Source organism: Chryseobacterium sp. AG844 (assembly GCF_003182335.1).
Classification (GTDB): domain Bacteria; phylum Bacteroidota; class Bacteroidia; order Flavobacteriales; family Weeksellaceae; genus Chryseobacterium; species Chryseobacterium cupriresistens.
Window position 1 is genome coordinate 115,343 of sequence record NZ_QGTV01000007.1, and the last position, 57,671, is coordinate 173,013.

The window sequence follows — 57,671 nt, forward strand, 5'->3', positions numbered from 1 at the left end:
ATCTGTGACTAGCATTATTACTCATTGCTCATTATTTATTATTTATATTTTGGTACGGGAAGAGGGATTCGAACCCCCAAAAGCTTGATCCTAAATCAAGAGTGTCTGCCATTCCACCATTCCCGCAGTTTTTTTAAGTAATGAGTAATATTTTCTATTTTCATCATTACTCATTGTTCATTACTTATTACTCATATTCTGTACCTCTCCCCAGATTCGAACTGGGACTTTACGGGGTTTAAAGCCGTTTTCTCTGCCAATTGGAATAGAGAGGCGTTATTTTATCAGTAATGAGTAATATGAAAATTTATGGTTATTACTTATTGATCATTGCTCATTACTTATGTCATGGTAGGTTTGAGAAAGCTCTGTCTGTTTATAAATTATGCCTGCTAGTATTTGTAAAGATCTTCTGCTCTTGACAAACCTTTCTCATTTCCTAATGTATTTTGTTTAAAAAAGTAAAAGGCCGTCTGTTTTTATTGACTAAAGATCTTCTGCGCTCGACAGTCCTTTTTTCTCTTTTCTTTTTTTGTGTGAATGATAACTGGCCAATTTTTAAAAATAATCTGAACTTTCATGGTATTAAATCAATTCAATATTGACCAGTTATTCACATCCAGTACTCTATAAGGGAATCGAACCCTTGTTTTCTGCTCGAAAGGCAGGCGTCCTCACCGTTAGACGAATAGAGCGTTATCCACAAACCAGGAATCGAACCTGGACAACAAGAGTACATTTCCTGCATGCTTCCATTACATTATCTGTGGTTGGTGGAAGTAGTAGGATTCGAACCTACTCAGCAATGAAGCAACAGATTTACAGTCTGCCCCGACTCTCCAACTTCGGCGTACTTCCGGATTTTTTTGAGCAATTAGTCATGATTAATAAGTAATTCCTCATTTTCCTGTTAAAAAGAAAAGGTCTGTCTTTATATTGAATGTTTGGTTAAAGATCTTCTGCGCTCGACAGCCTTTTTCTTTTATTAATAAAGGATATTCTTTACTATAGATGATAAAAAATCATTGATAATAGATTCTTATATTTCCTATAGTTTTTACTTTGAGATGGCTATGGGATTCAAACCCACTCAGTTGACACAACGATTTTGCAGACCGTCCCGACTCTTCTACTTCGGCGAACCATCAGATTAAAAAATAAAGTCTGTCTTCATTTATTTGATAAAGAACTTCTGCGCCTGACAAACTTTATTTTACCTAAAAATTTATAAATGATATTCTTTAACTTTTAATTCATCCGGAGAGAAGAAAAGCCTGTCTGTATTTTTCGTGTTTGGCGTAAGATCTTCTGCTCTCGACAAACTTTTACTTTTTCTCCTGAAACAATTAACAATTAGTTACCTGCGATTCTGGAAAGACTCGAACTTTCAACTTCCGGTTTAACAGACCGGTGCTCTGCCATTGAGCTACAAAATCATTGTAATTCCGGAAGGACTCGAACCTTCAACCTTCGGTGTATCAGACCGACACTCTAACCACTTGAGCTACGAAATCATTTGTATTCCATAAGGGAATCGAACCCTTGTCGTTCGGTAGAAAGCCGAATGCACTTACCTCTATGCTAATGGAACCAATTGTCTGGAAAGCAAGATTCGAACTTGCGACCTCCCGCGTCCAAGACGGGTAAACAACCACCGTTATCTTTCCAGCTTTGGGGTTCACTTCTGTTTCTTTTCCGGGAGACAGCCGGATGGGAAAGTTTCCATGAACCTTTTTGTGATTCCGAGAGGACTCGAACCTCTAACCCTGGGTTTAGAAAACCCATGCTCTATCCAGTTGAGCTACGGAACCGTTTTTGTAATCCCAGAAAGATTTGAACTTTCAACCCCCGGTTTAAAAGACCGGTGCTCTAACCGATTGAGCTATGAGATTATTTTAAAGTCGTGAATAGTCAATAATCAATTCGCTTCGCTTGTCAATTTTAAAATTCACATTCTTTGTAATCTCAGAAGGACTCGAACCTTCAACCTTCGGTGTCGTAAACCGACGCTCTATCCAATTGAGCCATGAGATTTTCTCCTTTGGGTATCTCCGGGGATCGAACCCTGTTCTCCGGTTCCACAGACCGGCGCTTTACCAAATAAGCTAAAGAAACCATAAAAAAAGCGCCTCTTTTCGGGAGGCGCTTCATATATTTAAACGTAAAAGATCATTAGCTGACCCACGTATATAAGCACCTTTTATCCACAATTTCACTATCAAGAATACATGCAACACCTGTCGGTTCCTGTCCGAATAGTCTTGAATATTGATTGAATATGTTGTGTAACTGTTTCATTTTATTTTTGTTTGTTTCTAAATTATTTTTAACTGAATCCTGAAAACCTGTTGCTTTCAATTTTCGGTTGCAAAGTAAATATGAATTTTTGGAATCCGCAAATAAATTTTCAAATTAAAATACTGATAATCAATTTGTTAGGCGTTATTTTTAGCATAGAGAATTTCTGTCCGCAATATTTTGCAGATATCTTAATTACCTAAATGACTGTCTCTCACCGGGTTGCTTATCACTCTATTTTATCGTATTAAAGTTTCATTGTTAATTAAAAATTTTTCATGTTTATGGTTATTTTTTTTCATTCTAAATAATTTCTGACCTAAAAAACAAAAAACGCCTCGGTTTTCCGAGGCGTTTCTGTTGTATTTTGATTAATTTTTTACGGGTTTACAGTAAATAATTTCCAAAGTCAGCACATCTCGCCTCATTCCATATCACCTCATCATATCCGAATAATCCTTTGTTAGAAGGACTTTCGCATAGTTCTGCATTGATATGTGCTCTTTGTATTGTCATAATTTTCTGGTGCAAAGATAAATCTTTTTTGATATTATTTTATAATATTCACAATTTCGGGAAAGTTTTAGATAAGCAAAGGGATGTAAAGGAATCAATTAAAAATTGATTTGATAAAGCTGAATTTTCTTTAATTTTTAAATTCTTGAATCTTTAAAATTTAATTCCTGAACATTTTATTTCTTGCTGTTTTGAATCTCGAAATGTCCTTTAGAATCACGTCATCACCGGGATTAAAATATTTCAGTTCATTGACAATTTCTGAGCGTGTATCTACTTTTTCCGCGATGATTTCATAGGCTATATTTCTGATTGCGGCCTGTAATTCCGGATCTTTCTTGAATTCATACTTCATGGCTTCCAGGTAAGTGATCTTTTTATGATCCGGAGTTTTCTCATACAAGTTCTTTATTTCTGATTCCAGCTTTTTAACATCAAAAATATTGGCAAAATAGTTATTCAGACAGTTGAAGGCATCTTTATCCTCATCCCATCCCTTCAATAATATTTTCTGTGCCTCCTCCGGCTTTTCCATTTTCTTACGGTATACCAAAGAAGCTTTCACCATCTGATTATTTCCTGTATAATCATCTGCAACGATCTGATAATAATAATGGGCATTTTTAAGATCGTTTATTTCTTTGTAAAGATCTCCTACTTTTTCTTTCTGCTCCATTTCTTTATAAAGCTCAATTGCTTTTTTATGTTGTTTTGCCTTTTCATAGCAAACCGCGGCATCGGATTTATTATTCAGTTTTTTAAGATATACTACCGCTGCTTCATTATAAAGCCCTCCATTTTCCAGTGTTTTTGCACCTCTGTAATTATCCTGCAGCAGGTTCATATAGACTCTTGCTGCCTTTTTGTAATCTTTTTCGGCAATGTATTTTTCGGCAAGCTCTTCATATTTACTGCGAATTCTGTCGAAAAGTGAATTTTCCAGATAGAAACTGCCGCTTCTGCTTCCTTTTCTTCCTGCGGAATTTCTGTTGTTCTGCTCTTTATCTTTTAAAGAAGTGATCACCAGAAGAATGATGAAAGCAACCACCAGAAAAATGGCTAATGTACCCATCACACTCCAGAAGCTTTCATGGAATAACTGGGCAACAATTCCGACAACCTTAAACATCGCCAGCAGCACGAATGCTGCCATGAATTTGTCTATAAATTTCTGTCTATTCATCATCATCGGATTTTAAAATGGTTTTATCTTCCCTGAAAAGACGATAAAGGAGCAACAACACACAAATTACCAGAACCCACACAAACCAGTTGTATCCAAACATTTTGACCAGCGGATAAAATAAGTACACAAGCATGGCTACAAGGATAGCAATTAAAATAACCTTCACCCAGACAGGGACATTATCACCACCCACATTCAAAGATTTATTTTTAAACAGGAAAGAATACAATCCTACTCCCGCAATCATCAGAATCACCATATACAGGATGTCCGAGACAGGAGCCTTTTTTTCCAATGGTGTACCTTCCGTACCTATTGCCTTTACTTTAGCTTTGTCAATGGACGCCGAAGACGGATCCATCATATCTAACGTCCCGTAAAGTTTCCCTAATGAATCAGCCATTAACGCCTTTCTCTTTTTCAGAAGATATTTTACAACATCACCATTCACAGGCTTTCCTTTGGTGTATTGCTTTAAAGAATCTGAAATTTTACGTTTCAGGTTTTCTGTTTTCTGTTCTAGGTGTTTTGTAATTTTTTTGGTGTAAATGATTTTAAGAGAATCTCTGCTCTGTTTTTCTTTATTGACAAGCTTTTCAATATCCTTTCCAATTTCGCCGACCTCTCTGCCGCCAGCTTTTTTATAATTCTCCTTGTCTTTTTTTGTTTTGGATTCTATGATTCCGGCGTGAATAAGTTCCTGGGATAATCCTTTTCTCTCCCGATGATACATTGAATCTATCTTCAGATCAATTTCCGAGGTTCCGGACTGGAAAGCAATCATATCTGAGGGAGCTTTTACCGCATTGCCAGCTATTTTTCCTGAAGAAGGCATGTTTTCTTCCTGTACAGAATTACTTTTATCAGAGGGCAAGGCAACCCTTAACACAATCGCTGCAATAATGAGCGCCCAGAATACTCTGCGGAAATTTTTTGTTCCTGCACTTTCATTCTTTCCATTGGTGCCCCGGCCAAATAATACTTCCAGCCATGTAAATTTAGCAAAACCATCTCCCCGGGAAGTTCCCATAACATCAAGAGAAACACCTAGTTCTACTGCGCGTTCGGGATACTTTTCAATATACTGTAAATATTTTTCTATTTCTTTTTTGTTCCCTGCCATTACTTTTTTAAGGTCAAACGGCAGGTTGTTCATCCATTCTTCTTCGGTTTGTTTGGGCTGTAATGCTTCCATAACCTGTTCATCATCCACTTCAACCGTATAGCTTTCTATTTTTTGAGGAATTGAAACACCATTCAATGGCTTTCTAATGGTTTCTTTGATCGTTTCCGGCTGCTGAATCAGAGAAAGCCAGTCGATTTCTTCAGACAGTTTTACCAGTCCGAATTCAGGGTGCATAATCAGAAACCGGGAATCAAGCTGAGCCCAGTCTTCGGTGTTTATTTTAGGATAAAAGATGGTATTTTCCGGAATGAAAAGTCTGTCGTCCACACTTTGAAAGTATGCGTTTCTGCCTATTTCCTGTGGGGCATGATCTTTAAAAACAAGAAAACAACCATACAGCACATTGGGATGATCAGCCGGAACAGCAAAAGACTGTACCTGATTTAAATGAATTCCCAGCGTTTCCATTTCCTGAAGCCACACCACTGGCGAAGAGCCTCTGATCAGAAGTCCTTTTTTAGGATAGCTGTTTTTCGGGAAAGGTTTTATTCTAAGCTCCATAATCCACAATCTGTTCTATAAACGGTTTTAAAAACCTGTCACACATATCATCCATTGTCCTTACTTTCAACAGGGCATGTTCCGGAAGATAATATTCTGATCCTCCAAATTCTGTATAGGTAGCCAACGAGAGAAATCCTCCCAATGTAGAAGGAATGAAGAATTCTTCAATACTCTTGTTACTGCTTCGGAAAGTCAGCATTCCCCGTGAATCGGTAATAATTTCGCTTCCATCAGGAAATGTAAATTTATTTTTATTCTGCTCTGCAAAGATTCTGATATCATATTTATTCTTAGAAAAGTTCAGCGTATTTTCAGAAGCACTGTATAATTCATTTCCGGAAACGACCAGATTTTCATGCTGATTAATTCCGATTTTATTGAAATTATTGATGATCTTCAATCCGCTTCCTTTAAGCTTGGCGACTTCGGCTTCGGCTTTTATATTATTTTTTTCAAATTCTTTCTCTTTTCCGGTAATAGGTTCTACGGAAATATTTCCATCAATATTAATTTTGTAATGGGTAACATTATCAGGATGATGGAGATAAAAATTCCGTCCGAAGTAAATCAGCTGAAAATATTCCGGAATATTCATTCCTGTAAGGTTTTGGTCGGAATACTCTCCTGTATTAAGATTTAACTTTGAAATCAGTTTCTGATCAGACTGATACTGACACAAAATAAAGTGCTGCTGCCTGTTTTTTGACAAGGCAAACTGTCCCTTGGGTTTTATGGAAATTTTATCAAACAACACTTCGCAGCCATGATGGGTTTTATAATAATCATAGGAATGTCTGTCATAATAGTTATCAGAAAGATAAGTCTTCAGCAATTGTTTTTTTGAACTCAGAATGAAAAACTCTCCGTCATATAGAAACTTAGCAATCTTATTAACCGGTGCCGGGAACAAGATCGGATAGTTTTGCGGAAGATCTGTTTTCTTTCCGTTAAAATTTTGAACGGATTGTTTTTGCTGCGGCGGATTGGCCCACAGTTCCTGCAATGGAAGTTTTATTTTCTGGATATGCTTTCTTGCTCCTTTGTGATGTTTGTAAAAATTGATTTCACCATCCGAGGCTGTCGTTACCAAAAACTTCAGCTGGTCCCTGTTCTGATGTACAACCCGTTGAATCTTCTCATCAGCCATGTTATCCTGATGGGTAATGAAGAAAACTTCAATATCCTTTTCTGAGTGATTTTCATTAAAAAACTTCTCCAGTGCTTCTGAAACTTCCAGAACAGCACTTACCTGATTAAGATTTTCCACTACTTCTTCCACTTTGTTCAGCGCAATGGGAGTAGCTGCCTGTCCTAAAGCGAAGATTTTACATTCAGAATGGGCTTTGGGATGTTTTATAACCGCTATTGCTGAGGCATACGCTAATACTTTTGGAGTTCCCCAGTTTCTGAGGGAAGTGTCAATAAGGATAATTCTTTCAAAAATATTTTCTTCAGGCGGAATTTCTCTTTGCATATACAATGCCTCGCTATTCGCAACACGATTCATAAAGACATCATCTTCGTTGGCAAATTCGGAAAGAAGCATCCGGTGAAAATCACCTTTGTTGGTCATATCAGAAATTCCTCCGATAGGCTGTTCACCGGGAGAAAGATGGCGCATTGGAATTTTCAGCCCGCTCCATATTCTTTTGATCAGGCTTCCTATCTGAAAGGTCTTTGGCTCATCAGTCAATTCTTTGATAAAATCTTTATCTGTATCTGCTGTTGTTTCTTCTTCTACTACCTCATCATCCAGTTCCGGCTCATCAACCAGGCCTTTCATGGCGTCAATGACAGACTGTACTGTAGGAAATTTTTCATTCAGATTTAAGGCGCTCAGATCTTTGTTGAAAGCTATTGAACCTTCGTCTTGTTTTTCTGCACTGATCGCTAGTTCCTGCGGTCGTTTATAATAGATCTTTAAATAAATATCCGCATGAAGAGAGCCCACCCTGTTATGACTATTGCTGAACAAAGTCTGGAGCAATACAATTCTGTTCTGTTTCTCCTTATAAACTTTGGGTAGTGATTTTATTTTTTCAAGGAATTCAATTGGCTTTTCCGCGTTGAACTCAAAATCTTCACCGCTATAAAACTCAGCTGTACGTCTTAACGGGCCTGCAAAGTCCGTATATCCATCCTGCATCGCATACAAAACCATAAGCAATGCCCCGAACGGAGGCCATCCCTGTGGCTGAAGCTCTTTCAGTATCTCCATTAGATAAGGCCTGTAAGCTATGGCTCCTACTCCGGGAATGGAGAGGAGATTGTTTTCATGATAACCGGAATCACCGGGAACATCTTCATCAGTTTTCCATTCCCAAAAATAATTTTCATAGGACTGGAAATAAGCCTTTAATTCCATTCTCTTGATTTTTCAGTAAGGCGGAATGAGCTTACGGATAATGGACGAAAATCTGTTTCTTTTATTGAAAGATAATTCCCATTTCCATCCCACAGCAGCCATCCTTCCTCTTGATTATATTTTTGCTGCAACAGTGTGCTTAGGTTTTTAAATTCAAAATCCAGACCTGCAGGCAATAAATGTCTGTCCTTCGTCCAGTAGGTCTTTCCGGGAAAGCTTAATAATGGAGTTCCCATAAACAGGGCTTTATCGCCCAGAACTGTCCATTTTATTTTTTCAAGCTTAAACTTCGGTAACGCAGCGATACTTTCTTTAATATCGGCAATGTTGCTCAGCAAAGCGATAACCGGATGTTCTTCATTGCTTTCTTTTAGTTGTATCCGAACCTGTTCATGAATCCCAAAATAGTTTTGGTTTGAAGGTGGAAAACTAAGCTGCAATGCTTTGTCTATCGGAATCCAGAGCAAAGCTGTCCGTATTTTTTTACTCGGAACCAAAGCCTCTTTTCTGAATAAAAGCCCATCACGAAGTTCATACAGAATAAAGTCCGGCAATTGTTGTAGCTCCGGAGCTGCTGCCTGTTCATCGGTAAAGCCTTTCAGCCAGACCGTATCTCCATCCATGGCAATCAGAATATTTTTCCAGTCTCTGAGGGAACCCAGAAAATCTTCATCAGAACGGGGGAGTTCTGCCCGGAATTCTTTTAAACGCTTTGAAGAATCTTCTGCCATAAGCTTTCAATTTCCTGCTGAATATATTGTTTCTGTTCCGGATTTCTGATCCAGTCGCAACGGGTCTGCAGATATCTCAGTTTATCTTTAATCACATTTTGCTCTTCAAAGCTCAGCATTCCGCCATCCCATTTCTCCACCAGAATTTTTACGTCTTTCATGACTTCTTCAGGATTGGGAGTTTTATTCTGCATAGCCTGAGGATGAGAATCCGGATGATTATCTTTCTCAATCGTTCTGTTGATAATTCCTTCCAGAATTTCAATCTGTTCTTCTGTATCCCAGATATGTTTCAAAACCCATAGATCGGAAAGTACAGCTTCTTTTCTTCCACAGATCAGTGCACTTGCAGCGATCAGATTCTGAAGTTTCACCGCTCTACGGTCGGAAATGGCAATACCTGTATTTCTAAGGTTCATAATGGTATTCAGATAGACTTCATAGATGGGTTTCAGATCTATTATTCTGCACAGCTTCTGAAGTTGTCTGATCGCATCAGCATGAATTTCCGGAATTTCCGTTTCTTCTTCATTTTCCAGCTTTCTCCCTGCCAGAAGAACTTGCTGCAAAAGTTCAGGATTCACATAGTCTACACTGATTCTTACCAGAAAACGGTCAAATAATGCATTCAATGCTTCATCTTCCGGAAGAACGTTACTTGCTCCCACAAACATCAGTGCAGGTAAGTGCTTTGTTTCTTTTCCTCTTTTAAAAATCTTCTCATTGAGTGCCATCAAAAGGGAGTTCAGAATAGCAGAATTGGCATTGAAGATCTCATCCAGGAAAACCATGGAAGCCTCGGGCATCATTCCTTCCGTATTGGTAAGAAGTTCCCCTTCTTTCAGTTTTCTGATATCAAAAGGTCCGAAAATCTCGTTGGGTTCTGTAAAACGGGTTAATAAATATTCAAAGTTTTTCCCGTCTTTCACTGTTTTTGCCAGGGTTCTGACAATGGCTGATTTTGCAGTACCCGGAGGACCGTATAAAAAGGCATTTTCTCTTGCCAAAAGGCAGATCCCCAACAGATCTACGACATCATTTTTGCCTACAAAAGTTTCTTTTACGTAGTTTAGAACTGTATTAAGCTGATTTATATTCTGGTTCATTGACTTAAAAAATTAAAATTTCCACCATTTTTTCTTTTGGGGTTTCTGTTCTTCTTTGCTTTCTGCCTGTTCATTTCTTTTGCTGAATGAAAAGGCCATTCTCTGATAAGGATCTTTGATATCAAAGTACAATTGAGATCCGTCATCAAGAGTAAGTGCATCCATGATCTTATTTCCATCCCTGACCAGACTTTGTGAAACATCCTGTTTATTGAAATGATGCCTGATCAGATCCCTTTCGTCGGAAATTCTTGTAATAATATAGGGAGAAGCTTTGGTTCCGTCCCCTGTTTTTTCAAGGCATTCAAAAATGAGCTGTGCTATTGTCATTTCAATACTTCGTCCTTTATCTTCGGCCAGTTCTTTGTATGCAAAATATTTATAAATATGAGCTCTCGGACTCAGCAAAATATTGACGTTTACATATTGTATAACCTCTTCAAATTTTCCTTCATTGAGTAAGTCCTGCATGTTTTCAATATCTTCTGAATACGGATCATATTCAGGATCATTGATTACCAGCTCACGGCATTTCAGGAACGTTTCTTTGGTGGGATCCGCTAAAAATTCAAATACTTTCTCATACGTTTTCATTATTGTCTTCGGTTATAGTTTTTAGTTCTCGCCAGAATGCGTCTTTATGCATTCCAAATTCGGCAATCAGTTGTTTATTGATAAACGGAATTTCTGCCAGTTTATCATCTTTTTTTTCAACAATTCTTTCCAGATATAGCTTTCTGTAGGTATTGTCTTTCAGTTCTTCAGGCCAATTTACGTTTTTCAGATCAAGATCATATCCTATTCCGGAATAGTGAAACTGTGTCAGAATATTTTCCAGCATAGGGATTAAAGCATCTTCGGGATCCACAGTATGTAAAGCAGCCATTACCTGTGGCAAAAATCTGAGTGACATATCTGCGGATAAGATGGAAGGAATATCCCGTGTTCCTTTGAATCCGGGAATAAGATTTTCAATATCCTTTTCGGTATTTTCTCTGATGAGATAAAGCTGTGCACTGTGATAGAGAATCTTGGCGGCCCATACGGCTGTCTGTTTGTTACAGATTAAACGGTCTGATAAAAATTCAAGTCTTTCTTTTTCGAATTCTGTTTCAAAATAATCTCCTGCTTCCGCCTCTTCCTGAGGGGAGATTTGCTGTAAGCTTGAAAAAAGAGTAATACATTCTTCCTTACGAAGCAAAAAGATCGTGTCTAAAAACGGTGACTTGGTTTCCATGATCTAACAAAAATAAAATTATTTCGTTGAGAATAAAATTTTTGTGGGGAAGATTCATGTTAAATATGGATTCTTTGAAGTAATTATAAGGTTGGAAAGCGCAAAGGCGCAAAAAGTTATAAGCATTATGCTGTTTTTAAGGCGCAAGAAAATCAAAGATTTTCAGCAAGGTAAATCTTACCATCTAAACCTATAAGGTTTGAAATTACATATTCATTACTATAAAGATTGTTTCGTCGCTAAAGCGACTCGCAATGACTACTGTGATACAATTTCAATGATATTATTTTCAGGATCAAGGATGACGCTTTCATAATAGCCGTCCCCGGTGGTACGCGGTTCTCCAGCCACTTTATATCCATCTTTTCTCAGTATTTCTGTAAGTTCGTCTACTTTTTGTTTATTGTCTACAGAAAATGCGAGATGAATAATTCCATACTGCTGGGATTCATAAGAGTTTTCAGTTTCTCTGATATCCGGTCTGGTCATAATTTCAAGGCGACAGCCGCTCTCAAAACTTAAAAAATAGGATTGAAAATTTTTAACAGGATTGTGATACTTTTCATTGGAAACGGCTCCGAAATATTTCTGATAAAACGCTCTGGATATTTCCAGATCTTTCACCCAAACAGCGATATGTTCAATTGTCATAATTTCAATTTTTACGGTTTGACTATTGCAAAAGTAGCCGCTGGCCTTTAACGATACCCGCTCCACATTATTCTTTTATTGTCCTGTATTTACCAGGTTAGGTTTTGGATTATACGAAGGTCTTTATTAAAAAATATTATTTAAAGCATTTATTAATAACATCTTATACATTTTATTAATAAGACGTCGTTTCATTGTTTCCATTTTCGTAATTACAGAAACAAACTAAAAGTTATTATCTTTGTCCCATTCAAAATAACATTATGAGTATTCACATCAGTGCAAAAAAAGGAGAAATTGCCAAAGTAGTATTGCAGCCGGGGGATCCGCTTCGTGCACAGTATATTGCTGAAAATTATTTAGAAAATGCTAAACTGGTAAGCAAAACCAGAGGAATTTTTTATTATACGGGTCTTTATAAAGGGAAGGAAATCACTGTAGGAGCAAGTGGAATGGGTTTTCCAAGTATCGGAATCTATTCTTTTGAACTGTTCACAGAGTATGAAGTAGATACGATCATCAGAATCGGGACTTGTGGTGCTTACAATACAGATCTTCAACTTTTTGATATTTTAAATATTGACAAAGCTGCCAGCGAAAGTACGTACGCCAAATATGCATGGGGAATTGAAGAAGAAATCCTTTCTCACCAGGGGAATATCTTTAATACCATCAACGAAACGGCTAAAGATTTATCATTAAATGCTAAAGCCATCAATATCCACAGTAGTGATATTTTCTACAGAAAAGATCCTGCTACTCCGGAAATTGCAACAAAATACAACTGTCCTGCAGTAGAAATGGAAGCTTTTGGTTTATTTGCCAATGCTCAGCATTTAGGAAAAAATGCAGCGACTATTCTTACGGTAACGGATATTATTCCTACCCACGAAAAAATCTCTGCTGATGAAAGAGAAACAGCTTTGAATCCTATGATGGAACTGGCTTTGGAATCGGCTATAAAGAGTTTGTAAGAACTAAATTCATTATAGAAAAAGAGCTTTACTTTATCAGTAGAGCTCTTTTTTATAGTCTGAAAAAATTTCTGGCAGTTTCTGTAGTCTCGTCTGCGACTTCGGAAATACTGATCCTCTTCAGGTGGGCAATCGTTTGGGCTACATAAGGTAAAAATGAAGGTTCATTTCTTCTGTTCTGTATTCTCGGCATATTCTTCGGAAGCATAAATGGCGCATCCGTTTCAATCATCATTCTATCGAGAGGTACATATTTTATGACGTCTTCCAGATGTTTAAATCTTTTGGCATCACTTATGGCTCCGGTAAATCCTAAATAAAATCCTTTATCAAGATAAGTTTTTGCCTCGTTCAAGGTTCCGGTAAAACAGTGTACTACGGCTTCAGGTAACTTTGAAAGATAGTGATCTGTAATGTCATTAAATCTTTTAAATGCGGATCTTTCATGAAGAAAAAGGGGTTTATTAACTTCTATGGCGAGCTCAAGTTGTGCCCGATAACATTTTTCCTGAATAGGTCTGGGAGAGAAATCACGGTCAAAATCCAGTCCGCACTCTCCTACGGAAACCACATGATCCTGCTTTAATAATTGCCTGAGTTCACTAATACTTTGTCCATTAAAAGATTGGGCATCATGGGGATGAATTCCGGCTGTTGAAAATAAAATTTCGGGATATTCTTCTGCGATTTCCGCAGACTCTCTGCTTCCACGTATGCTGGTTCCGGTGAGAATCATATGTTCAACACCATGATCTAATGCTCGGTTGATAATTTCTTCGTGTTCTTTATAGAACTGTTTATTGGTCAGATTAATGCCAATATCAATATAAGTGTTCATCTATTTTTTACTTTTTATTTGATGTTAATTTCTAAATATAAATTGGAAACTGATTGATTCGCAGCTTCTGTTTTATATCTGCAAAACTAGACGTATGGTACGCAATCTTTTTACGCAGTTAAAAAGAAGAAAAGTAAAAAGACAAAATACTTTATGATTAAAAAATCTGCTTATCTGCGGGAGTTTTTATTTTCCACGGATTTCACAGATGTTTGTGGATACTCTATTCGTTGATAAATTTTTCAAGAAAACCGATCAGCTTTGTTCCGCCGTGACTCCAGCGGATTCCATGACCTTCTTTTTCCCGGACTTCAAAGACCAGCTCATGTTTGTAATGAAAGAAGACATTCCACCAGGTTTTATTGTCAAGAATTTCATGGATTTTTGCCATGACCTTCTCCTGTTTCTGCTGATTGTTCCCTTTTATTTCGCCCCAGAAATCATCATCCATTCTTCCAATGTGCTTTTCCCAGGCTCTTTGTGCAATGGTAATTTCGTTATTGAAAGGTTCCTGACAGGCATTGAGCAGCATGGTTTTCAACGGTGGAATGCCATTTTCATCGCGGATGCTTGTAGAGGTTAATCTTTGTCCTAAAATATTCAGCCAATGTTCAAAAGGAATTGCTTCCAGCGATGCTGCTTTTACCTCATCAGAATCGTTACTTTCCAGAATGGGAATGAATTTTCCAAAGCTTTCCTGCCTGTCAATGATTATTTCTTCATTAAAATAAGGCAGCTGCCATTCTAAAGTATTTTGCTTAAATCTATGAATATTTTCCTCCAGAGTTTCCAGGTGCTCTTCTGCTAAAAGGTCTTTGTATTTACCCTTCCATACTTCTGAAAACAGTGGAATATAAGGTTCAAACATATTCATACTTACTTTGTTTTGATAAGATTAACAGAAAGATTTTCTTCACTGATCAGATAACCAATCAGATTGAACCATTCTTTGCAGTGATCGAGAATCCAGGCATCGGAAGAAATAATGATTCCCGAACTTTCCGCCAGAAATTTATCAGGATTAAACTGAAGATCAGCTTCCCAGTTGAGTCGATTCTGCTCAGCATATTCAAGAACAAGCTGTTTGATTCTTCCACTGTTGGAAACCGGTTGATCAAAAATCCATACAAGTTTCTGAATATGATTTTTCCTGTAAAAAGAAGCAATCAACTCAATAGCTCTTAAGGTTTGATTAACTCTTTTATAAGTTCCATGCACGCCTGAAAGGTCACGGATACAGCCATCCAATCCTTCAAAAACATAAGCTTCAGAAAGCAGACTTTCCAATAAAATAATAACATTGAAACCATCAAGATATATTGTTTTCTCTTTTAACTCTGAAATATCAACATGCTTCAAATGTCTGTTGTGAAGCTGTACATCGGATGCCGACATTCCTCTCAAAGCTTGTATCTGTCGGGATTTCAGACGGTACCTGTTACCAACGAGATCCGAAGCCGCTTTTTCCGGGTAATCTCTGCTCAGCAGGTACTGCATGTCTTCAACGGCAAGTTTCAGCTTACTGATCTGTTTCTCTGAACCGAATAAGGTATCATCGCCAGTATTTTTTCCACGGTTTCTGTTATTCATGTTCAAAAATAAAGTTTTTGGTGGATGTTAGAAACCACCCCGTCAAAAATTCTTTGAATTTTTGACACCCCTCCAAAGGATGGGAATTTCACACCTTTGATTGTTAAATTTGTCAATGATATCATTTTTCTCATTCTGAATTGGGATCTGTTATATTTTCTACAACAAAAGAGATATTTTGTACAACGCTGTGATATTTATTAGGAATAAGTTTGCAAAGACTTAAAAAATACCTTTATGAATACACTGAAAAAATTATGTTATCTGTCTGCAGCGGTGCTGTTATCAGCGTCTTTCGTTTCATGCTCAAGTGATGATAATGAAATCATTATTGAACAGCAGACTCCCTCACAAGTGCTGTCTTCTACGCCATGGGAAACTACCGGAGCTAAAGATAAAAACGGAAATAATGTTGCCCTTACTGATGCCAGTGTAGCCGGATATGTAGGGTTTGCTTATTTCAAGACAGACGGAAAGTTTGCGATCTACAGCCTTACAGATGTATTGAGATCTATGGGAACATGGTCTGTAGATGCTCAGGGTAAAACAAGAACTATTGCTGCCTTAAACCCGGATGGAACCACTATTTTCACCCGTGATGTTGAAATTCTTGTGTTGAACAGAAATGAATTCACCTACAGAATCCGTCCTAATTCCAGTGATCCGTCTGTGTATTATGACATTATCCATACGAAAACTTCTCACGCTGAGCCAACGAACGGGCAGCTTACTTTAGCTTCTACTCCATGGGAAACAACAGGTGCCAGGGATAAAAGCGGAAATAATGTTGCTCTTACTGATGCCAGTGTAGCCGGATATGTAGGATATTCTTACTTCAAAGCTAACGGAACTTTTAAAATTTTCGGTTTAAATGATATACTGCGATCTGAAGGAACATGGTCTATTTCTCCTGACGGAAAAAAGAGAACGCTTACGACTCCAACTTTTACGCGTGTTGTGGATATTCTGCTTCTGAACGAAACAACATTTACTTACAGAATTACCCCAGATGCGGCTAACCCAGCTGTATTTTACGATATTATCCATACAAAGGTCAACCATAAGGAACCTTTGTAATGATTATTTTTTTATAATAAGGAAGAACCTGCTCAGTAACGGGCAGGTTTTTATATGTTTTAATTAAAAGAATGTTCCGTTAGTAACTTATCATTTGTATTCTTCCCACCATTTTTTCCAGTTTACTTTTCCCAGCTGATCCAGATTTACTTTTTCCCCGATCATCGGAAGGGTAACCGGGATATTGCTTTCTTCAGCATGTTTTGAAGCCAGCTCTAAAGGTTCGTACCAGATATGCTGTGCAAGCTTGAATTTGGAATTGTGTACCGGGATAAAGTTTTGGGCTTTTAATTCTTTTATTTCTTTCATCAGCTGGTCCGGCAATGTATGAATATAAGGCCACTTTTCGTTATACTGCCCATTTTCCATTACTGCCAGATCAAATGGCCCGAATTTCTCACCGATTTCTGTAAAATGATTCCCATAACCGCTGTCTCCTCCTAAAAACAGATTTTTGGAAGGTGTTTTTAAAACGAAGGAGGTCCAGAGCGAGATATTACGGTTCAGTAATCTTCCTGAAAAGTGTCTTGCCGGAGTAAGCGTGATTCTGAAGCCTTCTGCAATATCTATACTTTCCCACCAGTTCTTTTCAATAATTGTATCAAATGTCCATCCCCAATATTCAAAATGCTGTCCGGTTCCCAGTCCGCAAATGACTTTTCCTACTTTACCCTTTACTTGCTGAACGGTTTTATAATCCAGATGATCCCAATGATCATGCGAAATAAGAAGGAAGTCGATCTCCGGCATATGTTCCGGTTTGTAATAATCGGATCCCTGAAAAGCTTTTATTGAACCCGGCATCGGAGAGGCATTTCCACTGAAAACAGGATCTATAAGAAATCTTTTTCCATCGACCTGTATGAAATAGGAGCTGTGCCCAAACCATATCAGCACATTTTCATCCGGTTGAAGATTTTTAAGATCAGTCACTACAAAAGGGAGTGCTGTTTTGGGTGATGTATTTTCTATTTTGCACAGGCTTTGAAGGAGTAATTTAGTCATACTCTCTCCTTCTAACAGTGCCGGAGTTGTTAATATATTCTGAAACCGGCCGTTAAGATAATTGGGCAGTGTACTGAAATATTCTTTTCTTTTTTCATCGGGAAACTGTCCCAGCTGCTTTTTTAAACTTTTCATTTATTTTATTTTAAATCCATCCCGGTTTCTAAAGGTATGCTCTTTATCTTATTGGGTGTGAAACTTTACTATAAAATAAATATAAGCATAAGATTCTGAGATGTGAAAATAAAGGATGTTGAAATTTTAATTCTTTATGATTTAATGAAAACTATTCTTAAAAAATCCATTTAACCAGTCCAAGTACAAAGATTCCTAACACTATGCAACCTATCATCATTAAAGCAAAAGTCTGCACAAATTCTGTCCAATACTTTTTTTTATCGAAAGTAAAATCACTGGGGTTGATATAATAGACGTCATATACCAAAGGATCTATGCGCAAATCCGGCCTAAAATGTACAATTCCCTGAATATATCTTCGTCGTAAAGCTTTTAAATTTCCGATATAATAGCTGTAACCGGCATCAGTTCCGTCAAAATCTACGTCTGCTGCCGAACCATTGTACTTTACATTTAATATATACATCTTGTTTCGTGGGCTGGTACTTACATCATATACATCGGAAAGGTTATATTTTTCCAGATCATGATAAAGAATTTGATCTATCGTTCCATCGGCTCTTTCGTAATGAATTCCCTGATCATCAACCTGTATCTTTCGGACTACTCTTTTTCTGATTCTCCGCTGGTAAAGAAAAAAACGGTATAAACCAAAAGCAAGAGCCGGATAGTATAGTATTGCGACAACAATAAATATGACCGGTTTATCACTCATCACAACCGGCAATCCCAATGCCAGCAGGAATGCCACCAACAATAAAAGTACCCCAAAAGTTCTGGTTATCCAGGTCATCAACCACCATGTTTCAGATGTTAATGGCAAAAAATCTTTTCTTGTATCCTCTTGCATACCCTCAAGATACGAAAAAAGTAAATAACCTCAAGTAAAGATGGAAGCTGGAAGAGGGAGGCAGGAGGTTACTGTTACTCTGATAATTTCTGCAGTTATTGTTAAATCCATGAAATTCCTATAAAAAATGATAAATTGAGAAGTTTTTTATGATCTCAATACCTTTCTTCTTACTGCTTCCGGTTTCCAAACTACTTAATCAGATTAAATAATACAAAAGAGCCACAGCAGCACCATGACTCTTTTTACCAAATTGAAAATAAGATATAATTAAATTGAAACTATGAAATCGTATAGGTCTTTTCTGTAGTGGTATTGTAGGTATCGGAAATCACATTGTCTACAAACCTCCACTCTGCAGTAGAACTTCCGGTGGTAAATTTCACATGCAGATATCCTCTTTTATAAAGATTGGCATATTCCAGGTCATCAATCAATAGTGAAAATGCCTGAGCCAGTTCTATTGCTTTTGCAGGATCCGAAGTGATTCCCAGATATCCTTCAAGGCCAGGAGAAGAAACGGAACTGCAGGCAAGCTCTGTCCCGATAAATTTACCCTGCGCATCGGTAAGCTTTCCTAACCATGCATTGTGAGTATCTCCGGCCAGTACCACTACATTTTTTCCTGCAAGAACAGAATAAAGCTGTTCTCTTTCCATGAAATATCCATCCCATGCATCCAGATTGTACGGTAAAGTCGTTGTGATTCTTGCAATTTCCTGCGGTGTCAATGTAGGATCCTGTTGTTGATGTCTTGTTTTAAGAATAATCAACTGAGTGATGGTATTCTGAAGCGCCTGCATAGTAGCCGGCTGTGCACTTCCATACTGTTTAATTTCCGCAAGAATCTGATTCAGCAGCATCAAAAGCTCTGCAGGAACCATCATTTTCGTCATTAAAATCTGTTGTCCAAGCACTTTCCATTTGGCTGTATCACCATTGATCTGAGCATTCAGCCATGACATCTGCTCGTTTCCGATCAGTTTTCTGCTGGTGCTTAAGAAATCTGTTTTAAACTGTATCTGATTAAAACTTCCTGTATTATCAAGATAATCCGAATATTCCATTTGTTTATCCCTTGCAATCACCCTTGTATCCATCATGTAAAGGGAGACGATATTCCCGAAGCTGAAACTTCTGTAAATTCTCATATCTTTCCCTGTTTTAAGAGGAATGTATTCGCTGTAAGCCTGAAATGCAGCCATTTTTCTTGCCTGAAAATCTCCTTCGTTCGGCTGATGGTTTTCTGCTCCTGTTTTATAGGTATCATTGGCAAACTCATGATCGTCCCAGACACAGATGAAAGGCTTTTTCTGGTGAAGAAGCTGAAGGTTTTTATCTCCTCTGTACTGCCTGTATCGTTCCCTGTAATCATTGAGGGTAAGAATTTCCTTTGCCGGCTGATGCGCTCTTCCCAACTGATTGGTGTAGGGGTTTGTTCCGTATTGTCCGGGAGCATATTCATAAATATAGTCTCCAAGGTGTACGACAACATCTGCGTCAGATTTTGCAATCGCATCATACACATTGAAAAGTCCTGCAGGAAAGTTGGAACAAGATACAACAGCCATTTTCACTTCACTTACAGCATCTGATTTTGAAGGTAAAGTAAGGGTTTCCCCTGTTACGCTGACTTCTTTAGTTGTACTGTTATAGAATCTATAATAATATTTTGTGTTGGAAGAGATATTCTGTACATCTACCGCTACAGTAAAATCATTTACACCTGTGGCATTCGCCTGCCCTCTTCTTACTACTTCTGAAAAGTTACTGTTTTTACTGATTTCCCATGTAATCTCTGCATCTGTTCCTTTTGAATACCGGGTCCAGATAATAATTCCTGTTGCGCTGGGATCAAAACTTGCTACCCCAGATTCAAAACCTCCGTTTTTAAGATCATCGGGGGCATTCCCGTTTTCAGTAAAATCATCGCTGCAGCTTTCAATTAGAGGAGCTAAGAAAATTCCTCCGGCAGCCAATAGTGAATTTTTAAGAAATCTTCTTCTGTTGAGTGGGTTGTTGTTTTCCATCATTACTTTTTTTGCAAAGCAACGGTATCCGGAGAAGACGGCTGTTAACTGTGTTTTAAATATATTTTATAATTTTTTAAACAAATGTTTAATGTTATGCATAAGAAATTAAATCATGACACATATTGCTGTAATGGGCAAACACAAAAGGAAACCTTACCGGCTTCCTTTTTTTAACAAGTTCCATAGAAGAAGCTTGTTTTCATCAAATATATTATTTAAGGTCTTCTTTTATTCTCCTAATTCCAGCTGGTTTCTGACCAAATTAAAATATTCTCCTTTTTTGGATACTAATTCCTGGTGGTTACCCTGCTCTACAACTTCGCCTTTTTTCAAAACAATGATATTGTCTGCACTTTTTACTGTGGATAAACGGTGTGCAATGATAACAACGGTTCTTCCCTTAAAAAACTCCTGTAAATTATCATGTATAATTTTTTCATTTTCTGCATCCAGTGCAGAAGTAGCTTCATCAAAGAAAATAAAATCCGGATTTTTGTATACAGCCCTTGCAATAAGAATACGTTGTTTCTGTCCTCCGCTCAAATCATCTCCTGCGGCTCCTATTTTGGTGTCAAATCCTAAAGGAAGACTTTGAATCATTTCGTATATATTGGCTAATTTACAGGCACTGATCAATAATTTTTCATCTGCGTCTTCCTGCATGGCAATATTCTCTCTTATGGTTCCGCTGAATATGTATGAGTCCTGAAGAACAACTCCACAATTGCTTCTCCACCAATCATGATTGATCTGAAACAGCTCTTCCTGCCCGATGTTCAGATCTCCTTCTGAAGAAGGATAAAATCCCAGAAGAAGTTTGGATAATGTGGTTTTCCCACTTCCGCTTTCTCCAACAATGGCAAGAACTTTGCCGTTAGGAATTTTAAAATTGATATTTTTTAAAACATAGGGCTGATGTCCCCCCGGATACTTGAACCAAACATTATTTAAACTAATATCCTTACTCAGCAGAGCCTGATCTCCGTCTTTTAAATTCAGGTTTTCATCGGTTTGCTGTAAAATTTCCTGAACTCTTTTATACACTAAACTTGAATCCTGAAATGAGCGGAAAAACGCAACCAGATTTTCTATGGGTGCGGAAGCAATACCTATAATATATCCTATACTCAGCATCTCACCAACCGTCATTTTCCCAAGCGATACCCAATACACGCAAAAAAAGGTAGTTGAAAATATAAATAACTGTTTAATAATGCTGGTAACATTGGTTTGATAAATATCCAGGATAAGACTTTTTACTTTGGTCTTATATATCTTTTTCTGCAGCTCTTCCCACTTTGATATTCTTGAAATGTGAGCATTACTAATTTTAACGGAAACCATCCCGGTAATCATCTCAACAAGATGATTTTTGCTTTCTGAATTTAATTTAAAGGCATAATAATCTATAATCCTTCTTTTATTATGAAACAAGTAAATCCATACAGTGGAAAAAACGGCAATTCCCAGAAACCCCAATGCTATATACTGGTTATATATTAAAAGCCTTATTATAAGTACAATCAGTAAAAAAACTGATAAAATATTCGATAACAATTGCCTGGTTAATAACTGTTCTATTTTTGACTGTTCTTCTATTTTCTGTAATAGGTCTGTATATAATCTGTTTTCAAAAAAAGAGACGGGAAGTCTGACTGTTTTCTGCAGCAAGTCATTCAGCATTTTAATGCTTACCTGTGAGCTAAAGTGAACTCCTACAAAATTCTGAAGGATATTGATGAGTATCTGCCCTCCATACAAAAGCATCTGAAATCCGAAAATTCCAATGATTACTTTTCCTTCTTTCGACTTCATTCCTTCGTCAAACATCTTCTGAATCAGCTGAGGAAAGATATAGGAAATAACGGAACTTATCGTAATTAAAAAAATCAGCAGTCCAATTTTGAAATTTTGTTTTTCTAAAACTGAACGAATATAGCTTTTGAAAATTTTTAAATCCTGCTGTTCAAAAGGAGGTTTAAACTCAACAAACTCTTCCTTCGGGATTAATTGTAGCCCAATCCCTTCGTTATCTGCGGACGAAATCCAAAGCTTTACAAACTGCTCTTTTTTAAGCTTTAGTCTGCCATATTTGGGATCTGAGATATAATAAAAATTATTTTTGATTTTATAGAGTACAACAAAATGCTCCTGCTCCCAATGTAAAATGCAGGGTAAATGAACATCCTCGTTCAGTGTAGACAAAGGAACCTTAAAGGGAGTTGTATGAAAATACAGCTTTTTACCGGCATCATTAATATCTGCCAGAGTAACCCCGGATCGGGTAACTTCAGTAAGGTTTCTCAGATATACCAGATCACAATCTTTGCCGTAATATTTTAGAATAATCTTAAGGCAAACCGGACCGCAATCCATCTGTTCTATTTGGGAATAAAAGGGGAATTTGTTGAACACAATAATAAGTTAAATTGTTATGCCTAGTGTTTTTAGCTTTTTAGTAAATTCTTCATCATTTACTAATTGCTGGTTATTGGATATTTTATCTAAATAATTTTCTATTATAATTTTCACTAATTTTTGCGGAGAACTTTTGATATGAGAAAAATTCTCGTTCAGATAATCTAAAAAATCTTCATCTTCAATTTTGTCGATACAGCGCATGGCTATCAGTAAATTTTCCTGATCGCCTGAAAATTCATTTTGCTTTAGCAGAGCATTAAAGATCTGCTGAAATATCAGTCTTGTTTTTTTCTCATCCTGCGAAGATTTAAGAATGGCGATATAAGAGTTGTTAATAATATGTTTTACCATCCCCTGCTTATCAATAAGGGGAAGGTCTTCAGCCAGATTTTTGCAGCTCTCATTTTCATGTTGGTTAAACATGAAAAAAGCCAAAATCTTCATGACTTCTGTCTTGTACCGCTCTTCATTTTGAGTACGTGCAAAAATTCTGATTTTATTAAGTGATTGTTCTCCAATAATTATGGCAAAATAAGGAAACGTGTTACTCTGAACTAAAGCACTTTCAATAGCCCTGTCAATATTTTCCTCTGCCAGTACAAAATCATTTTCCACGTAATTTTTATACGCAAGCAAAGCATAGTCTAAGCTTATCATCCCCTGATGAATAGGTTCTATGAAATAGGTATTCATACTTTGCATTTTTGAATAAAGGTAATTTCCTAAGGTAGTATTCCCTGTACGAAAAGCAGAAAGTGATTTTTCAGACAGGTTCATATAGTAAAACAATCCTGCCTGGATATCTTCCGGAATATCTTTTCTAAATTCTTCAATCAGATTTTCGAAAATATGTCTTGGTTTTTTCACCTCATATTCCCTGAATTCTACTGTTTTTATTTTGTCTAAAATTATTGTTTCCATACATCATCTATTAAGAAAGCACAGCTTGTTCATTAATATATCTTTGAAGAAGAATTCTGTCGTCAATATTAAATTTGAAGGAAGGACACGCCGGGATATTATCATACCAGTTTTTCGGACATGCTCCGCCACACAGAGGAAGGAATTTACAGCTTTTGCACCATGAGTTGTTGTCCGGTATTTCATTAAACCAGTTTCTCATGACAACATTTTTGCTGTCTACATCTTTATCTTTCACAATGTTTCCGGCATAAAACTCAGAGTTATCATATTTTGGAGTGTACGGAATTTCCCAACATGTGGAGACATTTCCGAAAGCGTCAAATACTTCTGAGGTCTGGCTTACTACCATACAAGGTTTAGTAACTCTTTCAGGAATAATCTGTGTTTTAAATTTCGCTTTTGATTGCAGAAGCTTCATATAAACTTCTATTTCAAGCTCAGCAAATTCTTCTTTTGACACGCCTTTAATAGTAGCTTTGTTATCACCCCAGTCGTGGATGGGAGCAAGATAGAAACTTACGTGCTGAAGGATTCCTTCTGCTTCCAGATAATCAATAAAATCTATCACATTGTAGCTGTTTTCTTTATCCACATTACATCTGATATTGAAACTTGCTTCTTTTTGATATAATTCGGAATTAACAATTTCTTTGATATTTTTAATGATAATATCAAAACTGTTAGAACCATTTTTCAGATATCTTCTCTTATCATGGAATTCCTGAGTTCCGTCAATTGTGATCTGATATTCTGTAACCCTGTAATTTTTTACCAGTTTTTCAAAAAGAGAATATTTAAGGCTTAAAGCATTTGTAATAATTCTTGAAGAATATTTTAAATTTTTCTCTTCACAAAGGCTGATTAAACGGGTGGATAAATTAGAGATAGCCGAAAGACCTGTTAACGGCTCTCCTCCATACCATGTAATACTCAAATGTTCCAGATCGTTTGACAAACTTTCCATTTTAGTAATAATTCTGTCATAGGTAAGATCTAAAACTTCTTTTGACATACTTTTGTTAGTATGCAACTGACCGCAATAGTGACATCCCAGCTGGCAGTTTCCTGAAGGCTGAATCACATAAGAAAGTGTTTTCAGATCCTGATGATCTACAGACATGATGTTGTCTGAAAGAATTTCTCTTAACTCATCTTCAAACTCAGGTACATAAAATTCATTTTTTATCAGGTTGATAAAAATTTCTTCGGGAATCTGAGTGGTTTCAAGATTACATATTTTTTCATATAATCCTTTTTTCACTTCAATGGATGTTCCGGAACGGGTAGAAAAAAGAATGACATGATCATCTAAAATTTCCTCGTTTTCTATGGTATGGATATATCTTGATAATTTGTATTTCATAATTATTTTATTTTAATATTAAATAGAGTAGCACGAATGCTACTCTACTTTTTACTTTAGTTGTAACTCCAACATTCGTTACCACTGCAAGTTTGTGTACCTCCGAATCCCCAGCAGTCATTCTGACTTGTGCACGTTGCCGCTAGTTCTAAAGGTAACTTACCTCCTTTGATTGTCTTTACTGAACTTTCGCTCATTCCCTGTAGCTTGTTTTCAGTGATTTTTTTAGACAGTTCAAACAATTTTTTGTTTTTCATCACAATAAATCTTAGGTTAATTTTTTCTCTTGTAAAGTTTTAATTCCACACAAGACCCTGCAGAACATAAATTTGTGGAATCAGAGTTCTATTAGTTATAACTCCAGCAGCTGTTACCACTGCAAGTAGCTGTACCTCCGAATCCCCAGCAGCTGTTCTGACTTGTACAGTCTGCTGCTAATTCCAAAGGAAGTCTACCTCCTTTGATTGTCTTTACTGAATTTTCGCTCATTCCCTGTAGCTTGTTTTCAGTAATTTTCTTAGACAATTCAAACAATTTTTTGTTTTTCATGACAATAAATTTTCATGGTTAATAATTTCCCTGAACAGTTTTAATTCCACACAGGGCTATACAGAACACAAATTTCTTTATGAAAAGCTCCAGCAATTAGGATCTACGTGCAGATCCGGCCTGCACCAACTACAGGTACATTGGCTACAATGGTAAGCGAGTAAGCCACCGGTAATAAATACAAGGCCCTCTTTTTGCAGTTTTTTCATTTTGACATTTGTGATTTCCTGAGAAATCGCTTTAAGCTTTTTGTTTTTCATAGAAGTAAGTTTTTTATGTTTATTACGAATCTTAACTCTATAAAAATTAATCAAGCCTATGTAGACGAATTATTGGTCAAAATAAGCCCAACAACTGTTTAATGCACATGAGCTGGTTCCATAACCCCAACATGCATTTGCACCGAAACATGCACAGTCTGATATAATCTCTTTTTGTATTCCCCCTTAATAACTTCAACTGATTCTCTTTTCATTCCTGGGATTTTGTTCTCAGTAATTTTTTTAGACAATTCAAACAGTTTTTTGTTTTTCATCACAATAAATTTTCATGGTTAATAGTTTGCTGAAAAGTACAGGCTTCAGAGAAGGCTCAATAAAAGTCTTTATGAAAAGCTCCAGCAATTGGGGGTATTCGTTGAGCAGATTCCGCAATAGGAATTACAATCGGGATGTCTAATGCAATCATCAACAGTAAAGTCTTTCCCTGCGTAGATAGTGAGAACTTCATGTTTGTGTAGTTTTTTGAGCTTACCCTGAGTTATCTTTTTGGATAACTCTTCAAGCTTTTTGTTTTTCATGGTTATTAGTTTTATCCTTTAGTGTATTAGTTTTGTAGTAAAAGAACAGGATTACAGCCGGGGGTTTTCATTTTGAGTTCTCCCCTTGTCTATATCTCCGGTATTCACCTTTTTTACTTTGTTGTTGCCAAATGTTTTGGATATGCTGAGTGATATGGATCTTAAATTTGATTGCGAAAGAGTTTCAATATATCCGTCATTATTATATAATGTATTGCGGGAGTTTGAAAGATTCAACAGATCTTTTACAGAAAGCTTGAATTTAAAATCTTTATAACTCTTTGAAACCTCAAGCTGATTATTGATAAAATAACCGTTTTTCTTATTAACTAATGTATATGGAGAGGTGTAACCAAAGTTATAGCTTATGTTCCAGCCTTTATTCCAAAGATTATTTCCACTAATTGTAACGGAAGAGTTATTATACCAAGAACTAGGATGAACATCATAGATATCTGCATTATTGATGTAATACATTCCTGTTGAAAGATTAAACATCCATTTGTTTTCAAACAATGGTTTGTTATAGTTCAATCCCACATAAAGACGCTTTACATTACCTTCAAAGTTTTTGGGCCTTGTAACAGAAACATTATCTACAACCTCTGTATAAGGAAGAATAGGATTTTTTACAATTCCGAAATTACTTACAAACACCCAGGTTCTTTTTATGCTGTAGCTCGCATTAAATAAATACATCTTTGCCACATTAAGATCAGGATTTCCGGTTTCCCACCAGGTTTCATTATTCTTATAAATAAATGGGTTCAAATCATCTACATAAGGTCTCCATAATGCAGTTCTATATCCCAGAGAAACTCTGTTGTTCTTATTGATCATATAAGAAAGGTTGATGCTGGGTACAATATTGTTGTAACTTCTGGAAAAGTTCTCACTAACCGTATTTTGTTTTGCGTTGATGTTTGTGTTTTCATAACGAAGCCCCAGGTTTACATCCAATGCCGAAAACAGTTTTTTCTTAACATTGGTATATAAGGCGTTGATATTTTCATGATACGTAAAATTATTAGAAAATAGGGTATTTAATGTACCGTCTGTATTATAATAGGTATAAGGATTATCCGTAGAAAGCCAATTAAGTTTTCCTCCTGCTTCGAAACTAAGTTTTAATTTTTCGAAAGTCTTGGAATAATCTACTCTTACCGTATAATTGTCCTTCTTATAATCATTATATATTAAGTTTGAATATGGGCTGGTCAAATTGAAAAACTCTGTTGTATTATCTCTGTGATGGGTGTAATAATCAAAGTTGATATCCAATCGCTTGGATTTTTTATCATCATTAAAGCTGTAATAAACATTTCCTCCGAAAAGGTTCAGCTTATCATTTTGTGTATTTACCGTTCTGTTTTCAAAAATTCCTCCTGTAGTATCATAGTATATATTCCTGTTTTCAAGTGAAGATTCAGGTGTTTTGTGATAATATTCCAGAATACCTCCTATGCTGCTTCTTTCATTAAGCTCGTAATCAAAACCTGTATTTCCTCCAAAGTTGGTTTCTTTAATCAGCGTACTTCCTATAATCTGATTTCTGCTGAATTTTGAGCTATAATTATCAATACTGTTTCTTTGCAGGTCATTATTATTTTCAAAAAACAGCATGGTATTATTTGAAAATCTGTTTTTATGATAATTTAAAGCAATATTCGCCTGCTGACTGTTTTTTCTGTTTTGTTTATCTGTAATGGTAAAACTTCCTTTCAGTCCATCTGTTTCCAGTTTCTTCAGCTTCAGATTAATAATCATTGCATCCTCCAGATCATATTTTGAGGAAGGATTGGTAATCAGCTCTATCTTTACCAGATTAGAAGCCGGCATAGCATTAAGATATTGTATTAAATCTTTGCCTTTAAGAATTGATTTTCTGTCATTGATGTAAACAGAGGCGTTTGTTCCCAGAAGAGTTATTTTATTATCATCTACTTTTAACAATGGTGTTTGAGAGAGAACTTCGGATATGTGATTTCCTACAACCAAATCGCTATTTTCAACATTAAAAACAAAACGGTCATCCTTTTGTTCAAAAAAAGGTTTTTTACCATTCACTTTTATTTCTGCAATTTGTTTTTCTATAACTGTTTTAATGGAATCTTTCTTCTCTTGAGAGAAACCCAACAAGGGAAGCAGAACACTTACACATATTAATATTTTCCTCATTTACTTTCAATATTTCTGATGCAAACATCATGATTATACTCAAAGTCTACAAGATTAGTAATCCAAAATTGATCAATACCGGTATATCCTTTTCCAAAAATTTACAAATTCCCGACTCATAGAGATCAATATACAACTGATAAACAAATACTTATATTTCATTGATAAAAATTCGATGATAATTCATAAATTTGCAGTGTATTTAGAAATATGAAGAAGTTTCATTTAATTATTTTAACTGTTTTCCCTGTTTTTTTCTTTTCTCAAAGCATAAAGGGACTAAAAATTCCAGACTCGTTAAAGAATAAAAGTTATAAGTATATTAATGATGCTTACAATAAAGTATTCCAGGTTAACAACGATAAAGCTGAGCTTTTAGCCAATTACATTCTATTAAAAGGAAAGAAAGAAAATAATAGAGACATCCTGTTTGATGGATATTATAATATAGCGCGGGTAAAAAATCTGAAGAATGAAAACGGGCATCCCTTTGCAGATTCACTCATCTCTGCCTCAAAAAACGTTAATAACTACGATTACCCGGCAAAATCTTATATATTAAAAGGTATTTTATTCAACAATGAAGGGAAATACAAAGAGGCTTTAGATGAATATACTATAGCTATTAATCACAACAAAGCTGAAAATAAAGAACAGTTTTTTTATATAAACAAGCTCATTGCTATCCTAAAAACAGCCACAGAAGAATATCAGGAAGCACTTCCTCTCTTTTTGAAATACTATAAGTATGAAAAAGATAAAATAAAAAACAACAATGTAGATGCTAAAAACTATATTGCTTCTATTTTTTCTTTAGCTAATATTTATACCAAATGTAAGGACTATAAAAAAGGTATTGAATTTGCCGATCTGGGGCTTACAGAATGTAAGAAATACAATAATTATTCTTATTACAGCTATCTGCTTATGATAAAAGGGATTAGCCTCTTTTATGTAAAAGATTATTCGCTGTCTTATAAAATCCTGCTGGAAGTACAAAAAGGATTGATAACAAATAAAGATTATAGTAATCTAGGAGTTTTATATTACTATCTGGGAAAAATAAAATATGCAACCCGCAGTGAAAACGAAGCTATAGAATTTTTTAAAAAGGCAGATTCAATTTCTTTTACTTTCAACAGTTTTGAACCTATAAAAAGAGAGGGATATGAAATTCTGATAGACTTTTATAAAAAGAAAGGCGATTTAAAAAACCAACTAAAATACATTGACAACCTGATGTATAGTGACAGTATAATAGCTGTGAACCGAAAAAATCTTTCAAAAGAAATTCTGAAAAAATATGACACCCCTTTGCTTATGAAAGAAAAGGTAAGTGTAATTGAAAGACTGAACCATCAGAATGCCTGGCTGATAGCGTGTTTGCTTATGATTACTTTAGCTTTCATATTCGTAATCAGGAAAAACAGGAAGAAAATAAAAGAATACGAAAAGCAGGCAAAAGTATTATCAGAAAAACCTTTGAGCACCCCTGTGCTGGAAAAAGAGCAAAAGAATGAAACTCCCATTACAAATGATCCTTCCATTATCATTGAAAGAAAGGAAAAAGCTACGAAAAGTGACCTTTCTTCTAATCCAAAATTTAAAATACTCATTGATAAAATAGAACAGTTTGAAAAGACTAATAGTTTTCTCAATAAAAATATTACTTTAGATTCTCTGTCAAAAGAATTTGATACAAACAGAGATTATCTCTCAAAGCTAGTCAATGAATTAAAGGGTAAAAACTTTTCCCAATATCTGAACGAGCTTAGGATCAACTATATTGTTGAAGAATTAAAATCTAACGAAAAAATAAGAAAGCATACCATTGCTGCTATTGCTGATGATATTGGCTACAACAATGCTGAGTCTTTCACGAATGCCTTTAAAAAAATAACAGGAACACTTCCTTCTTATTATATAAAAGCACTCAATTAAAACAAAATTACAAACTGTTAAAAATTAATATTTTACATGTAAATCTCACCGAAATTTATCAATTTCGGTATATATAAATTCTTTATTTACAGGAATAGAATTTCCTTTGTACTTCAATTTATTTAAAAATCTTAAAATTACTTCAGCAGTGAAAAAAATTAAAAAAACAGAAAAAAGATTATCCCTAAACAAAGTTCAAATGTCTAAAATAAAAGGAGGGATTAGCTCCGGAGGAGGTGATCAAATGCTTTTGAATGGTGGTAATGATACGGTCTTAGACAAAACATTAGATACTCTAGATGTGACAGTAAAAAATTAATGACAATTTTAACATTTTATCAGTAATTTTGAGAAAAATTACTGATTTTTTATTTTTATGAAGTACCTGTTAGCCCTATCTTTTTTCATTACATTCAATATTTCTTTTTCTCAGAAAATAAGTATTAAACATTTTAATGAATACAATATTGAAAAACTGCAGCCTTTAATTTCTTATTTAAATTCTGAAATACAAAAGAATTATAAAGAAAAAGACAAGGCGGTAAAGTATGATAATCTTTTCAGAGTAAGTATGGCAGCACAAAACTATGATACTGCTTTAAGTCAGCTAGATTCAGTACGCAGTGTTTACAGAAAAAGTAATCCCATTATTTCTTACGCTATGGGAACACAGTATGAAATTTACATAAATGCTCAAAAAAATAAAAATTCGCACAAAAATTTTCAGGAAAAATATAAAGAAGAATTTCTCAAAAAATATGAAAGTCTGCCTATAAAAACACAGATCATACTTCCCCGCTATTTCAATGGTGATACCGAGAAAACAAAAAAGGAAATTCTGGCTACTCTTAAAAATGATTTTGAGAACAAAGACAGCGTAGATCTGAAAAAAGCTTTACAACTATGCAGAAGTTATAACTCATATATAACAGGACCTACATTTGATATTGCTAAAAATTATTTAAAAGAACTCGACTCCAGGAACTTTGAGGTAAAAGACAGTTTATTAATCAATAATGAAATTAGTATAAGGGTTGTTTTAAATAAAAAATTAGCTAGTCCGGAATCTACCATCCTGGTCAATTCCATCTATCCTGATGCAGAAGATGCGAATGATCAAAAAGTACAGGCAAGCTATGGTTATCATTCTGTTTACATATATCCCAGAGGAAAATATACGAGTAACGCTGCCATAGAACCTTTTGAGCATGAGCAGGAAGATATTAATAAGGTCATTGACTGGATTACAAAACAGCCCTGGAGCAATGGCAAAGTAGGAATGATCGGAGGCAGTTATCTGGGATTCAGCCAATGGGCAGCAGCTAAAAATGTTCATCCGGCTCTAAAAACTATTATTCCACAGGCCTCTGTAGGAATTGGCGTAGTAGATTTCCCCATGAATAATAACATCTTTGCCTCTTATTCTCTTCGTTGGATTAACTATGTTACCAATAATAAAATGCTTGATGCGGGATTCAAAGACGAAGATCATTGGAATTCTGTTTTTAAAAAATGGTATGAAGGTGGTGAGGCATTTAACAAGTTGGATTCTATTGCCGGTAAAAAAAATATCATATTTCAGCGCTGGTTAAAGCATCCGGCATTCGACAGCTATTGGCAGAAAATGATTCCTTATAACAAGGAATACTCTAATATCAACATCCCGGTTTTAACCATTACAGGATATTATGATTCTGATCAGCTGGGAGCGTTATACTATTTCAGAAATCACTATAAATATAACAAAAATGCTAATCATTATTTGATTATCGGGCCCTATGATCATTCGGGAGCTCAGGGTTATATCAAAAATAATCTAAAAGGATATACTATTGATTCTGAAGCCAATATGGATATCGCAAATATAACAATGGAATGGTTTGATTATATTCTGAAGGGTAAATTAAAACCAGCTTTCTTAAAAGATAAAATTAATTATCAGGTAATGGGAACCAATGAATGGAGAAGTACCTCAAGCATTGATAATTTTGATAAAAATAAATTAAAATTCTATATCACAAGCCAACATCAGCTTTCTTCAGCAAAAGATAGAGATAAAGACTTCACACCGCTTACGGTAGATTTAAAAGACCGTACCAATGCAGATGAGCTTTTTAAGCAAAAAGATAACGTGCTGGATAGTAAAATTTACAGTCCAGACGCCGTTGTATTTTCATCAGAGCCATTTGAAAAACCGGTAGAATTTACAGGAAATTTTGTGGGTAATCTGAAATTATCTGTTAATAAAAAGGATGTTGATGTATATATGAAACTTTATGAAAAGACCAAAGAAGGTAAATATTTTCTGTTATCCACCTATTATGGAAGAGCAAGCTATGCTAAAAGCTCAGAGAAAAGAAAATTGCTGCGTGAGAACAAAGAAACAAGTATCACTGTTACCAACAATGAATTTGTAAGTAAAAAAATGGAAAAAGGAAGTAAACTGGTTTTAGTATTAGGAGCTATAAAAAATCCGCTTATGCAGATCAATTATGGAACAGGAAAAGAAGTAAGCGAAGAAACCATCAAGGATGCTGCAGTTCCTATGGAAATAAAATTTTACAATAACAGTTTTATAGAAATTCCTATTTCAATTAATTAATGCCACGTTTTCCATTTCAGTTTTTTGACACATTTGTTGTCAGATCTCCAATTTTTTCCTACAAAGAATTTCAGGATCATTTCTCTGGTGAAAACATCACCAAGGGATCTTTAGAAAAATATTGCAACCATACAATTTTTAGAGAAGCTATTTATTTAGCTTCTCTTTCCTTATATGATGAGATAGAGAAATTGATGGATCGTGAACATACAACGTCTAATTTGCCAAATGAAAAAACAAAGATTTCATTATTAAAATATTATAACCGCTCAAGTACCCGCTGTACCCCATTTGGTTTATTTTCAGGAGTAAGTACTGGAAAATTTGAAAAAGAGACTCTATTTCCGATATTCTCAGAGCCTACAAAAGTAAGAGATACAAAGCTGGATATGCATTTTTTAGTAGCGCTATCAGAGCAGCTTCTTTTAATTCCGGCCATTAAAAATAGCATCTCTTTTTTTCCTAACAACAGTATTCATAGGGTTGGAAATAAAATTCGCTTTGTAGAATATGAAAATACAGGAGGAAAAAGAGATTACATTATTTCTTCCGCTCCATTTTCCAAAGAGTTGGAACTTATACTACAATTTTCAGAAACCGGTAAAACAATTGACCAGCTTGCCACCTTTCTCGTTCATGAAGATATATCTTTTGAAGAAGCCCGGGAATTTATTGATGAGCTTATCGGAAATCAGGTTTTGATAAGTGAAATTAATCCTACAGTTTCGGGAGGAGATTTTCTGGAACGATTAATTTACATGCTAAACAAAATTGGTAGATATCAGGAAAAAGATATTTTAGTGGCTATTAAAAACAAGATCAGTGAACTTGATTTACATTTTGGAAATACGGCAGAAGTATATTCTGAAATTGAGGAACTCATCAAAAAGCTGAATGTACAATATGAAAAGAAATATCTTTTTCAGACAGATCTTTATTTTGAAGATGAAACAAATTTATCCTATCAATGGAAAAAAGAACTGAAGAAAGGAATCTCTTTTCTGAATAAAATTGCTGTTCCTTACAAAGAATCTGCTTTAGAAAAATTCAAAAAAGCCTTTTATGAAAGATTTGACAATGAAGAAGTTCCATTATCTTATGCTTTAGATCCGGAAATAGGAATTGGCTATTTACAAGATATTCCGGCCAAAGGGGTTCATCCTTATATTGAAGATTTAATCCTGCCCTATTCTAATCAGAAAAAAGAAATTCAGGTAAATCTTAATCCAGTACAAATTATTCTCAATCGTAAATTACAAAAAGCTTATTGGAATAAAGATCATGTAATACATTTAACTGATGATGATTTTAATGGTTTTGAGGAACAGTGGAATCAACTGCCAGATACATTGTCCGTTATGGCTGAAATCATTTCAGAAAATCAGCAGGAAAAATTATTTTTAAAATCTGCCGGTGGAAATGCCGGAAAATTATTGGGCAGATTCTGTTCAGAAAAATCATCTATAAAAGATTTGGTGAAAGCCATTGCTGAAAAAGAACAGGAACTTAATCCGGACAAAATTTTAGCAGAAATTGTACACTTACCCGAATCCAGAATTGGAAATGTGATCAGAAGACCTTCTATAAGGGAATATGAAATTCCTTATCTGGCGAGCTCTGCATTAGAAAAAGACAATCAAATTTTTGTGGAAGACTTGTACCTGTCCATAAAGAATAGCCAGTTATTTCTAAGGTCAAAGAAGCACAATAAAGAAATTATTCCTCATCTTACGAATGCCCATAATTATTTAAACAACTCTTTACCTGTTTACCATTTTTTATGCGATTATAATAATCAGAATGTAAAACCTTATTTATCATTTAGTTGGGGTGGTTTATCACAAATCTATGATTTCCTGCCAAGAGTTGAATATCAAAATATCATTTTGTCTAAAGCACAGTGGAAAATTGATCCTGAACAAATTCATTATTTTGATTCCATTCTTCAATCTGGTAAAAGAGAGCTTCTGTTTCAAAATATTGAAGAGTGGAGAAAATTAAAACAAATTCCACAATGGATACAGTGGGTAAAAGGAGATAATACACTGGCGGTCAATCTGAAAAATTATGATTTAATTCAAATGTTTTTATCATCCGTAAAAAATGAGAAACTAATTTTTATTGAGGAGTTCCTGTATAATGATCAGTCAGATTATGTTCATCAATTCGTTTTCTCTCTTTATAAAGATCTATAAATAAGATGATAACCAGAAAATTTCATCCGGGAAGTGAATGGCTTTATTTTAAAGTTTACACCGGCATCAAAACTTCAGATACTATTTTACAGGAAGTTATAGAACCATTAGTTGAACAATTACAAATTCAAAACCTTATTGATCAGTGGTTTTTTATACGATATAACGATCCTAAACCCCACCTGAGAATAAGATTAAACCTTAAAAATATAACTGCCTGTAGTATGATCCTGGGAATGATCAATTCCTTATTTAAGGACTATCTGGAATCGGGAGAAGTCGCTTCTATCATTATGGATACCTACTCAAGAGAGCTTGAACGTTACGGTGAAAACACGATAGAATACGCGGAAGACCTCTTTTTTAAAAGCAGTCAATTGATTTTAAACTTTCTGGAATACAGTGATGAAGAAAAGATCATTACTTCTTTATTTTATATAGATCAAATTTTATCAGCATTCAACCTGTCTCCTGAAGAGAAAATAGAGTTTGCAAAGCGTTCTGAAAATGCTTTCAAATCAGAATTCAATGCAGATAAGAACTTAAATAATCAGTTAAAGAAAAAGTATAATGAGTTTTATCCTCATTACTTTGAATTTATTACCTCTGAGGAATATGAAGAAATCAGAAATTTAATAAAAAGTAATATCACTGAAATTGCATTAAAGCCTGAAGAACTTTCAAAATTAGAAAATGACAATGTATTAAAAATAAAACCCAAAGATTTCTTCAAAAGTGTTTTTCATATGCATATTAACCGATTGTTTATCTCCCATCAAAGATTATTTGAGATGGTGGTTTATGATCACTTATTCCGTCTTTATAAAACAAACAGAACCCATTCTCTGAAAAAATAAATTTGAATTTTGTAAAAAATAAACAACCGCTCACGGTAACGTAAGCGGTTGTTTTTCTGTGGTCCCACCTGGGCTCAAACTAATATCTTATTTTTCCATTATTTAATGGGCTTTCAGCAATTCATAAAATATTCAGGGAGAAAAATAGGGAACTTTTTATTATAAATTATTGAAAAATTCTTCCTTATTAAAAGCATAGTATTGTTGAACATATACTCTTATCAAATCATTTAGATTATTGAGGTTTGGGAAATCTAAATAAAATTTATCCAAATTAAATGTAGAGTTTTCATCAAAATATTTTTCTTTTAAAACTTCCTCATCCAAAATTGACGCATCTCCTAAACAAAATCCTAAATCGTAGGTCGAAGTACCAATACAAAGCTTAATATCGGAAATTATCAAGTTACCTTTTTGATAAATCGTCATATTTCGCTTTAAAACACTTGTAAAGCCAAGATTTAAAACATTTCCTATATTGGTGATTAGAGGTCTTAATTGATCTTTAGTAGTATGAATTTTATTAGTCCCAATAATCAATTCAACTCTTGATGAGTTTGCTTCTTCATGGCTAATTAATCCTATTAAATCCTTTAAAGGATCATATTCATAGGGATAATTTCCAACATATTTTACGTAATCATTTATTCTGTGCTCTCTCATTTTTAATATTTTCCCAAAGATAGCACATTAAGTATTGTTATAATTATCTCTGGTAAATGAATCTTATATTTTCAAATACAAATAAAAAAACATAATTTTGGCATTAAGGTAATTAATAATCATGGATAAAATTTTAAAATTCCCTATCATACCACAATCAGTTTACGAAAGGTATCGTACAATTAAAAGGAAGCCAGTTACAGATAGCACATCAATGTCATCTCTCTTAGATAATATATTACGAGATTCTCTAGCTGATAATACGGAAGCTTCAACTCTTTCAAAGCTTATATTATTTGATTTAAAAAATTATCTTAATCATCCTGCTATTTATAAGGAAAAGTATACAGCCAATGCGTTAGAAACAAGATTAGCATTATTAGGAGATGGAAGGACATCAGACGATCTACCTAAAACAAATCCTACTATTAATATTTTGCTGGAAGAAGAAAAAATTCAAAAAATTCCTTCCGAGATTTTCACAAAAATATGTTCTAATTTTAGAGAGAAAGGAGATTTAATTTTTTATAATCCACGATTAGATACTTCCTATAAAATTTCTATAAAATCATTAGTTCCAGAAAATAATGAAATCAATTTCGGTGCCTTTGATTTCACAAGTTTAATTCAAGGAATTCTTGATCCTGCTTTTTTAGCTTTAGGAGAAAGAAAAAGCAAGATCACAGAAACTCACAACGATACAATATTTGAGATTGGCAGAGGTAGTAAAGCTCAATTACAACAGCTTTTTAATTACGTTAATGCCTTAGGAAAATTAGAAGAATTTATAGAACGTTGGGAAATAGTTTTTGAAGGCGTTTTTAAAGAAGATATAATTATTTATATTAAAGACTATAATAAGTGTAGAATATATCTTCTAACAAATACCGATTTTAAAAGATGTATATCCGATTCTTTAAGAAATCATTGGCATGAATTTTCAAAATCAGCTATAAATCGTTGGGAAGGAAATTCCATTAGAATGGATAAAAACGTAATATTGAGATATTGCTCATTCAAAATAGACAGGGAATTTAGCGACTTTTTTGATGAAAGTACAATAGTCGCCAAATTCAATGAATTAGAGAATGTAAAAGCTAATCAATTAATTAGATTAGATTTATAAATTAACTATTCTAGCAATTTCATTTAGAGCTTCTCCTAAATTTCTAGCAAATTCAACGGCTACAGCATTACCAATTTGACGAAATTGCGAGGTAGTAGCACCACAGAATTCAAAATTATCAGGAAAGCTCTGTATTCTTGCCGTTTCTCTTACAGTAAATCTTCTCTTTAGATTGGGGTGAACAGCAATAACTGGTCCTCCCGTACCTCCTCCCCTACCTACAATAGTAGGACTTGGCTTATCCCAAGACAAAGCTCTATTCCCCATATACCCATTAATTTTAACTCTATGTTTAGTACCATAATGGTTAAGTATCCTTTCAGCTTTTTTTGTATTTGGCTCAGGTAAATTTCCGATAGCTTTTTTTAAAGTTAAATAGGATTCTGGTGTATGAGTTGGCTTAGGCGGAAAAACTTCAAATATTTGTCTTCTTAGATCATCATTATATTCTTTTGATACTCCTAAAAATATAACTCTTTTTCTCCCTTGAGGCACTCCATAATCTGCAGCATTTAGCTTAAATATTTTCACTTCATACCCGTGCCATCCTTCATTAATACCGATTTCAGAAAATTCTCTAATTATTTGTTGTACAACCTCTCCTTTCCCTAAACTTAAAATCCCAGGAACATTTTCAGCCAAAAAAAATCTTGGTCTAGTTTCTTCTAACAATCTGACAATTTCTAGATAAAGCTCATTACGTTCATCCAAAACATTCCTATATAAATTAGCTACAGAAAATCCCTGACAAGGAAAGCCCCCGGTTAAAATATCATATTCAGGTAGCTCATCTCCTCTTAATTCCTTTACATCCTTTAACAAAAGTGGATGATCAAAATTTTTATCGTAAGTTAATTTACAATCTTTATCAATATCTGTAGCTAAAACAATATCATGACCTGACTGCACAAGCCCTAAGTCTAAACCTCCGCAACCAGCGAATAACGAAACAACTCTCATAATGGAAATTTACGGTAAAAATAAAAAATAGATTTCAAAAAATTAAATAACAAAATAAATTAAACTCTAATCAACTATAAAGCAGAGACTTTACTTTTTACCTCTACATTAGTAATAAATTCTAAAAACCTCAATACTTATTCCTGCATTGTATTAATATATCTCTTTAGTTTTTCTAGAATTTTAAACATATCATTAGAAAAATAGCCAATTGTGAATGTTCCTTCTAACGAAATATTCTTTTCGTACCCAGTACTACCCTCTGTAATAATATCATAAAAATCATCATCTTTTGTAATCCATCGCTCGGCTAAGTTAATCCAAGAGTATAATTTCGCTTCTTTAATTTTTTTATCCTTAGCTTTTGCATATTTATATTCATAATATGCATCATTAAAATCATTTAATATTCCAGTTAAAATTTCATATCTACTTTCAAGTTCAGATTTTGTCATACTTTTATTAATATTTACAACTAGTTATTTCACACATTAAAAATAAATTATTTTTCAAAAAGTCAATACTTTATACTATAGTAAGTTTTAAATTGATTTTTGAGGCATTTACATTGTTTCTGAGTACATTAAATGAGAATCTCTGATTAAGTATCATTAATTAATAAAGCGAAATTATTTCGGCAAAAAAAACTCGCTTAAAACCTATTTACCCTTTAGTTGAGGTAGTAGTAGTAGTAGTAGTAGTAGTAGTTTTTACGTTTAATATATAGGTTATATATAGATAAATAATCACAAAACTTATTCTGCCGTTATACTTTTAAGTTTTTTCGATAATTCATTTCTAAATTTTTCAGCATAAGAAGGTTTACTTTTTACTCTAAATTTCATATATAAATCACCGTAATATTTTTCTCTTTTCAGCCTATCTCTCTTTAAAAACGGAAGTAAATGTCTTCGGAACTCATCAAACCCTTTATTGACTAATCCATCATTTTCAAAATCAAGATATTTCAACCCAAGATACATTAAATACTCCTCTATTGGGGTTTTGTCTTTTCCTTTTCCTTTCACTCCATCAATTACTTTTCCGATTTGTTCGTAAATAATATACTTTTCTATTTCTGGAGATAGTACATCAACAAAAGTAAAATCATCAATTTTATTTAAAAGCATATCAGTTAGATTATTCCAACTTTTGTTTAATTTTTCTAATGTGCTAAGATCACCAAAGTCTTTAGGAAGAACACCACTAACCGTTGTTATTTTTATTTCATAGCGAATGTAAGCTTTAATTTTTTTAGCACCTTCTTTTAAAACATTCCTTCTTGCCGCAGGTTGACTTTCGAAAATTTCTCCTGTATGAAAGGCTCGATCCAATTTATCATATATTGACACTTGATAATTTTTTCCTATAAATTTAACTCCTGAATTTTCATAAACATGTTTTCTAGGTAGATTTTTCAAACTTCCAAAGCATGATATAACGCCGTTCATTGGAGTTTTAAAATGCAGAGTCACCCCCAATTCGATCTTTGTTATTTTAGCTTTCCAGAAAACTTCTTCATCTATATCAAGTTCATTTGCCCAATATTTTATTTCTCTAACAAAATCATTATAATGCAAATCACTCATTGCAATTTTTAAATCATTCTCATGAGTTCTGATCCTGTTAAAATAAGTCCTTCTAATATTTTGCTCAAACCAAAGCTTTCCAATGGTATCGTTCTCTTTTCTATCATATATTATTGAAAAATAATCAAATTCACGTTCTTTAGGTTTATCTGACTTATTTTCCGTTTCTCTCTTCATTTTTTTGTAATAACCTCTTTCCTTCCCGTAGCCGATCGGATATATATCAAATTTTTGCAGTGCTTTTTCAGTCAATTCCACATTTTCAATATAAAATCTAATTACATCAACCATTGTTATTTCTTTAAAAATTTATCAATATCAACTTTTTTAACCATAATCCTTCCATTTCTCTTAGGCTGATACACTTTTAATCCCGAATCTCTGTATCTATCGAAAGTGGATCGGCTTATTCCATAGACTTTCAGAACCTCATCCACAGTAAATGTTTCCTTTAAAGTTTTCTCCTCTAAAAACTCTTCTAATGATTTCACTCTCTTTTCCAAAGCCCTCAATCTTTTTAGAAGAAAGGTATTATTCGGTATCTCTTTACCTTCCATTAAGTATGATTTATATTTCACATGAAATTAAGTATTCTTAAAGTAATATAAAAGTTAAAAGTTCAAGAACTGTAGTTGGTCTAAATTACATATTATTATCTTTCGACACTACTTTAAAAATCTCGTATCTTCATACTTCGCACTCTCAGTCTTTAGAGAAACCAACAAATCCAAATACATTTCTCCAGGCATACTACGATAATCTACTTTATGAATATGACTATATTCTTTATTCATTAGAAATTATCTTATAAGATCATTTCACAAAATTTAGAGGAAAAATATTTTTTTCATAAAAACCGCTCATTTCTGAACGGTTTCTAATTTTAAATATTTTCTGCTTTCTCCAATTCTTCTAATATTTTATTCATGACTTCTTGAGTGGTAAAATATATGTATTGATTTTTTTCTTTATCAAATTTTTCATTTCTATCTTGAACTAAAAGCTTTGTGATTTCAGGGACTTTATCCTTGAATTTCAAACGAACACAACCTCCGTATCCCCTGGGAATAACACCAATATTATCATTCCTTTTTAAAGAAACAAAGTCTATTTCACAGTCTAATTTTATATAGTTTTTAGGTGCATTTAAACTAAAGATAATGTCATATTTCTCTCCAAGAATAATATCACTATCTCTTCCAATATTTTTTATATATATATATTTATTCCTATCTATTGGAGAAAGTTGATAATGGGAAATATCGTTATTTGATAACATTACATCTGCTCCTAAAAAAGGATATTTATTTAGAAATCCAATTTCTCTTAGTTGACCAAATATATCAAAAATCATTTTATTCATAATTCTATTATTTTAATTTAGTTGCTTTTTTATAAAAATCTAATGCTTCTTTAGGGGTAAGTTTTGTTGTGTTTTCTAATAAATACCTACTGTAATCTTGACTTGTAATTCTCGTATCTAAACTAACTCCATAGACTTCTTCTACTAATTTTCTGGCATCTTCAATAGGAATTTCTTTAATAGCAAAATTAGATAAATTTTCTGGTGAAGTGTTCACAATAACTTCCAATTCTAAATCAAATCTGTATTGATTTGCTGATTGTAAATTTAAACCTTTTAAATCTTTTGGTACATAAACTTGCAAAACACCTTTTGTTCCTGGCTTAGATGAGGATTCTATCCCGAAGATCACTGCTCTGATCGGATCAGTTGAAGTTGAAGCTCCATATTCTATTGAGTTAATATTTCCTGTAAAGAGTTCCCCATTTAGACTTCTTGTTGTTCCTCTGAAGAGTGCTTGTATTCCTACTTTCTCCAAATCTTCTGCCATTACATTCTGATCTACTTTTCCTAAGAATTCTATAAGTTCTTCTACGGTTTTTATTTTTCTACCACTTAAAATCCTTGATAAAATAGCTGCTCCTCTTGCAATTCCTGCTCCAAATTCGGGTAATAGCCCAGTAGCTATATTATTCAGGATTATCCAAAACTCTTCGTCTATTTTTTTATTAGAAAAATATTCAGCAACAAAACAAGGAATATATAATTCTTTACCCTCTTCAACTACCACTTTCATAGGGCTAAAAGGGGATTCAATTTTATTACCAATTTCATCTTCATCATAATACATTGGAAAAGAATCTTGGTCATGTGCAAATAATGCAGTACCTACCCTATACTTTTTTTCTTTTTCCAGATAATAAGCAAAGCCAGTATATCTTATAAATGGATCATTAACACCGTCAGAAGGCTTATATTCTTCATAATCAATATCAAATTTCCATGCTTGTTCAAGCTCTTTATTTGTCCAGTTTTTAAGACCAATTCTTGAAAAAGATGTAATTAATTCTTCAATATGCTTATTGCTGAATTTTTCAAATACTTCACGAACGGGTTCTGGATTTTTATTGATTTGATTATACCACCAATTTACATTTTTTACACCCTTCAGCAAATTAATAATTGAAATATTCTCATTAGTACCAGACCAATCAATACCTTTTCCAGAAAGAGAAACAAAATCTTTCCAAAGCATTTCATCTGTAAGAGTTTCCAAAACAAAACCAGGAATATTTTCATATAAGGCATCAATAATATCGGGGTTGCTTTTAGCGGTTGCAAAAAAATGTTTATAATATCGGATAATATCATTTTTCATTTGCTCAGCTTGTGAATTACCTTTTATAATGCGCAAAAATTCAATGAAAGTTTCTGCATTTCCTGTATAAAGCTTTATTGCAATATATTCATCATTCAATTTGAAATCATATGGGCTTTCCGTTGCATCTGTTTGTGCATCAGAAAATTTCTTATTTTCTCCATCTTTATATATAAAATTGAGATTATAGGTTACTTTATAATTGTCAAAATATATCCCAAAATTGTAAGAGTTACTTAGTAAATTCTTTCTGGTATTCAATTTGGATAACTCAAAAGTCGCCTGAATTTCTTTATCATTCTTTTTATATACAAAGGGTTTGTTATTTTTAATACTACTGAATACAGGAGTACCAAATGAAGATGAGCCTGAATAGATTGTTTTATCTTCCAACAAATAATTTTCTGGCTCAAATAAAAAGCTTTTTATCAGTCCTAACTTTTCTTTTAAATCTTTTGCAAGAAGTTCATAGTTAATCCCACCTGTATAAAAATCTTGGGATAAAGCATCATAATCTTCAGTTGTGAGTTTGTAAAAAGCACTTTTTTTTCCAAAAGGTGTGCTTAATGCATACTCATTGGAGATTTCATCAAATGTTTTGTTGGTTCTTATGCCTTCAAAAGGGTCTTTCCCGCTTCCATAAATTCCTTTTTCCAGCTCTGCAAATTGTATAATACGGCTTCCTTGAAGGATTCGTTTGCTTTCCTCATCAAAATCACTAAGGTCGTCTAAAATATTTTCCATAAAATCATGTTTTATTTGTTTACTTTTCTGAAATGTTTCTAAAAACAAATGTAAATGGCAATAGCGACAAAACTTGACGTGTTATAATTTATTTTTAACAATTCTGATAAGTAAGAAATCGACTAAAATCGAAAACGGTAACTTTCTACTCAAATTATCTTTAAAATGAATTTTCGGCATTTCTAAAGCTTTTTACTTGTATTACTCAATTTTTTACAGGTTTAAAAAACGGATTTCCCTTGCTATTAAAGGTTTTTACCTTTCGGACTTCATAGAGCCCTTCAGGAAACCCTTACTTGCTTCTTCTTGTATTCGGACTTCTATTTTCACGTATATCCTACTTGTTATTTCAGTAAAACATAGTATGCTTTCACTTGCATTCCTCTTGTTTTATTTTTCCTTTCAAACCTTATTTGTAATATTTGATTTTCTCGGCTCTCATAAAACCCTCTACATTTCTGAAAGTGATCTTATCTAAACTATTGGTAATACTCTGAATATGTACCTTGCTATTTCTGCATTTTCTGGAAGTAAAATCAATAATATTTCCGTTATCATCTTTGTATATTTCAGCTTTTTCTAGTTTTTCAGCTTTTACATTCGTATAGGAAACATAATATCTGACTTGGTTCGCACACGTTGTATCTAACAAAAAGAAATCCAAGCTTTTTTCAGCTCCAACCAAGATTCCTTCTTCATTGAAGTAGTAGTCATAAGATGTTTTGCTATCTCCGATATGCCCCCATAAATCATCAGATTTACTGATATAGACAATTTTATTATTTTTTCTAATGATTTTATAGAACAAATCCCATTGAAGTTCAAATTCCTCCAAGGGGTTATCAGTTTTGCTTTGCTTTATTCTACCGTCAGTCAGTTTAACATACTCGATAACTTTTGAAGGCTGATTTTTCAAAACTTCTTTTACAAACAGCTTAGTCTGCTTTAATTCGTCTTCATAAGATTTTTGGGAATAAAAAACTGAGAAAATGCACAAATTGATAAGTATGATTATTTTTTTCATGATTAATTGATTTGTATTGAGTCTTCTTCCAATTTTTCATTTTTTCTATTGTCGAATTCAGCCTGATAGATTTCGTTCGATTTATATTTATCAGCAGAATAGTTGTATACATTCTTATAAGTAGGCGGATAGGATTCATTAATTTTGGCTGATTGTTTTCTTTTTTTAAAAATCTCTTCATATTTTAGATTTTCATCTTCAAATAAAACCTTTGTTAATCCAAATATTCCGTAAGCCGTGATGAGATTTTTTTGTGAATTTTCGTCTCTGAACACCAATTTTCTTAGAATCACCAAATCCTCCTCATAAATACCGATATTTTTATATCCTTTTTTTGAAATACTATTCACAATAAAATTTTCTGAACTTCTTTCACTGAGTTCTTCACCAATAAAAATATTTTTAAATGTTTTTATGAGTTGAGGTTGCGAAATCATGATATCATCAACAATTTTATTCTGCATTTTAATCCGATCAGGCTTTAAGAAGAAAGCAGAAACGCTAAACAATATGATTATACCAACGATTATATAAAATGAATAACTTTCTCCTGATTGCATTTTTTGAGTGATGTAAAGGTCATTTACAGCCTTTTTATTAACATCTTTATCACTTGAATCCCGAACCTCATCAGGGAACATGATCGAAATATCCCGTAGTATTTCTAAAGCAAGATCATTATTATATTGTTCAACCATATTAGGAATTCTGAAGAGATCAATGATTGCCCAAATAAAAAATCCTCCCACGGTAAGAATATACAGTATAAGCCAACCCCATTTTTTAATATAGGCGTAATGCCACCCTATGAAAAACCAAAGCAGGTAAGATATTCCTACAGATTTCTTTCGTCTTTCAAATTCAGTAATAAAGATTCGTTGTTGTTCTGAGTTCAGCTCTCGAAATTTTTTCTGAATCAGATAAGAGAAGTTTCCCATGATTATTTTATGACTGCAAAGTTCCATACAGTCGCTTTAATTCATAGAAAAAGCGTGGAACTATACCTTCATTTATTAGGGGGAGGCTCTGGTAAGCCTATACACTATAAACAAGGATAGCCCACGCCGTAGCGTGAGCATCAACTCATTTATTCTGTAGTGTATTGAATTTACCAGATTCCCCCTAACAGAATAAAAGCGACGCTTTTATCTTAAAAATATTTATTTAATGTTTTTACATTCTATTTTGTTTTTAACATTCTACAAATTTATAAAATTATCCGTAACGGCTTACATCCATTACGCTTCTTAAATTTTTAACGTTAGAATTTGTATAAATCATCGTATTAGCGATTCTTCTATGCCCCAACAGTTTACTTACCAAAGGGAGGGATACGTTTTTATTGTTTACCAGATAGGAAGCAAAGGTATGCCTTCCTACATGGAAGCTAATCTCTTTATCTATTTTACATTCTTCTGCTATTTTTTTTAAAATCCTATTTCCAACCTGATTAGATATTTCGGGAAATACTTTATCACTCGGTTTTTTATTAGTCAGAAATCTTGCAAGTAAAGCTCTTATCTGCCTGTTTAGAGGAATATCTACAATATGTTTTGTTTTCAACATTTTTTTAGAGATAATTTTATTGTTCCAATCAATATCGGAGACTTTTAGCGAATATAAATCACCATACCTTAATCCTGTACAGCAGGATAGCAAGAACATATATTTAGTCGCTTTCATAGTAGAGGAAGTCGGTTTAAATTTTAAGATTTTGAGAACTTCTTCTTCCTCTAAAAATATAGTCTTGTGATCTGGAGATTTTACTTTTAACGATTTTTTACTCTTATAAGGATTGTCACCCTTAAATTTTTTGTATTCAATAGCTTCGTTAATAATACATTTCAAACATTTATGATGATTGTATAATCCTCCTTCTCCTATTTCTAATTTCTTTAGATAATTATTAAATTTCGTTATAAAAACAGAGTCTATATCTGAAGTGAATAACTTAGCTTTGAAGCTCTTTAACCGTTTCCTTAGAGTTTCATACTTATATACGGTATCTTCGGCTAGTCCGTCTCCTTTTTTCATTTCCAAAACCTCATCAAATACAGCATAAAAATCATTGTTATTAGTACCTTTCAGAAAATTATCTACTAAAGCAAAGGATAAAGGGACACCTGCTAATTCGTTCTGGCGGAGGAATAACTCCAAATCGGTTTTTTCTTTGGTTATTTTGTCGTTCAAAGGCTTATAGCCTTTTCCTTTTGCCTCTCCGCTTTTCTTATCCCAATCTTTAGGAGCAACGTTTTCGTTTAAAGTAAAGGTTTTCTTTACAGAATTAATGATTACCTGAAGATAAATCGGAGAATTTCCGTTTTTCAAAATTTTATCGGTTCGTAAAATAGGCTTAACCGAAACTTTATTTCCCATGTCGTTATTTTTTAATGAGTACAATTTTATATCCTGTAACATTAAATAATTAGCTAAGATAGATAAAAAATTACAAATTTCAAAGATAAAAAATTGATAACCAGTATTTTACATGAAATATTTTGCTTTAATTTAAAGATAAGCAAATTCTACGACTGGATTTTACATTTTCTTCCCTTTTCTATGCAAAAATAATTCGGGGAGAAAAATAGGGAACTTTTTTACGACGAAACATGGGTAACCATGACGAATACATTTCTCATATAAACATGAAAAAAGCCCCTAAAATAGAGGCTTTTTGATTTTTATGGAAAAGTTTGATTTTCCAAAAAGTGGTCCCACCTGGGCTCGAACCAGGGACCACCTGATTATGAGTCAGGTGCTCTAACCAACTGAGCTATAGGACCTCAAAACTTGGTTAAATTTTGTGTTTGCAAAAATAGTAAAATTTCTTTCACTACAAAATTTTTTATTGCTTTTCTTGGCAAAGTTCTACCAGCACGCCGTTGGTAGACTTCGGATGAAGGAATACAACTAATTTGTTATCAGCACCTTCTTTCGGTTCTTCAGAGATAAACTGAAATCCTTCTTTTTTTAATCTTTTTACTTCCTCTAGGATATTTTCAACCCCAAATGCGAGATGATGAATGCCTTCTCCCTTTTTATCAATAAATTTAGAGATCGGACTTTCAGGATTACTGGCTTCCAGAAGTTCAATTTTACTTTCTCCTGTTTCATAAAAAGAAGTCACCACGCCTTCTCTTTCCACCGTTTCTTTTTTATAGGATTCTTTTCCTAATAGTTTTGCAAAAAGTTCATCAGAAACGCCTAAAGATTTTACGGCAATACCAATATGTTCTAGCTTCATAAATAGTAATCAATATAATTAAATCGTAAATTTGATACTACAGTTGAATTTCAAAGTATCAATTCAAACAAAAGTACTAAATTTGCAGAAATTATGGAAAGTAACAGACAAAGAAAAGTAGCACAGATCATTCAGGAAGACTTCGCGGAGCTTTTCCGCAAACAGGCTGCAGAAAGCAAACAGAGCATATTGGTATCTGTTTCGGATGTAAAAGTAACTGCCGACTTAGGAATTGCCAAAATTTATTTAAGCATTTTTCCACAGGAATTCCGTACCGCTGTGATGAAGGAGATTGAAGAAAACAAACCTCAATACAGAAATTTCATTGGTCAGAAAATGGCAAAGCAGGTGCGTATTATTCCACAACTTAACTTTTACCTGGATACCGCTCTTGATGATGTTGAAAGACTGGAAAGAGAATTAAGAGGCGAAGGCGACAATCCTGTTTTATAGATCTTGAAGAATATTGCATTTTACATAGCATCCAGATACCTTTTGGCTAAAAAAGGAAGTACTGCCGTTACGTTCATTACGTGGCTGGCCGTGGGTGCCATGACGGTTGCTGTGGCTGCAATGTTCGTCATTATTTCGGTATTTTCAGGACTTGAAGACCTGAATAAAGACCTCATTTCCAATCTTCATGCTGATCTTACTTTAAAAAGCACTTCCGGAAAAACAATTAAAAATCTGGATAATGTCACAAAAACTCTCATCAGCAACAAAGAAATCAGCAGTTTCTCCCGTGTTATTGAAGAAAAAGTATACATCAGCTTCAACGGAAAGGGTGACATTGCCTATTTAAGAGGTGTAGATTCTGCCTATGTAAAGGTAAATCCTATCAATAAAGAAGTATTCTACGGAACGTATCCAAGTTTCAGATACTCCAATGAGGTATTGATGGAGAACAGTCTGGATAACAGACTATCAATTCCTGTAGATTCTTCCAATCATTATGCAACAGTCTTCATGCCCAAACCGGGAACAGGGATTATTACCAAAGAAGAAGACATCTATAATAAAAGAGATATTCTGGTAACGGGTGTTTTCCCCGGAAAAGACCAGCTGGACAATTATATCGTTTCTCCTATTGAGCTTACGGAAGAATTGCTTAGTCTTCCTAAAAATTCGGCCTACCAGATTGTTATTAAATTGAAAAATCCGGAAAATGCAGATGCAGTAAAACAAAGTCTGCTTTCTTCACTCGGAAAAAATATTGAGATCAAAACCAAGGAAGAAGAAAATGCTGCTTTCTGGAAAATGATCAACACTGAAAAGCTTTTTATTTACCTGATCTTTGCATTGGTCATCTTTATTACCACCTTTAATCTTGCCGGAGCAATTATCATCCTTCAGCTTGATAAAAAAGAGCAGGCAAAATCATTGATATCACTCGGTTTCCCTTTAAGCCATTTAAGAATGACCTATTTCTACACCGGACTTCTGATTGTTATTTCCGGAGTAATTACCGGATTAATTCTTGGAACAGCACTTTGCTATTTCCAGCTTTACACAGAATTCTTCAGAGCCAATGAGGTTCTGCCATTCCCGGTAAAAATTGTAGGAAAGAACTATCTTATTGTAGCCCTCACGGCTTCCTTATTTGGAATCACTATTTCATGGTTCTTTTCAAAAATCAGCAAAGAATATATTACTAAAAACTAATATTTTAAGTATATATATTACACACAATTAATATACTTGGGTTTCATTTTTTCGTACCTTTACGCCCCAATTTTAAAAAATGAAACAAATTTTATCTTTTTTTCTTTTAAGCGTGACATTTATAAGCGCTTTGGCACAGGCTCCGGCTGGATATTATAACCAATCGCCGACCTTAACAGGTGCAGCTCTGAAAACAGCTCTGAAAACTATTATCAGCAACGGACATATAGACAATGGCTATGGAGGTTTATGGACTGGCTATGCCACTACTGACCGTGATTATTTTTATGAAAATGACGGAACAATTCTGGATATTTATTCTGAAAATCCAAATGGGCCAGATCAATATAATTTCACCTTGGGGACCAGTCAGTGCGGATCTGCCGGATATTCTAATGAAGGTGACTGCTACAACAGAGAGCACGTTGTTCCTCAAAGTTTGTTCAACAATGCCTCCCCAATGGTAGCTGACATTCATTTTATCCGTGCTACAGACGGAAAAGTAAACGGAATGAGATCCAACTACCCTTTCGGAATTGTAGGAACCCCTTCTTTCACCTCTAAAAACGGATCAAAACTAGGCACATCTGTATCTGCAGGATATGCAGGTACCGTATTTGAACCCATTGATGCTTTCAAAGGAGATATCGCAAGAATGATTCTTTATTTCGTAACAAGATATGAGGATAAACTTCCTAATTTCACTACTGGTGATATGCTTGGCAACACCGCATTTCCGGGATTACAGCCCTGGGCACTTAATCAATATTTAGCATGGAATGCAATGGATCCGGTATCGCCGGAAGAAATTGCCAGAAACAATGCTTCTTATACTTATCAGGGAAACAGAAACCCTTTCATTGATCACCCTGAATATGTTACCCAGATCTGGGGAGCTCCGGTTATTGACAGCCAGGCCCCTACAGCAGCAACCAATCTTGTTGCCAGCAATCCAACTTCAAACTCTATTGCTTTAAGCTGGACAGCTGCAACAGATAATGTAGGAGTAACGTCTTACCAGATTTACGCCAACGGAACATTAAAAGCTACTGTTTCAGGAACAACAACATCTACTATTGTTTCAGGATTATCCCCACTTACTCAATATACATTCTATATCATTGCTAAAGATGCTTTCTCAAACTCTTCTCCACAAAGCACAACCGCTACAGAAACTACTCTTGATACACCTGCCGGAGGAGGAAGCTGCGGAACTGAAAATTTTGAAATGATCACCGGCCCTGTAAATACATACATGACAGTAAACTGGACCAACAATGGAATTTCATGGACTGCTACAGACGCAAGAGTTGACCAGACCATCAATAATAAGGCTATTACCATAAAAAATGGAACTTTAACAAGTTCAACTTTCTCAGGTGGAGTTCAGAGTTTAACATTAACAACTCAATTGAAATTCTCCGGAAGCGCAGGATACTTCAATGTTCTTGTAAACGACGTCAATGTAGGAACTATTCCTTACAGTAATGTTGTTACTACAACTACCATTAATAATATAAATGTAAGCGGAAATGCTGTCATTAAACTGACCAATTCTTCTCTTACCAACAGAGTTGCTCTGGATGATCTTAGCTGGACATGTTTCGGAACTACGTTAGCTACCACTGAAAACCAAAAGGACAAATCAGACTTCACTATCTACCCTAACCCGGTAAGAAATAATGAATTATTTGTAAAAGGAGAAAACCTTAACAAAATTTCAAAAGCTGATATCTATGATCTTTCCGGAAAATTAATTGAAACGATTGCCAACCCTTTCAGACATTCAAATAGGATCAGTCTTAAAGGTTTGCTTAAAGGATCTTACATTCTGAAAACAGATAATTTCTCTACTAAATTTATCGTAGATTAATTATTAAAAAATATTTCAAATTAAAAGACTGGATTTATCCGGTCTTTTTTTTACTTTTGATAGATGGATTCCAATAAAAAATTAGGATTGATAGGACGAAACATTTCCTATTCTTTTTCTAAAAAATTCTTCGAAAACAAGTTCCAAAAGCTCATGCTGAAGAACTTCTCCTACGATATTTTTGATCTGAACGAAATTAATGAAGTAGAAAAACTTTTTGCGTCTCCGGACCTGTTAGGATTCAATGTAACGATTCCCTACAAAGAAAAAATAATTGATTATCTGGATGAATTAAGTGATGAAGCGGAGAAAATAGGCGCCGTAAACTGCGTTCTTATTCAGGATGGTAAGAAAACAGGCTATAATACAGATGCATTCGGTTTTGAAAAGACGCTTCTTTTGCACAGAAAATCGTCACAGGATAAAGCTTTGATTTTAGGAAACGGAGGAGCTGCAAAAGCCGTAAAATATGCATTGGATAAACACAGTATTCCTTCAGTCACCATTTCCAGAAGTACAGAAATCAATTTTGAAAATCTTGATCAGGAAACTGTTGCCGACCATAAAATTATCATTCAGTGTACGCCGGTAGGTACTTTTCCCAATGTGAAAGACTGTCTTAATTTTCCTTTTGACGGGCTTTCTTCAGATCATCTGGTTATCGATCTGATTTACAATCCCAATTACACCCAATTCATTATCAATGCCTCTGAAAAAGGAGCAAAAACTGTGAATGGCTATTATATGCTTGAACAGCAAGCAGAAAAAGCCTGGGAAATTTGGAATTTTCAAAAAAAATAACATAAATTAGTACTTTAATTGGCCTTACAGCTATATTTAAAGGATATTAATGCCACTCACATAAAAGATTTGCTATGACTACAGAAAACAATCTTTCTGAAAACGAAGAAAAGAAAAATCCTAACGAAGTATCTCAGGACACATCAGAAAACACGGTTTCTCATGATGCAAACCACCATGACGATGATACAGAACACCTGGATGAACATGAAGAAGAAATTTCCCTTGCCGATACTTTAAAGGAAATGGAAAAAATCATCAACACTCCCAACGCCGGTGAGAATTTCAAAAGATTCAATCAGCTGAAGGAAAAAGCAAGTCATTATATCCATGATGAAGTGGAAGATAAAAAGCATGAATATGTAGAAGCCGGAAATCCTGTTGAAAATTTCAGCTATGAACATCCATCTCAGGCAAAGTATTCTGCATTGGTTAATATCTTCAAGGAAAAACATGATGACTTCCAGAAAGGACAGGAAGAAGAACAAAAGAAGAATCTGGACCACCGCCAAAGTATTATCGAAAGACTTAAAAATCTATACACAAGCTCAGAACCGGGAATCAATCTTTTCAAATCTATTCGCGAAATTAAAGAAGACTGGTCAAAAGCCGGACAAGTTGCCAAATCTGAATTCAAAATTCTTAACAATAATTATTTCCACCATCTGAATCAGTTTTATCAGATGCTGGATCTGAATAAAGAATTTCTGGAACAGGAATACAGCCACAATCTGGAAAAGAGAGAGCATATCATTGCCCGTGCTAAAGAACTTGAGAATGAGCCTGTAATTCAGAAAGCGTTAAATGAGCTTCAATATCTTCACAAACTTTGGAAAGAAGAAGCGGAGCCTGTTGCTGAAGAATTCCGTGAAAAAACATGGGAAGAATTTAAAGAAATTTCCAACAAAATTCACGAAAGAAAGTCTGAACTTTCCGCATCCATTGAAAAAGAGCAGGCTGTGAACCTTGAAAAGAAGAATGAGATCATCGCTGAAATCAAGAAACTGTCTGAACCTTCGGAAACGCCCAACCACAACTACTGGCAGAATGCCATTAAAAGAGTGGAAGATCTGCGTTCTGAATTCTTAAAAACAGGAAGTGTTCCAAGAAAACTTTCCAACCAAAACTGGAATGACTTCAAAACGACACTAAGAGGTTTCAATACAACGAAAAACAACTATTATAAATCGTTGAAAGGTTCTCAGCAAGCGAATCTTGAAGAAAAATTAAAACTGATCCAGACCGCACAGGACAATATGAATAATGAGGAATGGGATATTGCCGTTCCGTTATTCAAAAAGCTTCAGGAAGACTGGAAAAAAATCGGCCACGTTCCAAAGAGCATGACCAATAAAATATGGGATGAATTCCGTGACGCCTGTAATGCATTCTTCAACAATTACAGAGAGAAGAGCAATACTTCTACCGACAACTGGAAGGAAAACTATAAAAACAAAAAAGCCCTTCTTGATGAACTGAAAGAAGTTTCCAATGAAGAAGGAAGCATCGAAAGAATTGAGCAGATCAAAACTTCATGGAATAACATCGGAAAAGTTCCGAGAGACAAAATTTCAATCAACTCTGAATTCAACAAAACATTGAGAGAGAAATTGAAAATAAACAAGATCAACGAGCTTGAGCTGAAAGAAGAAGGTTTATCGGAAAATCAGCTTACCGATAAAGCAAGAAAGATCAAAAATCAAATCTCTGACCTTGAGGCAGAAATCGTAAAACTGGAAAACAACCTTTCTTTCTTCAACAAACCGTCGAGAGAAAACCCTCTGTTAAAAGATACTTACAACACGATTGATGAGAAAAAAGCTCATCTTGAAACATTAAAACAAAATCTCCACAGCATTATCAGCGGAGAATAATACATAACAAAATGAATAAAGGCGGAGCAAAGCAATTTGTCTTCGCTTTTTCTTTTTATAAAACATGAACAACGACGAATTTTATATTAAAAGATGTATCGAACTGGCTCAAAAAGCTCTCGGCAACACCTATCCCAATCCTCTTGTAGGAAGCGTTATAGTGCACAATGGGGAAATTATAGGTGAAGGATATCATCATAAGGCGGGAGAAAACCACGCAGAAATCAATGCCATCAATTCCGTTAAAAATAAAGATCTGATCCCGGAATCAACGATCTATGTATCACTCGAACCGTGCGCCCATTATGGCAAGACACCGCCTTGTGCTTTAAAGATTAAAGAACTGGGCTTTAAAAAAGTGGTGATTGGTGCTATGGATTCTCATGACAAAGTGAACGGCAAGGGAAAAAAAATCATTCAGGATGCTGGAATTGAAGCCGTATCAGGAATTCTTGAAAAAGAATGCATTGAACTGAACAAAAGGTTTTTCACTTATCATGAAAAGAAAAGACCCTATATCATTTTAAAATGGGCAGAATCCGGTGATGGTTTTCTTGATAAAGATTTTAAACCGACTGCTGTTTCAAACTCGTTAGTGAATCAGTTTGTTCATCAGTTAAGAGCTGACGAGCATGCCATTTTAGTAGGAACTCAAACTGCATTCAATGACAATCCAAGTCTTACCGTAAGAAATGCAGAAGGAGTAAACCCTGTCCGGATTTTAATTGATTTTGATCTAAAAGTTCCTGCCAGCTTCAATATTTATAACAATGAAGCAAGAACATTGGTTTTAAATTCTGTGAAAGAAGGTATTGAAGGACATATTCAATTCATTAAAATCAACAAGGCTGATTTTCTGGCTGAACTCATGATGGCATTGTATAAAGAACAGATACAGTCAGTTATTATCGAGGGCGGCCGTTTTACGCTGCAGGAATTTATTAATGCAGGTCTCTGGGATGAAGCAATAGTGATAAAAAATGAAAATCTCATCCTTGAAAATGGCACAAAAGCCCCTGAATTCAATTATACACCTACTAAAGTTGAAAACTTCAGAGATAATACGATCTCATTTTTCAAACAAAAATAAAAGAAAAGCCGTCTAAACTGACGGCTTAATTTATGATCATGGTGCAGAATCGTAAAGCATTTAATATTTTTGCATCAACAAAGCAGGAACCTCCAATGACGTTTGAATATAAAACCATAGAAAAACCCATAGAAAATACTCTTTTAAAAGAAAAAGGGAGCAAATTCATCGGATTTGCTTTCCCGGTAACCAATGAAAAAGAATTAAAGAGTGCGCTGGAAAAGATCAGAGAAGAACATCCGAAAGCTACTCATCACTGCTATGCCTTCAGAATGGGATTAAATGGTGAAAATTACCGTGCCAATGATGATGGTGAGCCTTCCGGAAGTGCAGGTTTGCCAATTTACAACCAGCTTCTGGCTAATGAAATCACGAATGTGCTTGTCATTGTTGTCCGTTATTACGGGGGAACCAAATTAGGGGTTTCAGGATTGGTAAAAACCTATAAAGAATCGGCAAAGATCACATTGGAAGAAGCCAGCATCATTACCAGAGAACTGGAAATAGAAGTAGAGATCAGGTTCAACTTCAATCAGCAGAACACGATTTTCACCTTGCTTTCAAAATTTGATGCTAAAGTTTTGAACTTCGATGCGAATGAAAACTGTATTCTTACCGCCTCACTGAAACTGGCACAAAAAGAAAGCATCTCAGAAAAGCTTTCCGAGATGCAATATGTTTCATTTGAATTTAATGATTAATCCCTTCTTCCTCCAAGAAGCAAAGATGCCCAGTAAAGAAGTTGTGCCAGAGAGCCTAAGGCTGCCACCACGTAAGTTCTTGCTGCCCATTTCAAACTATCCTGTACTCCAACAAATTCTTCTGCAGTTACAGTTCCCGTGTCTTTAAGCCACTTCATTGCCCTGTTACTCGCATCGTATTCCACGGGAAGCGTTACAAAAGCAAAAAGAGTGGTCATCGCAAACATTGCTACTCCGATGGCAAGAACAGTCGTATTTCCATTTGGGTTTTCAATTGTTCTTGATGCCGCCATTACTGCGATACCCGCAATAAGAACAAACTGCATCAGATTTGAACTAATATTTACAATCGGAACCAGTTTTGAACGTAAATTCAGCATAGAATATCCTACCGCATGCTGCACTGCATGCCCACACTCGTGAGCTGCTACTGCCGCGGCCGCTGCGTTTCTCTGCATATAAACACCCTCAGAAAGGTTCACTGTTTTATCTGCCGGATTATAGTGGTCCGTCAACTGCCCAGGTACTGATATGACCTGAACATCATTTATCCCGTTATCTCTCAACATCTTTTCCGCTACTTCTTTGCCTGAAAGGCCATTTCGAAGGTGTACATTGGAATAATATTCAAATTTCGATTTCAATCTGGACGAAACCCACCAGCTCACCAACATTGAAATACCAATAATGATATAATAACCCACCATTTTATATAAATTTTGTGTTTAATTTTACCCATAATCAAATAAAAACTGTGCCAAAGTATACGATATTATTATTTATATTTGTCCTTTAATTCCTCTCAAAAAACATGTCTACAGTTTCAATTATTGAAGTAAAAACAGCGGGTCAGCTCAAGCAATTCGTAAAGTTTCCGATGGATTTGTATAAAAACAATCCCTACTATGTTCCGTCTTTTATCAATGACGAAATCAACATCTGGAATGCTGATGAAAATCCTGCGCTTCAATATTCTGAGGCAAAACAGTATCTGGCCTATAAGAATGATAAGATCGTTGGAAGAATTGCCGTTCTGATCAATCATAAGGAAGAGAGAGAATTAGGAATTAAAAAAGTTCGTTTCGGATGGATCGACTTTATTGATGATGCTGAAGTTTCAAAGGCATTGATTCAAAAAGCAGTTGATTACGCTAAAGAAAAAAGTATTGACAAAATTGAAGGGCCTATGGGCTTCACCAATCTTGACAAAGCAGGAATGCTGGTAAAAGGTTTCGACCAGCTTGCAACCATGATTGGAATTTACAACCATGCGTATTATCCTCAGCATCTTGAAAACCTGGGTTTAACCAAAGAAAAAGAATGGGTAGAATTTGAAATCATTTTCCCTGAAACCTTGCCGGAAAAAATCCACAAGTTCAATCAGCTTATTTCTGAAAAGTACAAACTGAAAGTTTTAAAATTCAAAACGAAAGAAGAGATTATTCAGTATGTGGATCCTATGTTTGATCTTCTGGATGAGACTTATAAACATCTTTCCACATATACCCCTATTTCGGATGAACAG

The 57,671-nt window shown here is 34.5% G+C and carries 51 protein-coding genes and 13 tRNA genes (1 of these 64 cut by a window edge); 16 read left to right on the forward strand and 48 right to left on the reverse strand.

The genetic code is table 11. The features are described 5' to 3' along the window. Positions 1 to 50 precede the first annotated feature (50 nt). From DEU40_RS09325 to DEU40_RS09425, 21 genes are all read right to left on the reverse strand, one after another. A tRNA-Leu gene (locus DEU40_RS09325) sits at positions 51 to 126 on the reverse strand. A 75-nt stretch (positions 127 to 201) separates the two neighbouring features. Next, a tRNA-Leu gene (locus tag DEU40_RS09330) sits at positions 202 to 275 on the reverse strand. A 348-nt stretch (positions 276 to 623) separates the two neighbouring features. After that, positions 624 to 695, reverse strand: a tRNA-Glu gene (locus tag DEU40_RS09335). Between the two features lie 76 nt (positions 696 to 771). Further along, positions 772 to 858: transfer RNA gene (locus DEU40_RS09340), tRNA-Tyr, on the reverse strand. A gap of 506 nt (positions 859 to 1,364) precedes the next feature. Next, a tRNA-Asn gene (locus DEU40_RS09345) sits at positions 1,365 to 1,436 on the reverse strand. 4 nt (positions 1,437 to 1,440) lie between these two features. Then, a tRNA-Ile gene (locus tag DEU40_RS09350) sits at positions 1,441 to 1,514 on the reverse strand. Between the two features lie 5 nt (positions 1,515 to 1,519). Further along, a tRNA-Glu gene (locus tag DEU40_RS09355) sits at positions 1,520 to 1,591 on the reverse strand. Positions 1,592 to 1,597: 6 nt separating this feature from the next. Next, positions 1,598 to 1,669, reverse strand: a tRNA-Pro gene (locus DEU40_RS22400). A 68-nt stretch (positions 1,670 to 1,737) separates the two neighbouring features. After that, positions 1,738 to 1,811 (reverse strand) — tRNA-Arg (locus DEU40_RS09360). 7 nt (positions 1,812 to 1,818) lie between these two features. Continuing rightward, positions 1,819 to 1,892: transfer RNA gene (locus DEU40_RS09365), tRNA-Lys, on the reverse strand. A 68-nt stretch (positions 1,893 to 1,960) separates the two neighbouring features. Continuing rightward, positions 1,961 to 2,034, reverse strand: a tRNA-Arg gene (locus DEU40_RS09370). An 8-nt stretch (positions 2,035 to 2,042) separates the two neighbouring features. Then, positions 2,043 to 2,110: transfer RNA gene (locus DEU40_RS09375), tRNA-His, on the reverse strand. A 575-nt stretch (positions 2,111 to 2,685) separates the two neighbouring features. Continuing rightward, positions 2,686 to 2,814 (reverse strand): penicillin-binding protein, encoded by a 129-nt coding sequence (locus tag DEU40_RS09385; protein ID WP_171006277.1) that lies wholly within the window; start codon positions 2,812 to 2,814, stop codon positions 2,686 to 2,688. Positions 2,815 to 2,974: 160 nt separating this feature from the next. Then, positions 2,975 to 3,997 (reverse strand): hypothetical protein, encoded by a 1,023-nt coding sequence (locus DEU40_RS09390; RefSeq protein ID WP_110009656.1) that lies wholly within the window; start codon positions 3,995 to 3,997, stop codon positions 2,975 to 2,977. After that, complete coding sequence (locus tag DEU40_RS09395) at positions 3,990 to 5,687, reverse strand: hypothetical protein (protein WP_110009595.1); 1,698 nt, start codon at positions 5,685 to 5,687, stop codon at positions 3,990 to 3,992. The genes DEU40_RS09390 and DEU40_RS09395 overlap by 8 nt, the downstream gene beginning before the upstream one ends. After that, a complete protein-coding gene (locus DEU40_RS09400; RefSeq protein ID WP_110009596.1) occupies positions 5,677 to 8,055 on the reverse strand; it encodes a hypothetical protein in 2,379 nt (792 codons plus the stop codon). Before DEU40_RS09400 ends, DEU40_RS09395 begins: the two co-directional genes overlap by 11 nt. Then, a complete protein-coding gene (locus tag DEU40_RS09405) occupies positions 8,046 to 8,786 on the reverse strand; it encodes a hypothetical protein (protein WP_110009597.1) in 741 nt (246 codons plus the stop codon). The genes DEU40_RS09400 and DEU40_RS09405 overlap by 10 nt, the downstream gene beginning before the upstream one ends. Then, positions 8,759 to 9,892: an AAA family ATPase gene (locus tag DEU40_RS09410; protein ID WP_110009598.1), complete on the reverse strand. Its 1,134-nt coding sequence runs from the start codon at positions 9,890 to 9,892 to the stop codon at positions 8,759 to 8,761. The genes DEU40_RS09405 and DEU40_RS09410 overlap by 28 nt, the downstream gene beginning before the upstream one ends. 12 nt (positions 9,893 to 9,904) lie before the next feature. Further along, complete coding sequence (locus tag DEU40_RS09415) at positions 9,905 to 10,486, reverse strand: DUF4919 domain-containing protein (RefSeq protein ID WP_110009599.1); 582 nt, start codon at positions 10,484 to 10,486, stop codon at positions 9,905 to 9,907. Then, entirely contained in the window at positions 10,473 to 11,129 is a 657-nt protein-coding gene (locus DEU40_RS09420) for a hypothetical protein (RefSeq protein WP_181397949.1), read from the reverse strand. The genes DEU40_RS09415 and DEU40_RS09420 overlap by 14 nt, the downstream gene beginning before the upstream one ends. A gap of 258 nt (positions 11,130 to 11,387) precedes the next feature. Continuing rightward, a complete protein-coding gene (locus tag DEU40_RS09425) occupies positions 11,388 to 11,780 on the reverse strand; it encodes a VOC family protein (RefSeq protein ID WP_110009600.1) in 393 nt (130 codons plus the stop codon). Between the two features lie 263 nt (positions 11,781 to 12,043). Between DEU40_RS09425 and deoD the strand changes: the two genes are divergently transcribed. Beyond that, complete coding sequence (deoD, locus tag DEU40_RS09430) at positions 12,044 to 12,754, forward strand: purine-nucleoside phosphorylase (protein WP_110009601.1); 711 nt, start codon at positions 12,044 to 12,046, stop codon at positions 12,752 to 12,754. A gap of 52 nt (positions 12,755 to 12,806) precedes the next feature. On the opposite strand, the gene DEU40_RS09435 is transcribed toward deoD, so the two are convergent. From DEU40_RS09435 to DEU40_RS09445, 3 genes are all read right to left on the reverse strand, one after another. Continuing rightward, positions 12,807 to 13,592 (reverse strand): TatD family hydrolase, encoded by a 786-nt coding sequence (locus DEU40_RS09435; RefSeq protein ID WP_110009602.1) that lies wholly within the window; start codon positions 13,590 to 13,592, stop codon positions 12,807 to 12,809. Positions 13,593 to 13,815: 223 nt separating this feature from the next. Beyond that, positions 13,816 to 14,466 (reverse strand): hypothetical protein, encoded by a 651-nt coding sequence (locus DEU40_RS09440; RefSeq protein WP_110009603.1) that lies wholly within the window; start codon positions 14,464 to 14,466, stop codon positions 13,816 to 13,818. Between the two features lie 2 nt (positions 14,467 to 14,468). Then, positions 14,469 to 15,182, reverse strand: coding sequence for a DUF434 domain-containing protein (locus tag DEU40_RS09445; protein ID WP_171006275.1), 714 nt, complete (start codon positions 15,180 to 15,182; stop codon positions 14,469 to 14,471). A gap of 237 nt (positions 15,183 to 15,419) precedes the next feature. Between DEU40_RS09445 and DEU40_RS22405 the strand changes: the two genes are divergently transcribed. Next, complete coding sequence (locus DEU40_RS22405; protein ID WP_181397950.1) at positions 15,420 to 16,259, forward strand: DUF4822 domain-containing protein; 840 nt, start codon at positions 15,420 to 15,422, stop codon at positions 16,257 to 16,259. A gap of 90 nt (positions 16,260 to 16,349) precedes the next feature. Here the strand turns inward: DEU40_RS22405 and DEU40_RS09455 are convergent, their stop codons facing one another. The 11 genes from DEU40_RS09455 to DEU40_RS09495 all read right to left on the reverse strand — a co-directional run bounded on the left by DEU40_RS09455 (position 16,350) and on the right by DEU40_RS09495 (position 28,519). Then, complete coding sequence (locus tag DEU40_RS09455; RefSeq protein WP_110009605.1) at positions 16,350 to 17,399, reverse strand: MBL fold metallo-hydrolase; 1,050 nt, start codon at positions 17,397 to 17,399, stop codon at positions 16,350 to 16,352. A gap of 157 nt (positions 17,400 to 17,556) precedes the next feature. Then, on the reverse strand, positions 17,557 to 18,252 hold the full coding sequence (locus DEU40_RS09460; protein ID WP_110009606.1) for a hypothetical protein: 696 nt from the start codon (positions 18,250 to 18,252) through the stop codon (positions 17,557 to 17,559). 281 nt (positions 18,253 to 18,533) lie between these two features. Further along, positions 18,534 to 20,285 carry an alkaline phosphatase D family protein gene (locus DEU40_RS09465; RefSeq protein WP_110009607.1) on the reverse strand — a complete coding sequence of 584 codons (1,752 nt, stop codon included), beginning with the start codon at positions 20,283 to 20,285 and terminating at the stop codon, positions 18,534 to 18,536. Positions 20,286 to 20,513: 228 nt separating this feature from the next. Next, a complete protein-coding gene (locus DEU40_RS09470; protein WP_228406479.1) occupies positions 20,514 to 22,700 on the reverse strand; it encodes a peptidase domain-containing ABC transporter in 2,187 nt (728 codons plus the stop codon). A gap of 9 nt (positions 22,701 to 22,709) precedes the next feature. Beyond that, positions 22,710 to 23,627 carry a hypothetical protein gene (locus tag DEU40_RS09475; RefSeq protein ID WP_110009609.1) on the reverse strand — a complete coding sequence of 306 codons (918 nt, stop codon included), beginning with the start codon at positions 23,625 to 23,627 and terminating at the stop codon, positions 22,710 to 22,712. Between the two features lie 10 nt (positions 23,628 to 23,637). Continuing rightward, complete coding sequence (locus tag DEU40_RS09480; RefSeq protein ID WP_002983497.1) at positions 23,638 to 24,993, reverse strand: radical SAM/SPASM domain-containing protein; 1,356 nt, start codon at positions 24,991 to 24,993, stop codon at positions 23,638 to 23,640. A 348-nt stretch (positions 24,994 to 25,341) separates the two neighbouring features. Beyond that, a complete protein-coding gene (locus DEU40_RS09490) occupies positions 25,342 to 25,542 on the reverse strand; it encodes a hypothetical protein (protein ID WP_002983500.1) in 201 nt (66 codons plus the stop codon). Between the two features lie 77 nt (positions 25,543 to 25,619). Further along, positions 25,620 to 25,802: a hypothetical protein gene (locus tag DEU40_RS22410; protein WP_137904852.1), complete on the reverse strand. Its 183-nt coding sequence runs from the start codon at positions 25,800 to 25,802 to the stop codon at positions 25,620 to 25,622. A gap of 98 nt (positions 25,803 to 25,900) precedes the next feature. Next, on the reverse strand, positions 25,901 to 26,077 hold the full coding sequence (locus tag DEU40_RS22415) for a hypothetical protein (protein WP_228406480.1): 177 nt from the start codon (positions 26,075 to 26,077) through the stop codon (positions 25,901 to 25,903). 56 nt (positions 26,078 to 26,133) lie between these two features. Beyond that, complete coding sequence (locus DEU40_RS22420) at positions 26,134 to 26,271, reverse strand: hypothetical protein (protein WP_171006274.1); 138 nt, start codon at positions 26,269 to 26,271, stop codon at positions 26,134 to 26,136. A 121-nt stretch (positions 26,272 to 26,392) separates the two neighbouring features. Beyond that, positions 26,393 to 28,519 carry an outer membrane beta-barrel family protein gene (locus DEU40_RS09495; protein ID WP_110009610.1) on the reverse strand — a complete coding sequence of 709 codons (2,127 nt, stop codon included), beginning with the start codon at positions 28,517 to 28,519 and terminating at the stop codon, positions 26,393 to 26,395. Positions 28,520 to 28,729: 210 nt separating this feature from the next. Between DEU40_RS09495 and DEU40_RS09500 the strand changes: the two genes are divergently transcribed. The 5 genes from DEU40_RS09500 (at position 28,730) to DEU40_RS09520 (ending at position 36,114) form a co-directional block, all read left to right on the forward strand. After that, positions 28,730 to 30,460, forward strand: coding sequence for a helix-turn-helix domain-containing protein (locus tag DEU40_RS09500; RefSeq protein WP_110009611.1), 1,731 nt, complete (start codon positions 28,730 to 28,732; stop codon positions 30,458 to 30,460). Positions 30,461 to 30,608: 148 nt separating this feature from the next. After that, positions 30,609 to 30,779: a hypothetical protein gene (locus DEU40_RS22425; protein ID WP_171006273.1), complete on the forward strand. Its 171-nt coding sequence runs from the start codon at positions 30,609 to 30,611 to the stop codon at positions 30,777 to 30,779. A gap of 57 nt (positions 30,780 to 30,836) precedes the next feature. Further along, a complete protein-coding gene (locus DEU40_RS09510) occupies positions 30,837 to 33,062 on the forward strand; it encodes a CocE/NonD family hydrolase (protein ID WP_110009613.1) in 2,226 nt (741 codons plus the stop codon). Continuing rightward, the gene (locus tag DEU40_RS09515) at positions 33,062 to 35,257 is read left to right on the forward strand and encodes a lantibiotic dehydratase family protein (RefSeq protein ID WP_110009614.1); all 2,196 of its coding nucleotides are present in this window, start codon (positions 33,062 to 33,064) and stop codon (positions 35,255 to 35,257) included. The genes DEU40_RS09510 and DEU40_RS09515 overlap by 1 nt, the downstream gene beginning before the upstream one ends. Positions 35,258 to 35,262: 5 nt before the next feature. After that, complete coding sequence (locus DEU40_RS09520; RefSeq protein ID WP_110009615.1) at positions 35,263 to 36,114, forward strand: thiopeptide-type bacteriocin biosynthesis protein; 852 nt, start codon at positions 35,263 to 35,265, stop codon at positions 36,112 to 36,114. Positions 36,115 to 36,273: 159 nt separating this feature from the next. On the opposite strand, the gene DEU40_RS09525 is transcribed toward DEU40_RS09520, so the two are convergent. Further along, positions 36,274 to 36,777 carry a hypothetical protein gene (locus tag DEU40_RS09525; RefSeq protein WP_110009616.1) on the reverse strand — a complete coding sequence of 168 codons (504 nt, stop codon included), beginning with the start codon at positions 36,775 to 36,777 and terminating at the stop codon, positions 36,274 to 36,276. 121 nt (positions 36,778 to 36,898) lie between these two features. Between DEU40_RS09525 and DEU40_RS09530 the strand changes: the two genes are divergently transcribed. Further along, positions 36,899 to 37,903, forward strand: coding sequence for a hypothetical protein (locus DEU40_RS09530; RefSeq protein WP_110009617.1), 1,005 nt, complete (start codon positions 36,899 to 36,901; stop codon positions 37,901 to 37,903). Here DEU40_RS09530 and DEU40_RS09535 read toward each other — a convergent pair. The 11 genes from DEU40_RS09535 to mce all read right to left on the reverse strand — a co-directional run bounded on the left by DEU40_RS09535 (position 37,898) and on the right by mce (position 48,145). Next, positions 37,898 to 38,863: a DNA cytosine methyltransferase gene (locus DEU40_RS09535; protein ID WP_110009618.1), complete on the reverse strand. Its 966-nt coding sequence runs from the start codon at positions 38,861 to 38,863 to the stop codon at positions 37,898 to 37,900. The two genes, DEU40_RS09530 and DEU40_RS09535, sit on opposite strands and share 6 nt — an antisense overlap. A gap of 137 nt (positions 38,864 to 39,000) precedes the next feature. Next, the gene (locus DEU40_RS09540) at positions 39,001 to 39,318 is read right to left on the reverse strand and encodes a hypothetical protein (protein ID WP_110009619.1); all 318 of its coding nucleotides are present in this window, start codon (positions 39,316 to 39,318) and stop codon (positions 39,001 to 39,003) included. A 300-nt stretch (positions 39,319 to 39,618) separates the two neighbouring features. After that, positions 39,619 to 40,743: a hypothetical protein gene (locus DEU40_RS09545; RefSeq protein WP_110009620.1), complete on the reverse strand. Its 1,125-nt coding sequence runs from the start codon at positions 40,741 to 40,743 to the stop codon at positions 39,619 to 39,621. Positions 40,744 to 40,745: 2 nt separating this feature from the next. Further along, a complete protein-coding gene (locus DEU40_RS09550; RefSeq protein WP_076553022.1) occupies positions 40,746 to 41,009 on the reverse strand; it encodes a helix-turn-helix domain-containing protein in 264 nt (87 codons plus the stop codon). A 326-nt stretch (positions 41,010 to 41,335) separates the two neighbouring features. Next, a complete protein-coding gene (locus DEU40_RS09555; protein ID WP_110009621.1) occupies positions 41,336 to 41,815 on the reverse strand; it encodes a hypothetical protein in 480 nt (159 codons plus the stop codon). A gap of 7 nt (positions 41,816 to 41,822) precedes the next feature. Then, positions 41,823 to 43,877, reverse strand: coding sequence for a hypothetical protein (locus DEU40_RS09560; RefSeq protein WP_146207842.1), 2,055 nt, complete (start codon positions 43,875 to 43,877; stop codon positions 41,823 to 41,825). A 409-nt stretch (positions 43,878 to 44,286) separates the two neighbouring features. Further along, entirely contained in the window at positions 44,287 to 44,901 is a 615-nt protein-coding gene (locus tag DEU40_RS09565; protein WP_110009623.1) for a hypothetical protein, read from the reverse strand. A gap of 2 nt (positions 44,902 to 44,903) precedes the next feature. After that, on the reverse strand, positions 44,904 to 45,599 hold the full coding sequence (locus DEU40_RS22430; protein ID WP_181397951.1) for a hypothetical protein: 696 nt from the start codon (positions 45,597 to 45,599) through the stop codon (positions 44,904 to 44,906). Between the two features lie 517 nt (positions 45,600 to 46,116). Then, the gene (locus DEU40_RS09575; RefSeq protein ID WP_181397952.1) at positions 46,117 to 47,277 is read right to left on the reverse strand and encodes a site-specific integrase; all 1,161 of its coding nucleotides are present in this window, start codon (positions 47,275 to 47,277) and stop codon (positions 46,117 to 46,119) included. A gap of 333 nt (positions 47,278 to 47,610) precedes the next feature. Further along, positions 47,611 to 47,684, reverse strand: a tRNA-Ile gene (locus tag DEU40_RS09580). A gap of 62 nt (positions 47,685 to 47,746) precedes the next feature. Then, a complete protein-coding gene (gene mce / locus DEU40_RS09585; RefSeq protein WP_110009625.1) occupies positions 47,747 to 48,145 on the reverse strand; it encodes a methylmalonyl-CoA epimerase in 399 nt (132 codons plus the stop codon). A gap of 93 nt (positions 48,146 to 48,238) precedes the next feature. On the opposite strand from mce, the gene rbfA reads away from it, so the two are divergent. The 7 genes from rbfA (at position 48,239) to DEU40_RS09620 (ending at position 56,146) form a co-directional block, all read left to right on the forward strand. After that, positions 48,239 to 48,598, forward strand: coding sequence for a 30S ribosome-binding factor RbfA (gene rbfA / locus DEU40_RS09590; protein WP_002983518.1), 360 nt, complete (start codon positions 48,239 to 48,241; stop codon positions 48,596 to 48,598). A gap of 3 nt (positions 48,599 to 48,601) precedes the next feature. Then, positions 48,602 to 49,807, forward strand: a complete 1,206-nt coding sequence (locus DEU40_RS09595; protein ID WP_110009626.1) for an ABC transporter permease — start codon at positions 48,602 to 48,604, stop codon at positions 49,805 to 49,807. Between the two features lie 79 nt (positions 49,808 to 49,886). After that, positions 49,887 to 51,680, forward strand: a complete 1,794-nt coding sequence (locus tag DEU40_RS09600) for an endonuclease (protein ID WP_110009627.1) — start codon at positions 49,887 to 49,889, stop codon at positions 51,678 to 51,680. A 63-nt stretch (positions 51,681 to 51,743) separates the two neighbouring features. Next, the gene (locus DEU40_RS09605) at positions 51,744 to 52,481 is read left to right on the forward strand and encodes a shikimate dehydrogenase family protein (RefSeq protein WP_110009628.1); all 738 of its coding nucleotides are present in this window, start codon (positions 51,744 to 51,746) and stop codon (positions 52,479 to 52,481) included. Between the two features lie 74 nt (positions 52,482 to 52,555). Next, complete coding sequence (locus DEU40_RS09610) at positions 52,556 to 54,355, forward strand: DUF349 domain-containing protein (protein WP_110009629.1); 1,800 nt, start codon at positions 52,556 to 52,558, stop codon at positions 54,353 to 54,355. 64 nt (positions 54,356 to 54,419) lie between these two features. After that, positions 54,420 to 55,445 (forward strand): bifunctional diaminohydroxyphosphoribosylaminopyrimidine deaminase/5-amino-6-(5-phosphoribosylamino)uracil reductase RibD, encoded by a 1,026-nt coding sequence (gene ribD / locus DEU40_RS09615; RefSeq protein WP_110009630.1) that lies wholly within the window; start codon positions 54,420 to 54,422, stop codon positions 55,443 to 55,445. A 95-nt stretch (positions 55,446 to 55,540) separates the two neighbouring features. Then, on the forward strand, positions 55,541 to 56,146 hold the full coding sequence (locus DEU40_RS09620) for an IMPACT family protein (protein ID WP_110009658.1): 606 nt from the start codon (positions 55,541 to 55,543) through the stop codon (positions 56,144 to 56,146). Here DEU40_RS09620 and DEU40_RS09625 read toward each other — a convergent pair. Continuing rightward, on the reverse strand, positions 56,143 to 56,853 hold the full coding sequence (locus tag DEU40_RS09625; protein WP_171006330.1) for a zinc metallopeptidase: 711 nt from the start codon (positions 56,851 to 56,853) through the stop codon (positions 56,143 to 56,145). The two genes, DEU40_RS09620 and DEU40_RS09625, sit on opposite strands and share 4 nt — an antisense overlap. Before the next feature lie 104 nt (positions 56,854 to 56,957). On the opposite strand from DEU40_RS09625, the gene DEU40_RS09630 reads away from it, so the two are divergent. Next, on the forward strand, positions 56,958 to 57,671 hold the 5' portion of the coding sequence (locus tag DEU40_RS09630) for a GNAT family N-acetyltransferase (RefSeq protein ID WP_110009631.1). The gene runs 414 nt beyond the window's last position; only the first 714 of its 1,128 coding nucleotides appear in the window; the start codon lies at positions 56,958 to 56,960; its stop codon lies off the right edge, out of view.

Excerpts from the sequence above, each read along its gene's own strand:
- DEU40_RS09385 (WP_171006277.1), bottom strand. The coding sequence starts at position 2,814 with ATGACAATACAAAGAGCACATATCAATGCAGAACTATGCGAAAGTCCT.
- DEU40_RS09390 (WP_110009656.1), bottom strand. The coding sequence starts at position 3,997 with ATGAATAGACAGAAATTTATAGACAAATTCATGGCAGCATTCGTGCTG.
- DEU40_RS09395 (WP_110009595.1), bottom strand. The coding sequence starts at position 5,687 with ATGGAGCTTAGAATAAAACCTTTCCCGAAAAACAGCTATCCTAAAAAA.
- DEU40_RS09400 (WP_110009596.1), bottom strand. The coding sequence starts at position 8,055 with ATGGAATTAAAGGCTTATTTCCAGTCCTATGAAAATTATTTTTGGGAA.
- DEU40_RS09405 (WP_110009597.1), bottom strand. The coding sequence starts at position 8,786 with ATGGCAGAAGATTCTTCAAAGCGTTTAAAAGAATTCCGGGCAGAACTC.
- DEU40_RS09410 (WP_110009598.1), bottom strand. The coding sequence starts at position 9,892 with ATGAACCAGAATATAAATCAGCTTAATACAGTTCTAAACTACGTAAAA.
- DEU40_RS09415 (WP_110009599.1), bottom strand. The coding sequence starts at position 10,486 with ATGAAAACGTATGAGAAAGTATTTGAATTTTTAGCGGATCCCACCAAA.
- DEU40_RS09420 (WP_181397949.1), bottom strand. The coding sequence starts at position 11,129 with ATGGAAACCAAGTCACCGTTTTTAGACACGATCTTTTTGCTTCGTAAG.
- DEU40_RS09425 (WP_110009600.1), bottom strand. The coding sequence starts at position 11,780 with ATGACAATTGAACATATCGCTGTTTGGGTGAAAGATCTGGAAATATCC.
- deoD (WP_110009601.1), top strand. The coding sequence starts at position 12,044 with ATGAGTATTCACATCAGTGCAAAAAAAGGAGAAATTGCCAAAGTAGTA.
- DEU40_RS09435 (WP_110009602.1), bottom strand. The coding sequence starts at position 13,592 with ATGAACACTTATATTGATATTGGCATTAATCTGACCAATAAACAGTTC.
- DEU40_RS09440 (WP_110009603.1), bottom strand. The coding sequence starts at position 14,466 with ATGAATATGTTTGAACCTTATATTCCACTGTTTTCAGAAGTATGGAAG.
- DEU40_RS09445 (WP_171006275.1), bottom strand. The coding sequence starts at position 15,182 with ATGAATAACAGAAACCGTGGAAAAAATACTGGCGATGATACCTTATTC.
- DEU40_RS22405 (WP_181397950.1), top strand. The coding sequence starts at position 15,420 with ATGAATACACTGAAAAAATTATGTTATCTGTCTGCAGCGGTGCTGTTA.
- DEU40_RS09455 (WP_110009605.1), bottom strand. The coding sequence starts at position 17,399 with ATGAAAAGTTTAAAAAAGCAGCTGGGACAGTTTCCCGATGAAAAAAGA.
- DEU40_RS09460 (WP_110009606.1), bottom strand. The coding sequence starts at position 18,252 with ATGCAAGAGGATACAAGAAAAGATTTTTTGCCATTAACATCTGAAACA.
- DEU40_RS09465 (WP_110009607.1), bottom strand. The coding sequence starts at position 20,285 with ATGATGGAAAACAACAACCCACTCAACAGAAGAAGATTTCTTAAAAAT.
- DEU40_RS09475 (WP_110009609.1), bottom strand. The coding sequence starts at position 23,627 with ATGGAAACAATAATTTTAGACAAAATAAAAACAGTAGAATTCAGGGAA.
- DEU40_RS09480 (WP_002983497.1), bottom strand. The coding sequence starts at position 24,993 with ATGAAATACAAATTATCAAGATATATCCATACCATAGAAAACGAGGAA.
- DEU40_RS09490 (WP_002983500.1), bottom strand. The coding sequence starts at position 25,542 with ATGAAAAACAAAAAATTGTTTGAATTGTCTAAGAAAATTACTGAAAAC.
- DEU40_RS22410 (WP_137904852.1), bottom strand. The coding sequence starts at position 25,802 with ATGAAAAACAAAAAGCTTAAAGCGATTTCTCAGGAAATCACAAATGTC.
- DEU40_RS22415 (WP_228406480.1), bottom strand. The coding sequence starts at position 26,077 with ATGAAAAACAAAAAACTGTTTGAATTGTCTAAAAAAATTACTGAGAAC.
- DEU40_RS22420 (WP_171006274.1), bottom strand. The coding sequence starts at position 26,271 with ATGAAGTTCTCACTATCTACGCAGGGAAAGACTTTACTGTTGATGATT.
- DEU40_RS09495 (WP_110009610.1), bottom strand. The coding sequence starts at position 28,519 with ATGAGGAAAATATTAATATGTGTAAGTGTTCTGCTTCCCTTGTTGGGT.
- DEU40_RS09500 (WP_110009611.1), top strand. The coding sequence starts at position 28,730 with ATGAAGAAGTTTCATTTAATTATTTTAACTGTTTTCCCTGTTTTTTTC.
- DEU40_RS09510 (WP_110009613.1), top strand. The coding sequence starts at position 30,837 with ATGAAGTACCTGTTAGCCCTATCTTTTTTCATTACATTCAATATTTCT.
- DEU40_RS09515 (WP_110009614.1), top strand. The coding sequence starts at position 33,062 with ATGCCACGTTTTCCATTTCAGTTTTTTGACACATTTGTTGTCAGATCT.
- DEU40_RS09520 (WP_110009615.1), top strand. The coding sequence starts at position 35,263 with ATGATAACCAGAAAATTTCATCCGGGAAGTGAATGGCTTTATTTTAAA.
- DEU40_RS09525 (WP_110009616.1), bottom strand. The coding sequence starts at position 36,777 with ATGAGAGAGCACAGAATAAATGATTACGTAAAATATGTTGGAAATTAT.
- DEU40_RS09530 (WP_110009617.1), top strand. The coding sequence starts at position 36,899 with ATGGATAAAATTTTAAAATTCCCTATCATACCACAATCAGTTTACGAA.
- DEU40_RS09535 (WP_110009618.1), bottom strand. The coding sequence starts at position 38,863 with ATGAGAGTTGTTTCGTTATTCGCTGGTTGCGGAGGTTTAGACTTAGGG.
- DEU40_RS09540 (WP_110009619.1), bottom strand. The coding sequence starts at position 39,318 with ATGACAAAATCTGAACTTGAAAGTAGATATGAAATTTTAACTGGAATA.
- DEU40_RS09545 (WP_110009620.1), bottom strand. The coding sequence starts at position 40,743 with ATGGTTGATGTAATTAGATTTTATATTGAAAATGTGGAATTGACTGAA.
- DEU40_RS09550 (WP_076553022.1), bottom strand. The coding sequence starts at position 41,009 with ATGGAAGGTAAAGAGATACCGAATAATACCTTTCTTCTAAAAAGATTG.
- DEU40_RS09555 (WP_110009621.1), bottom strand. The coding sequence starts at position 41,815 with ATGAATAAAATGATTTTTGATATATTTGGTCAACTAAGAGAAATTGGA.
- DEU40_RS09560 (WP_146207842.1), bottom strand. The coding sequence starts at position 43,877 with ATGGAAAATATTTTAGACGACCTTAGTGATTTTGATGAGGAAAGCAAA.
- DEU40_RS09565 (WP_110009623.1), bottom strand. The coding sequence starts at position 44,901 with ATGAAAAAAATAATCATACTTATCAATTTGTGCATTTTCTCAGTTTTT.
- DEU40_RS22430 (WP_181397951.1), bottom strand. The coding sequence starts at position 45,599 with ATGGTTGAACAATATAATAATGATCTTGCTTTAGAAATACTACGGGAT.
- DEU40_RS09575 (WP_181397952.1), bottom strand. The coding sequence starts at position 47,277 with ATGGGAAATAAAGTTTCGGTTAAGCCTATTTTACGAACCGATAAAATT.
- mce (WP_110009625.1), bottom strand. The coding sequence starts at position 48,145 with ATGAAGCTAGAACATATTGGTATTGCCGTAAAATCTTTAGGCGTTTCT.
- rbfA (WP_002983518.1), top strand. The coding sequence starts at position 48,239 with ATGGAAAGTAACAGACAAAGAAAAGTAGCACAGATCATTCAGGAAGAC.
- DEU40_RS09600 (WP_110009627.1), top strand. The coding sequence starts at position 49,887 with ATGAAACAAATTTTATCTTTTTTTCTTTTAAGCGTGACATTTATAAGC.
- DEU40_RS09605 (WP_110009628.1), top strand. The coding sequence starts at position 51,744 with ATGGATTCCAATAAAAAATTAGGATTGATAGGACGAAACATTTCCTAT.
- DEU40_RS09610 (WP_110009629.1), top strand. The coding sequence starts at position 52,556 with ATGACTACAGAAAACAATCTTTCTGAAAACGAAGAAAAGAAAAATCCT.
- ribD (WP_110009630.1), top strand. The coding sequence starts at position 54,420 with ATGAACAACGACGAATTTTATATTAAAAGATGTATCGAACTGGCTCAA.
- DEU40_RS09620 (WP_110009658.1), top strand. The coding sequence starts at position 55,541 with ATGACGTTTGAATATAAAACCATAGAAAAACCCATAGAAAATACTCTT.
- DEU40_RS09625 (WP_171006330.1), bottom strand. The coding sequence starts at position 56,853 with ATGGTGGGTTATTATATCATTATTGGTATTTCAATGTTGGTGAGCTGG.